General features: G+C 43.6%; 52 protein-coding genes and 1 pseudogene (2 of these 53 running past the window's edge). 37 read left to right on the top strand and 16 right to left on the bottom strand.

The window, feature by feature from the left end; translation table 11 throughout:
* The 6 genes from MHB46_RS10065 to MHB46_RS10040 form a co-directional block, all read left to right on the top strand.
* On the top strand, positions 1 to 586 hold the 3' portion of the coding sequence (locus MHB46_RS10065) for a carbohydrate ABC transporter permease (protein ID WP_029517136.1). The gene continues 254 nt to the left of window position 1, outside the view; 586 of the gene's 840 nt are visible here — the last part of the coding sequence; the start codon falls outside the window, past its left edge; its stop codon occupies positions 584 to 586.
* Between the two features lie 332 nt (positions 587 to 918).
* Positions 919 to 2205: a threonine ammonia-lyase IlvA gene (gene ilvA / locus MHB46_RS10060; RefSeq protein WP_061830889.1), complete on the top strand. Its 1287-nt coding sequence runs from the start codon at positions 919 to 921 to the stop codon at positions 2203 to 2205.
* Between the two features lie 188 nt (positions 2206 to 2393).
* Positions 2394 to 3368 carry a glycoside hydrolase family 43 protein gene (locus tag MHB46_RS10055; protein ID WP_165179486.1) on the top strand — a complete coding sequence of 325 codons (975 nt, stop codon included), beginning with the start codon at positions 2394 to 2396 and terminating at the stop codon, positions 3366 to 3368.
* 210 nt (positions 3369 to 3578) lie between these two features.
* Positions 3579 to 4646, top strand: a complete 1068-nt coding sequence (locus MHB46_RS10050; RefSeq protein WP_445667610.1) for a FecCD family ABC transporter permease — start codon at positions 3579 to 3581, stop codon at positions 4644 to 4646.
* Positions 4646 to 5671: a FecCD family ABC transporter permease gene (locus tag MHB46_RS10045; RefSeq protein ID WP_341162242.1), complete on the top strand. Its 1026-nt coding sequence runs from the start codon at positions 4646 to 4648 to the stop codon at positions 5669 to 5671. Before MHB46_RS10050 ends, MHB46_RS10045 begins: the two co-directional genes overlap by 1 nt.
* 129 nt (positions 5672 to 5800) lie before the next feature.
* Positions 5801 to 6748 carry an ABC transporter substrate-binding protein gene (locus MHB46_RS10040; protein WP_341162241.1) on the top strand — a complete coding sequence of 316 codons (948 nt, stop codon included), beginning with the start codon at positions 5801 to 5803 and terminating at the stop codon, positions 6746 to 6748.
* 150 nt (positions 6749 to 6898) lie between these two features.
* Here MHB46_RS10040 and MHB46_RS10035 read toward each other — a convergent pair whose 3' ends face one another.
* Positions 6899 to 7330, bottom strand: a complete 432-nt coding sequence (locus MHB46_RS10035; RefSeq protein ID WP_341162240.1) for a hypothetical protein — start codon at positions 7328 to 7330, stop codon at positions 6899 to 6901.
* A gap of 197 nt (positions 7331 to 7527) precedes the next feature.
* Here MHB46_RS10035 and MHB46_RS10030 point away from each other — a divergent pair, with 197 nt between their 5' ends.
* The 3 genes from MHB46_RS10030 to MHB46_RS10020 all read left to right on the top strand — a co-directional run bounded on the left by MHB46_RS10030 (position 7528) and on the right by MHB46_RS10020 (position 9793).
* Positions 7528 to 7827: a hypothetical protein gene (locus MHB46_RS10030; RefSeq protein WP_341162239.1), complete on the top strand. Its 300-nt coding sequence runs from the start codon at positions 7528 to 7530 to the stop codon at positions 7825 to 7827.
* 272 nt (positions 7828 to 8099) lie between these two features.
* Complete coding sequence (locus MHB46_RS10025) at positions 8100 to 8924, top strand: alpha/beta hydrolase (RefSeq protein WP_341162238.1); 825 nt, start codon at positions 8100 to 8102, stop codon at positions 8922 to 8924.
* A gap of 92 nt (positions 8925 to 9016) precedes the next feature.
* Positions 9017 to 9793 (top strand): dioxygenase family protein, encoded by a 777-nt coding sequence (locus MHB46_RS10020; RefSeq protein ID WP_341162237.1) that lies wholly within the window; start codon positions 9017 to 9019, stop codon positions 9791 to 9793.
* Positions 9794 to 9913: 120 nt separating this feature from the next.
* Here the strand turns inward: MHB46_RS10020 and MHB46_RS10015 are convergent, their stop codons facing one another.
* A complete protein-coding gene (locus tag MHB46_RS10015; protein ID WP_341162236.1) occupies positions 9914 to 10432 on the bottom strand; it encodes a DoxX family membrane protein in 519 nt (172 codons plus the stop codon).
* 250 nt (positions 10433 to 10682) lie between these two features.
* On the opposite strand from MHB46_RS10015, the gene MHB46_RS10010 reads away from it, so the two are divergent.
* The 3 genes from MHB46_RS10010 (at position 10683) to MHB46_RS10000 (ending at position 13584) form a co-directional block, all read left to right on the top strand.
* Positions 10683 to 11777: a DUF3048 domain-containing protein gene (locus MHB46_RS10010; protein WP_341162235.1), complete on the top strand. Its 1095-nt coding sequence runs from the start codon at positions 10683 to 10685 to the stop codon at positions 11775 to 11777.
* A gap of 188 nt (positions 11778 to 11965) precedes the next feature.
* Positions 11966 to 12580, top strand: a complete 615-nt coding sequence (locus MHB46_RS10005; protein WP_007428879.1) for a DUF47 domain-containing protein — start codon at positions 11966 to 11968, stop codon at positions 12578 to 12580.
* A gap of 14 nt (positions 12581 to 12594) precedes the next feature.
* Positions 12595 to 13584, top strand: a complete 990-nt coding sequence (locus MHB46_RS10000) for an inorganic phosphate transporter (RefSeq protein ID WP_341162234.1) — start codon at positions 12595 to 12597, stop codon at positions 13582 to 13584.
* A 32-nt stretch (positions 13585 to 13616) separates the two neighbouring features.
* On the opposite strand, the gene MHB46_RS09995 is transcribed toward MHB46_RS10000, so the two are convergent.
* Positions 13617 to 13760: a hypothetical protein gene (locus MHB46_RS09995; protein ID WP_341162233.1), complete on the bottom strand. Its 144-nt coding sequence runs from the start codon at positions 13758 to 13760 to the stop codon at positions 13617 to 13619.
* Between the two features lie 63 nt (positions 13761 to 13823).
* On the opposite strand from MHB46_RS09995, the gene MHB46_RS09990 reads away from it, so the two are divergent.
* The 4 genes from MHB46_RS09990 (at position 13824) to corA (ending at position 17869) form a co-directional block, all read left to right on the top strand.
* The gene (locus tag MHB46_RS09990) at positions 13824 to 15272 is read left to right on the top strand and encodes an amino acid ABC transporter substrate-binding protein/permease (RefSeq protein ID WP_341162232.1); all 1449 of its coding nucleotides are present in this window, start codon (positions 13824 to 13826) and stop codon (positions 15270 to 15272) included.
* Positions 15265 to 15993, top strand: a complete 729-nt coding sequence (locus MHB46_RS09985; protein ID WP_061830844.1) for an amino acid ABC transporter ATP-binding protein — start codon at positions 15265 to 15267, stop codon at positions 15991 to 15993. The genes MHB46_RS09990 and MHB46_RS09985 overlap by 8 nt, the downstream gene beginning before the upstream one ends.
* Positions 15994 to 16309: 316 nt before the next feature.
* Positions 16310 to 16738 carry a GNAT family N-acetyltransferase gene (locus MHB46_RS09980; protein WP_235307303.1) on the top strand — a complete coding sequence of 143 codons (429 nt, stop codon included), beginning with the start codon at positions 16310 to 16312 and terminating at the stop codon, positions 16736 to 16738.
* Between the two features lie 171 nt (positions 16739 to 16909).
* Positions 16910 to 17869, top strand: coding sequence for a magnesium/cobalt transporter CorA (gene corA, locus MHB46_RS09975; RefSeq protein ID WP_250259358.1), 960 nt, complete (start codon positions 16910 to 16912; stop codon positions 17867 to 17869).
* A 6-nt stretch (positions 17870 to 17875) separates the two neighbouring features.
* Here the strand turns inward: corA and MHB46_RS09970 are convergent, their stop codons facing one another.
* A complete protein-coding gene (locus MHB46_RS09970; RefSeq protein ID WP_061830840.1) occupies positions 17876 to 18391 on the bottom strand; it encodes a hypothetical protein in 516 nt (171 codons plus the stop codon).
* 228 nt (positions 18392 to 18619) lie between these two features.
* On the opposite strand from MHB46_RS09970, the gene MHB46_RS09965 reads away from it, so the two are divergent.
* From MHB46_RS09965 to rlmD, 4 genes are all read left to right on the top strand, one after another.
* A complete protein-coding gene (locus MHB46_RS09965; RefSeq protein ID WP_007428885.1) occupies positions 18620 to 18910 on the top strand; it encodes a YerC/YecD family TrpR-related protein in 291 nt (96 codons plus the stop codon).
* The gene (locus tag MHB46_RS09960) at positions 18910 to 19698 is read left to right on the top strand and encodes a sirohydrochlorin chelatase (protein WP_081112480.1); all 789 of its coding nucleotides are present in this window, start codon (positions 18910 to 18912) and stop codon (positions 19696 to 19698) included. The genes MHB46_RS09965 and MHB46_RS09960 overlap by 1 nt, the downstream gene beginning before the upstream one ends.
* Before the next feature lie 173 nt (positions 19699 to 19871).
* On the top strand, positions 19872 to 20753 hold the full coding sequence (locus tag MHB46_RS09955; RefSeq protein ID WP_013308843.1) for a diacylglycerol kinase: 882 nt from the start codon (positions 19872 to 19874) through the stop codon (positions 20751 to 20753).
* Positions 20754 to 20961: 208 nt separating this feature from the next.
* Positions 20962 to 22779: a 23S rRNA (uracil(1939)-C(5))-methyltransferase RlmD gene (gene rlmD, locus MHB46_RS09950; protein WP_341162231.1), complete on the top strand. Its 1818-nt coding sequence runs from the start codon at positions 20962 to 20964 to the stop codon at positions 22777 to 22779.
* Positions 22780 to 22953: 174 nt separating this feature from the next.
* Here the strand turns inward: rlmD and MHB46_RS26220 are convergent.
* Positions 22954 to 23087, bottom strand: a pseudogene (locus MHB46_RS26220) (IS256 family transposase); the annotation flags it as partial.
* Positions 23088 to 23141: 54 nt separating this feature from the next.
* Between MHB46_RS26220 and MHB46_RS09945 the strand changes: the two are divergent.
* From MHB46_RS09945 to MHB46_RS09920, 6 genes are all read left to right on the top strand, one after another.
* Complete coding sequence (locus MHB46_RS09945) at positions 23142 to 24008, top strand: N-6 DNA methylase (RefSeq protein ID WP_341163722.1); 867 nt, start codon at positions 23142 to 23144, stop codon at positions 24006 to 24008.
* Positions 24009 to 24102: 94 nt separating this feature from the next.
* Positions 24103 to 26664 (top strand): type I restriction-modification system subunit M, encoded by a 2562-nt coding sequence (locus MHB46_RS09940; protein WP_341162230.1) that lies wholly within the window; start codon positions 24103 to 24105, stop codon positions 26662 to 26664.
* Positions 26664 to 27923, top strand: coding sequence for a restriction endonuclease subunit S (locus MHB46_RS09935; protein WP_341162229.1), 1260 nt, complete (start codon positions 26664 to 26666; stop codon positions 27921 to 27923). The genes MHB46_RS09940 and MHB46_RS09935 overlap by 1 nt, the downstream gene beginning before the upstream one ends.
* Before the next feature lie 15 nt (positions 27924 to 27938).
* Complete coding sequence (locus MHB46_RS09930; RefSeq protein ID WP_341162228.1) at positions 27939 to 31022, top strand: type I restriction endonuclease subunit R, EcoR124 family; 3084 nt, start codon at positions 27939 to 27941, stop codon at positions 31020 to 31022.
* Positions 31023 to 32078: 1056 nt separating this feature from the next.
* A complete protein-coding gene (locus tag MHB46_RS09925) occupies positions 32079 to 33068 on the top strand; it encodes a tRNA dihydrouridine synthase (protein ID WP_341162227.1) in 990 nt (329 codons plus the stop codon).
* 54 nt (positions 33069 to 33122) lie between these two features.
* Entirely contained in the window at positions 33123 to 33692 is a 570-nt protein-coding gene (locus MHB46_RS09920) for an SF0329 family protein (protein WP_341162226.1), read from the top strand.
* 197 nt (positions 33693 to 33889) lie between these two features.
* Here MHB46_RS09920 and MHB46_RS09915 read toward each other — a convergent pair whose 3' ends face one another.
* Positions 33890 to 35317: a pyridoxal phosphate-dependent decarboxylase family protein gene (locus tag MHB46_RS09915; RefSeq protein WP_341162225.1), complete on the bottom strand. Its 1428-nt coding sequence runs from the start codon at positions 35315 to 35317 to the stop codon at positions 33890 to 33892.
* 300 nt (positions 35318 to 35617) lie between these two features.
* Positions 35618 to 36559 carry an AraC family transcriptional regulator gene (locus tag MHB46_RS09910; RefSeq protein ID WP_341162224.1) on the bottom strand — a complete coding sequence of 314 codons (942 nt, stop codon included), beginning with the start codon at positions 36557 to 36559 and terminating at the stop codon, positions 35618 to 35620.
* Positions 36560 to 36876: 317 nt separating this feature from the next.
* Between MHB46_RS09910 and MHB46_RS09905 the strand changes: the two genes are divergently transcribed.
* From MHB46_RS09905 to MHB46_RS09895, 3 genes are all read left to right on the top strand, one after another.
* Positions 36877 to 37896 (top strand): glycoside hydrolase family 88/105 protein, encoded by a 1020-nt coding sequence (locus MHB46_RS09905; protein WP_341162223.1) that lies wholly within the window; start codon positions 36877 to 36879, stop codon positions 37894 to 37896.
* 12 nt (positions 37897 to 37908) lie between these two features.
* A complete protein-coding gene (gene gnpA, locus MHB46_RS09900) occupies positions 37909 to 40083 on the top strand; it encodes a 1,3-beta-galactosyl-N-acetylhexosamine phosphorylase (RefSeq protein WP_341162222.1) in 2175 nt (724 codons plus the stop codon).
* Positions 40084 to 40243: 160 nt separating this feature from the next.
* Complete coding sequence (locus MHB46_RS09895; RefSeq protein ID WP_445667589.1) at positions 40244 to 40615, top strand: hypothetical protein; 372 nt, start codon at positions 40244 to 40246, stop codon at positions 40613 to 40615.
* Between the two features lie 88 nt (positions 40616 to 40703).
* Here the strand turns inward: MHB46_RS09895 and MHB46_RS09890 are convergent, their stop codons facing one another.
* Entirely contained in the window at positions 40704 to 41642 is a 939-nt protein-coding gene (locus MHB46_RS09890) for a helix-turn-helix transcriptional regulator (protein ID WP_341162220.1), read from the bottom strand.
* Positions 41643 to 41754: 112 nt separating this feature from the next.
* Here MHB46_RS09890 and MHB46_RS09885 point away from each other — a divergent pair, with 112 nt between their 5' ends.
* Both MHB46_RS09885 and MHB46_RS09880 read left to right on the top strand, forming a co-directional pair.
* A complete protein-coding gene (locus MHB46_RS09885) occupies positions 41755 to 42201 on the top strand; it encodes a VOC family protein (protein WP_341162219.1) in 447 nt (148 codons plus the stop codon).
* A 100-nt stretch (positions 42202 to 42301) separates the two neighbouring features.
* The gene (locus MHB46_RS09880; RefSeq protein ID WP_341162218.1) at positions 42302 to 43780 is read left to right on the top strand and encodes a protein adenylyltransferase SelO; all 1479 of its coding nucleotides are present in this window, start codon (positions 42302 to 42304) and stop codon (positions 43778 to 43780) included.
* Between the two features lie 104 nt (positions 43781 to 43884).
* Here MHB46_RS09880 and MHB46_RS09875 read toward each other — a convergent pair whose 3' ends face one another.
* The 6 genes from MHB46_RS09875 to MHB46_RS09850 form a co-directional block, all read right to left on the bottom strand.
* The gene (locus MHB46_RS09875) at positions 43885 to 44301 is read right to left on the bottom strand and encodes a DUF4280 domain-containing protein (RefSeq protein ID WP_341162217.1); all 417 of its coding nucleotides are present in this window, start codon (positions 44299 to 44301) and stop codon (positions 43885 to 43887) included.
* Between the two features lie 5 nt (positions 44302 to 44306).
* Entirely contained in the window at positions 44307 to 44837 is a 531-nt protein-coding gene (locus MHB46_RS09870; RefSeq protein ID WP_341162216.1) for a hypothetical protein, read from the bottom strand.
* Positions 44834 to 46096 carry a pentapeptide repeat-containing protein gene (locus MHB46_RS09865; RefSeq protein ID WP_341162215.1) on the bottom strand — a complete coding sequence of 421 codons (1263 nt, stop codon included), beginning with the start codon at positions 46094 to 46096 and terminating at the stop codon, positions 44834 to 44836. Before MHB46_RS09865 ends, MHB46_RS09870 begins: the two co-directional genes overlap by 4 nt.
* Positions 46097 to 46108: 12 nt before the next feature.
* On the bottom strand, positions 46109 to 47524 hold the full coding sequence (locus tag MHB46_RS09860; RefSeq protein ID WP_341162214.1) for a phage baseplate assembly protein V: 1416 nt from the start codon (positions 47522 to 47524) through the stop codon (positions 46109 to 46111).
* Positions 47521 to 48201, bottom strand: a complete 681-nt coding sequence (locus tag MHB46_RS09855; RefSeq protein ID WP_341162213.1) for a hypothetical protein — start codon at positions 48199 to 48201, stop codon at positions 47521 to 47523. Before MHB46_RS09855 ends, MHB46_RS09860 begins: the two co-directional genes overlap by 4 nt.
* 166 nt (positions 48202 to 48367) lie before the next feature.
* Complete coding sequence (locus MHB46_RS09850) at positions 48368 to 49243, bottom strand: SDR family NAD(P)-dependent oxidoreductase (RefSeq protein ID WP_341162212.1); 876 nt, start codon at positions 49241 to 49243, stop codon at positions 48368 to 48370.
* Positions 49244 to 49442: 199 nt separating this feature from the next.
* Here MHB46_RS09850 and MHB46_RS09845 point away from each other — a divergent pair, with 199 nt between their 5' ends.
* The 3 genes from MHB46_RS09845 (at position 49443) to MHB46_RS09835 (ending at position 52313) form a co-directional block, all read left to right on the top strand.
* Positions 49443 to 49910 carry a MarR family winged helix-turn-helix transcriptional regulator gene (locus tag MHB46_RS09845; RefSeq protein WP_061831604.1) on the top strand — a complete coding sequence of 156 codons (468 nt, stop codon included), beginning with the start codon at positions 49443 to 49445 and terminating at the stop codon, positions 49908 to 49910.
* Between the two features lie 48 nt (positions 49911 to 49958).
* Positions 49959 to 50405 carry a GNAT family N-acetyltransferase gene (locus MHB46_RS09840; protein WP_341162211.1) on the top strand — a complete coding sequence of 149 codons (447 nt, stop codon included), beginning with the start codon at positions 49959 to 49961 and terminating at the stop codon, positions 50403 to 50405.
* Positions 50406 to 50933: 528 nt separating this feature from the next.
* Complete coding sequence (locus tag MHB46_RS09835; protein WP_341162210.1) at positions 50934 to 52313, top strand: amino acid permease; 1380 nt, start codon at positions 50934 to 50936, stop codon at positions 52311 to 52313.
* A 125-nt stretch (positions 52314 to 52438) separates the two neighbouring features.
* On the opposite strand, the gene MHB46_RS09830 is transcribed toward MHB46_RS09835, so the two are convergent.
* On the bottom strand, positions 52439 to 52645 hold the full coding sequence (locus MHB46_RS09830; protein ID WP_341163721.1) for a DUF3953 domain-containing protein: 207 nt from the start codon (positions 52643 to 52645) through the stop codon (positions 52439 to 52441).
* 249 nt (positions 52646 to 52894) lie between these two features.
* Positions 52895 to 53935, bottom strand: a complete 1041-nt coding sequence (locus tag MHB46_RS09825) for an NAD(P)-dependent alcohol dehydrogenase (protein ID WP_250243289.1) — start codon at positions 53933 to 53935, stop codon at positions 52895 to 52897.
* 360 nt (positions 53936 to 54295) lie between these two features.
* On the opposite strand from MHB46_RS09825, the gene MHB46_RS09820 reads away from it, so the two are divergent.
* The 3 genes from MHB46_RS09820 to MHB46_RS09810 form a co-directional block, all read left to right on the top strand.
* Positions 54296 to 54712 (top strand): MerR family transcriptional regulator, encoded by a 417-nt coding sequence (locus MHB46_RS09820; protein WP_023987117.1) that lies wholly within the window; start codon positions 54296 to 54298, stop codon positions 54710 to 54712.
* A gap of 435 nt (positions 54713 to 55147) precedes the next feature.
* On the top strand, positions 55148 to 55855 hold the full coding sequence (locus tag MHB46_RS09815) for a hypothetical protein (RefSeq protein WP_341162209.1): 708 nt from the start codon (positions 55148 to 55150) through the stop codon (positions 55853 to 55855).
* 421 nt (positions 55856 to 56276) lie between these two features.
* A protein-coding gene (locus MHB46_RS09810) for an S-layer homology domain-containing protein (RefSeq protein ID WP_341162208.1) crosses the window boundary here: on the top strand, positions 56277 to 57671 show its start. Its footprint extends 1467 nt past the window's final position; the window shows 1395 of its 2862 coding nt (coding positions 1–1395); it begins with the start codon at positions 56277 to 56279; its stop codon lies beyond the right edge, outside the window.

The raw sequence follows: 57671 nt of genomic DNA, 5'->3' as shown, positions 1-57671 counted from the left end.
TACGGTGTTATGTCTGATATTGTCCGCGATGGTAGGCTATGGTCTGGAGATGTACCGTTTTAGATTGAAAAATGTGATTTTCACACTGGTGCTGGTCGTGATGATGATCCCGGTAGAAATTATCATGCTGCCGCTCTACAAGCTAATGATCGGCATGAAGCTGATCAATACGGTATGGGGTGTAATTCTACCATTCGTCGTCGCGCCGATCCCGATCTTTTTCTTCCGTCAATATTTGAGTGGTGTTCCCAAGGATTTCATGGATGCTGCGCGGGTTGACGGCTGTTCAGAATATGGCATTTTCGTACGGATTATGATGCCTCTGATGGCGCCTGCATTTGCAGCAATGGCTATTTTGCAGGCGATGAACAGTTGGAATAACTTCCTCTGGCCGATGATTGTATTGCGTACCAACGACATGCTGACACTGCCAATTGGACTGTCCAGTCTGCTGACGCCATATGGCAACAATTATGATGTGCTGATCGCGGGTTCCGTTTTGGCTATTTTACCGATTCTCGTCGTGTTCCTGTTCTTCCAGCGTTACTTTATTGAAGGGATGACGGCAGGCGGAGTAAAAGGATAATCGGAAAGGTATTAAATAGAGCAATGGAGTACAAGAAATGTGCAACGTCAAAAAAGGCTGATCGGGCAGTGTCCCGGTCTGCCTTTTTTTAGATTCGATTGATTTTCATTCTCATTTTCATGACTATCATCTGCACAAGCTATGGGTAAACGTGGTATGATATTTGAAAGATTTCAAATACAGCACTTTGCATAATTTGATTCCTAACGCTCAAAAGTACAATATATAAACGAACTAAACCGTTTCGATTATATATTGCTGGTTTGAAATCGCTCTTGGGATTTATGCAAAATGCTCAATACAGAAATATTCAGGCGGAGCGTGGAGAACCTATGGAACCAACAGAAACCCAGAAAACTGACCCGGCCATGGCGTCAGCCGTTGGCATGGAGGATATTGTACGAGCGCATCATATGCTGCGTGAGGTGATTGTGCGAACACCTTTACAGAGGGATGCCGTCCTATCGGCCAAATATAACTGTAATGTGTATCTGAAAAGAGAGGATCTCCAAGTCGTGCGGTCCTTTAAAATTCGTGGAGCTTACAACATGATCCGCAGCTTGACCCCTGAGCAAATGGAAAAAGGCATCGTGTGTGCGAGTGCGGGGAATCATGCGCAAGGTGTGGCTTTTTCATGTAATGCACTTGGTATCCACGGTAAAATATTTATGCCGAGTACAACGCCTAATCAGAAGGTGAAGCAGGTTCGTCGCTTTGGCGGTAACAGTGTAGAGGTCATTCTGACCGGAGACACGTTTGACGATGCTTATGATGAGGCCATGAAGGTGTGCAGCGAGCAGGCAATGACCTTCATCCATCCGTTCGATCAGCCGAAAATTATTGCGGGCAATGGTACGATTGCGATGGAAGTGATGGAGAGCCTAGATACACCTATGGACTATGTGTTCGTAACGATTGGCGGCGGCGGTTTGGCGGCAGGCGTAGGTACGTATGTTAAAACCGTGAGTCCGTCCACCAAGGTAATTGGCGTGGAGCCCCTCGGCGCGGCGTCGATGACGGAAGCCATGCGTTTGCGCAAGGTCGTTACACTGGATCAAATAGACAAGTTTGTTGACGGAGCTGCGGTGAAGCGTGTGGGTCAGCTGACATACGATATTTGTAAACACACCTTGGACGATATTGTGAAGGTACCGGAAGGCAAAGCATGTACCGCGATTCTGGAACTGTATAATGAAAATGCGATTGTTGTGGAGCCTGCGGGTTCACTGCCTGTGGCAGCACTTGATCTGTATCGCGAGCAAATTCAAGGCAAAACGGTTGTCTGTATCGTCAGCGGTGGTAACAACGATATAGATCGTATGCAGGAGATTAAGGAACGGTCCCTAATTTACGAAGGACTGAAGCATTATTTTATGGTGAATTTCCCGCAAAGAGCCGGGGCACTGCGTGAGTTTCTACAGGATGTGCTTGGACCGGACGACGATATTACTAGGTTTGAATATACGAAAAAGAATGATAAGGAAAATGGACCAGCTCTGGTCGGCATTGAGCTGTTTCACAAGGAAGACTATCTTCCTTTAATTGAACGAATGAACCGCAAGGGGCTTAAATATACGGAACTGAACAAAAACGAAAATCTATTTAATATGTTAATTTGAAAAGGAGCCTACGGGCTCCTTTTTATGTATAATGCATAGTTTATAAATTTCTTTTTATTTGAAATAAAGCGTTTACAAAAGTGAATGTGATAGGTTAATATATGGGTAACTTCATAAGTATAAACACTAATGTAATAGGTGTGACACCTGAATTTCATTATAAGATACTCATTCGGAGGTGCGAAAGAATGTTGGAAGCATGGAAAAAATCAGTACAGAGTAAATTGACCCGAACGGCGTTTGCTGCCGTAACCTCGGCTGCTTTAATGCTATCAGTGATGCCATCTGCATCCGCAGAGCATTGGGCGTTAACTGGCGATGTGGCAGTGCATGATCCGTCCATTACGAAGGAAGGCAATGCATGGTATATTTTCTCCACAGGGCAGGGGATACAGGTTCAAAGATCGGACGACGGACGCAATTTTTACAGATTGCCGCAAATATTCCTGTCACCGCCATCATGGTGGAAAACGTATGTACCTAAGCAAAAGACTAACGATGTATGGGCACCGGATGCTCAAAAGTACAATGGACGGGTATGGCTGTACTATTCCATTTCTACTTTTGGTGCCCGGACCTCGGCTATCGGACTAGCTTCCGCAACGAGCATTGGCGCGGGGAGCTGGAGAGATGATGGACTAGTGCTGCGTACGACGGATGCTAACGATTATAATGCCATTGATCCCAATCTCGTCATTGACGCTTCCGGTAACCCATGGCTTTCCTTTGGTTCATGGAATTCAGGCTTAAAAGTGACTCGATTGGACAAGAATACGATGAAGCCTACGGGCCAGATCTATTCTATCGCCAAGCGTACGGCTGGTGGTTTGGAAGCGCCACATGTTACATACCGCGACGGCTATTATTATCTGTTTGCTTCCATTGATAACTGCTGCAAAGGCGTAGACAGTAATTATAAGATTATTTACGGTCGCTCTACTAGTATTACCGGACCGTATGTGGACAAGAGCGGCAAAAGCCTGATGGATGGCGGTGGAACGATACTGGATGCAGGGAATGACCGTTGGAAGGGACCGGGTGGACAATCTGTCTATAACAACAGTGTGATTGCACGTCATGCCTATGATGCCACTGATGGTGGAAATCCAAAGCTTCTGATTAGTGATTTGAAATGGGATTCGGCAGGCTGGCCTACGTACTAAAGAGAGGACCGTTTGGAGTCACTTGTGTAGTAAAATCATATAGATATATTCAAAAACTGTTCCTCCTAAGGGGAACAGTTTTTGGCTTGCAATGTCATAGAAACATGCTATTATGTATCAAGTTGATAATAATTATCATTATCGTTATGAGAGCCGTGGTGGTTTTCAGGTATGGAGGGAGTGACCTCACGAATGCAGTTTAAAGACAGCATGGACAAACATATAGCTCCGACAGAGGGCACAGTTCCTGAAGTAGCCTTTGCAGCCCGCCCGGTACTCCGAGCTGGTAGAATTCGGCAGGCGTTGTTGTTCACAGCTTCTGCTGTATTGTTGGCCTTGGCCATATTCGCCGCGATTTCTCTCGGAGCCAAGGACTTGACCGTAAGCACAGTGTGGTCGGCAGTATTTCATTATGATCGTTCGCTGATGACACATCAGATCATTCATGAGCTGAGATTACCGCGTGTGCTCGGTGCAGCTGTCATTGGAGCTGCGTTGGCGGTGGCAGGCTCTCTGATTCAGGGCATTACACGCAACCCGCTGGGAGATACAGGTGTGCTAGGCATTAACGCAGGAGCAATGTTTGTGGTCGCTGTGAGTTTTGCCTTTTTTCCCGATCTACCTTATGGGACGTTAATTGTATTGTCGTTCCTGGGGGCGCTGATGAGTACCTTACTGGTATTCGGTCTGGGAGCTTCCGCGCCGGGGGGATTGACACCGATGAGATTAACGGTGTCTGGAGCTGTGACGGCTGCCCTGTTAGGTTCCATGACTTCGGGGATTGCGATTTATTTTGATCTAAGTCAGGATTTAGCCTTCTGGTATGCGGGTGGTGTTGCCGGAATCAAATGGTCGCAGCTTGAGATTCTTGCACCAATTTTGCTTATTGTGATCGCTTGGTCTATGGGGCTGGCCCGCTCCATTTCGCTGATATCGATGGGCGATGAGGTGGCGTTAAACCTTGGGTTAAATCTCAGGCGTATCCGACTTTTGGGTCTGCTGACTGTAGTAGTACTGGCTGGACTCTCTGTATCGGCTGCCGGAGCCATCGGCTTTGTAGGTTTGGTTATCCCACATATCGCCCGCAAGCTAATCGGTGTGGATTATCGCCAGATTGTGCCGCTGTCTGCATTATTGGGAGCCGTGCTGCTGGTGCTGGCAGATTTGGGAGCGAGAATGGCAAATCCGCCGGAGGAGCTAGCTATTGGAATTATGGTGTCTTTTATTGGAGTACCCTTTTTCCTCTTTCTCGCCCGTAAGGAAAGGAGGGATTTATAGTGAGTCGCTCTTTAGGGATTGGGGACACCAGAACGAAAAAGGCTTGGCTCGTTTGTTTGGTATTGGCGGGGATCAGCTTTGCCGTCCTTGTTTTGGGTTTGAATACCGGAACGATTCGTATTCCACCGCTACGCGTGCTGGATACGTTGTTTGGCGGTGGCAGTGGACGTGATCATATTGTTCTGTTCGAGTATCGTCTGCCTCGTATTGCTGTAACGGTGCTGGCTGGAGCGGGACTAGGCGCAGCCGGGGCGGTCATGCAAGGCTTGTCACGGAACGCACTTGCTGATCCCGGAGTTCTGGGACTTCACGCAGGGGCTGCGTTGGGGCTGGTAATGTTCGTTAGCTTTTTTCGCGATCTGGACGGATCAGCCGCCGTTCTGATCCCCTTGTTTACCTTTGCAGGAGGTGTCATTGCGGCCGTGCTTATTGTTTTGTTGTCCTATAGCCGCAGCAGAGGAATCGTGCCCGTGCGTCTGATTTTGTCCGGCATCGGTGTAGCCTCGGGTCTTAGCGCCATAACGCTGTATTGGTCGTTGCGGCTAGATGAGGATACGTACGCATTTACTGCACGTTGGTTGGCTGGCAGCGTTTGGGGCCGGGACTGGATACATGCAGCGGCTTTGCTGCCTTGGATTGTCATTGTACTGCCCTACGTTCTGTCGCAGACGCGCAGTCTGAACAATCTGTCGTTGGGCGATGAGACCGCAGCTGGAATCGGCACAAATGTGAAGCGCCAGCGCCTATTACTGCTGGGCGCAGCCGTGGCTCTATCCAGTGCCAGTGTATCCATGGCCGGAGGCATCGGTTTTATTGGGCTGATTGCACCTCATCTGGCTCGCCGTCTGGTTGGGCCGATGTACCAGCATTTGCTGCCAGTAGCCTGTTTGGTCGGGGTCGTCATTCTGGTCACCGCAGACACGATTGGGCGTTCGGTGTTTCAGCCGAATGCGATTCCCGCAGGTGTGGTGGTTGCTGTGGTAGGAGCTCCGTATTTTTTATTCCTGCTGTCCCGAACAAAATGACAGAAGGAATAGGTACATATGAAATCATATGATGCAAATGATGCAACCCGCTGAAATTAATAACTAAGTAGAAGCCTTCTATATTTATCATTAAAATGTAGAGTTTCTGTAGCATAGGAGAGAGTAATCATGAGAAAGCACAAATTTGAGGGTTCAGGTTTTAAACGTTCATGGGTAGTCACAACTCTTGTTGTATGCATGATCATGTTGTCCGCTTGCGAACAAGCATCCGACAAGCAGGCTACCGATCCGAAAGCGGCTGGCAATGCGCAGACAACCATTAGTGCGGATTCGCGTATTGCTTCGATGTCTATTCATTTGACGAACAACCTGCTGGCATTGGGCATTACTCCGGCTGGTTCGGTCATTGGCGGAGATGTGAAGGATTTTCTGCCCCATGTAAAAGATCGTCTTCAAAATACCCGTAAGCTAGGTGTTGTCACAGACCCGGATATGGAAGCGGTACTGGAGCTTCAACCTGATCATATTTTCTTGGACAAAAAATATTCGGGAACCGATGTGGCCAAGTTTGAAAAAATTGCGCCGACCGAAGTTTTTGATCTGGATGAAGGCACATGGAAGGATCAATTGAAAAAAATAGCTGCTATGGTCAAACATGAAGCACAGGCAGACGCATTTCTAAAAGATTATGATACACAGAAGGAACGAGTCAAAAAGCTGATTCATTCAAAAATTGGGGACGGAACGGTTATGGCTGTACGTGTGACGGCGAAAGAGGTTCGTGTTATGGGGATGAAGCGTCCCGTAGGACCGCTGTTGTATCAGGACTTGGGCTTGAAGCCAGCCAAAGGTGTAGAAAAGATCAACAAGGCTTATCAGGTTGTTTCCCAAGAGGTTTTACCGGATTATGATGCTGATGCGATCCTTGTTATCATTAGTAAAGGCGCGGATGCCCAAAAGGTATACAAGCAGCTGGAAGGAAATACAGTATGGCAAGGTCTCAAGGCGGTGAAGCAAGGGCATGTCTACATCTTGGACGGACAACCTTGGCTGGACTATTCCGCGATGGGACATAAAATTGCTCTGGATAATGCAGAACAATTATTTTCCAAATAAGTTCTAAAGTATATCAAGCCGTATTCCCCCATGCAGCTTCTTGCAGGCCAGGAATACGGCTTTTTGGCGTGTAAGTCGGTTGCCTGATCGAAATGAAAAGGAGCTGCTGCAATCCAAAATGAGGCAGCTCCATATAATGAGAATTGTGGGCTATGAACGTTTTTTACGCAGAAAAATTGGTTTGAGTCCAATAAATCCAATGGCGGCGAGAATTAAATTCGCCCAAGGTGAGATTCTGAATACTGGCAGTACACTGCGCAGCGACAGTCCGGCGACAAGAATCACGACAACTAACACAACATACATCAAGATGGATTTAAGATTCATCTGGGGCTTTGCAGGGGCATGGTCTGGCTGTTGTGTCTCCTCGCCTTCTTCGGGACGGTCCATAAAATTCATCAGAGCTTCAACGAGTAGAATGGCTCCTGCAGCGATGATGATAAGGGTGGATAGGCTGATTTTTTCAAAGGGTTTGATATCCCCACCTGTAAAGGTGACAAACCATCCGATAATTGCCTGTGTCAAGAAAAACATAGATAAGGCAATCCATGCAATAAGCGTATAATTTTTTGCTTTATTCATTTCTTCCTCCTGCTTTATGAGCGTATCCCGGGCTGATGGAACCGCCATTTCGTAACAAAGACAGTATACGTGAGGAAGCGTCGGATGGCAAAAGACTTTATCTATAAAATGTATATTACCGCTGCATTCTCCTCAAACTGGATACAGGGTGAGCACATAGAGCAACCTGAATATAAACGTTAAGAGGGTGTGGCATCATGAAACTGGAGAACCAGGCAGATTATTCAGTCCAAAAACGACTGGCAAACGCTTCGAACGGGAATAGCGGGGTGGCCTCGTTTACAAATGTGAGTCACCGGAGCGTTCAAGGATCATCTCCAACGTACCGTATACTGGACGATATCGAAGTGGCTGAGGATACAGAATTTGCGGGTGAACTAGGTGCACAGAACTACCGCAGCCTGTGGCATGAGGATGAACATAACGGCGCCTCTTGTAAGCTGGAGTGGGAGGGACGAACGGAGACCCACCAAATGTTTAGGAACAGCTACGAATAATGAATGTCTACTTTAATGTAGTGGATTCACTCTAATAAATGTAGTATAGCGTTCTCCGGAATCGCATCGGGGAGCGCTATTTGTTTACTTTTTTAACGATGTGAACTGACAGGTTGACAAGGAAGCAGGGCGATGATAGACTGACTTTATTATAAAATCTTATTAAACTTATCGGAATTAAAGTGAATGAATATCCTGGATGGATATTCCACGTTACTATATGAGTTTGAATTCATAAATGTGTAGTGAAGCTTGAAACAGGGGGAATCAGGATGGAACGGCAAATTGGAATTCGCTTTGAACATGAAGAACTGGCAGCAACAATTCATTATCCAAACCGTATAAATGAGGGAGATCGTCAGAAAAGGGTTCCTCTCGTTGTTATATGTCACGGTTTTGTAGGCAATCGTATCGGAGTAGATCGATTATTCGTCAAGACTGCGCGTGAACTGGCCGAAGGGGGATACTTTGTCCTGCGCTTTGATTTTGCCGGTTGTGGGGAAAGCACAGGTGAATACGGCAAGCAGGGGCTTGAGTCCATGATTAATCAGACACGTACCGTGTTGGATTACGCCGTCAATTGCGCGGACATTGACCCGACCAAGGTGACGCTGATCGGTCACAGTCTGGGGGGCGCAGTTGCCCTTCTCACAGCCGTACGGGACAAGAGAGTACAAAATCTGGTTCTTTGGTCCGCAGTGGGCTATCCGTTCAACGACATTGTCAAAATTACGGAGCGAAGCGTGTACGATGAGTCTGTTAAAAACGGTCATGCCGATTATTTGGGCTATAAGTTTACGCCTGCTTATTTTGAGTCGTTAGCTCAATTTCAGCCGTTCCAGGAGGCCGTTAAATTTAACGGAGATGTGCTCGTTGTTCATGGCACCTCGGATGATATTATTCCTGTGGATTATGCATTTCTGTTTCAAAAGATATTCTGGATGCGTCCAGAGGGACGCTGTGATAAAGAGATTATTTTCCAGGGAGATCACACTTTCTCGTCAGGTAAAGAGCGGCAACGGCTGATTGATCGAACACTTGAATGGCTGGATGAACAGGAAAATATTCAACGGGATTGGCAGCACTGGATGATCTGATTTCAGTGTGTAACGGATTGTATTGGAAATTGCGCCTCCGCCGGAGTAAAATGGAAGAGTAACACTATACTGGCGTGTGGAGGTTGGCAGCGATGACATTACCCTCAATTTTTGTTGCGCATGGTTCACCGACACTGGCTGTAGAAAATAACGCATATACCAGCTTTCTTGCAAAGCTGGGCGCGAGCCTGCCCCGACCCAAAGGAATTGTCATTTTTTCCGCGCATTGGGATAGCCCCGATCAATGTATTGGCGCGGATGATCAGCATGCAGCGTTGCACGATTTCTATGGCTTTCCCGAAGAAATGTACTCAATCGATTACCCTGCACCAGGCGATCCAAAGCTGTATGAGGAGATAGAGCATCTGTTCAGTCAGCATAACCTGTTCCACCAGCCGGTTCGGAACCGGGGACTGGATCATGGAGCATGGGTGGTTTTGCGGCATATATACCCTGATGCGGACATACCGGTCGTACCCTTATCCATTGATTCTCGGCGCGCTCCCCAGGAGCAATACGAGATTGGACGGATGCTGGCGCCGTTGCGAGAACAAGGGATTTTGATTATCGGTAGCGGCGGATTGGTCCACAACTTGCGGACACTCAAGCAGACGAGTGAGCCAGCCGATTGGGCCGTTCAATATGATGACTGGATTGCACAGCAGCTTCAAGACTGGAATTTGCGTCACCTATTCCAATATGACAAGAAGGCTCCATATGCCAAACAGGCGGTACCTTCTTATGGAATAGAGCATTTTTCACCTTTGTTTTATGCGATGGGGGCTGCGGATCATGAGCGCTCCGCGCGTAAGCTTTTTCAATCGTATGTCCTTGGCTCGTTAAGTCTCAATTGTTGGGCTTTTGGTTAAGAAAGTGATACGTAAATGTAAAAAAAGAACTTCCGAATCCACATGGTGTGTGGGAATGGAAGTTCTTTTGTGTATTTTGCGTCTTCGATTAATTAGAAGGCACGTTCTTTTTTAGCCAGTTTAAGCTATTCTTCGACTAGGGTCCGCTGGTAAGGTATCTTTATTTTTACGAAACAGTCCACGCAGGAAGGGCAGTACCCAACGGTCAAAGCCAATTCTTCCGGCATTTGCACCAGCAACTACAAGGAAGATTTCAAACAACAGGTAGATTGCATTGGTGCTTACTGTACCCGAGAACAGGAACGAGAAGTTCATAACCATAGCCATCAAAGCAGCCAGTGTAGTCAATGTACCGAGAAGCAGGCCAACCCCTACCAAGAACTCACCCAATGGGATCAGGACGTTGAACAAACCTACATTAGGCAGGGCAAAGGCTTCCAGGAACGATCCCCACCAGCCTTGTACAGCGGGATGTTCTCCACCTGTTTTAGCAATGGCCCCCGAGATAAATCCGCCTGCATCGAATCCACCTGTCAGCTTTTCAAGTCCGTGGGTCATCCATTCATACCCTAGATAAACCCGTACTACAGTCAGCAACCACATTGCCACTTTGTTTTCACGTAACCAGCTGTTAAACATTCAAACCACTCCTCTTTCTTAATCTATAATGTTGGTTGTATTTCATTTTGTTGGGGATGATCATCTTTGCTACACCTTTATTGTAGTAGGTTCAGTTACAGTTATTTGTGATAAAAATCACAAAGTCCGAATATTTTTTTAAATTTTAATGTCTTTAGATAAGTATTCTATAGAGTGGTTACGCTTCAATCAAGACAAAAACAGGAAATAAAGCTTATAATGAGAAAAATAACTAAGTGGAGGGATGAACTTGTCCGGGCCCATTTCCCAACGAAATCATTGGTTGCGTGTGATGGCCTCAGCTCTGTTATGCATGACGCTGATGTCTTGTACTGCTATGTCCAATACGGGTGAATCTGATTCCGTTCCCCAACCGACCAAGCAAGTAACAGAGAAGGAGGCACTTGAACCGCCGAAGGAGCAGTCTATTCCGGCATTTACAGCTCCGCTTACCGGTCTTCCGGTGGAGCAGCCTGTTTTGGAGCGGCCGCTCGCTGTCATGATTAACAATGCTCCGGCTGCACGTCCACAGGCAGGACTTAGCCAGGCAGACATGGTATATGAAGTTCTTGCAGAAGGCGGGATTACCCGTCTAGTCGCTTTTTTTCAAAGTCATGGCGGAGATGTAAAGATTGGACCGGTCCGTAGCATTCGGCCGTATTTGATTGAGCTGGGCGAAACCTATGGTGCGTTGCCGATACACGCAGGGGGAAGCACTGATGCCTATGCGATTTTACAGCAGCAGCGGAAGGAACATCTGGATGAGATTTCAAATGGAGGGGCTTACTTCTGGCGAAGCAAAGATCGTCGTCCTCCACATAATTTATACACAGACGTGAACAGACTGCGCAAAGGAAGCGATAGTAAAGGGTATGCCAAGCATACGGACGTTCCAGTATATTCTTACCTTAAATCCGGTGAAACCCCAGTTATGGTAGATGAGAGCGCAGCATCTTTACAAATCCGGTTTTTGCTTAAAAGCTATCGGGTATCTTATACCTATGATCCAGCGGATCAACAATATAAGCGTTTTGTGAACGAAAAGTCACATGTGGATCAAAATAATAACCAACAGCTCTCAGCAGCCAATGTCATTGTGATGAGCACTAGGCATCGAACGTTGGATGATGTAGGCAGATTAAGTGTTGAGCTGGACGACAGCGGAGAGGCCATGGTGTTTCAACAAGGACAGTTAATACAGGCTGAGTGGCAACATACACCAGGCGATGCGATTCGTTTTATGAAAAATGGGGTTGAAATCCCGTTAACGCCAGGTACATCCTATATACATGTAGTACCTGCAGATACACCACTAAAGGAACATGTAACCATAGAAGAAAATTAGAAAACGAAATACACCTTTTTAGGAAAAAATTGTCGGATAATGACCTTCTATGTCGGGCATTGTATACGTATATCATGAAATTTGCTTTTACAAACATTACAAAAACATTGATGAGTGTGATAAGATAGCAAAGGTTGTCTATTGCAGTCGAAACAGGTTGCGGATATTTTCGTAAAGGGGTAATCGTTATGAGATTGAAGAAAAAGGATATATTCTTCGAGACGTTGGAAAATATGGCAGATACGATCGTGCAAGCAGCCGATTATTTTGCCCAACATACTTCAAATCTTCAAGATGTGACTTTGTTTACAAATGAAATGAAGAAGTATGAAAATAAGTGTGATGATTACACACACACGATTATTACTGAGCTGAACAAGACCTTCATTACGCCGTTGGAACGCGACGACATCATGGAACTGACAACAACCATGGATGATGTGCTGGACGGTCTTGAAGCGACGGCTTCCCGTTTTTATATGTACAACATTACGGAGCCGGACGAGTATATTGTGCAGTTCGCTGATATTTTGCGTCAATCAGCTTACGAAATTCAGAAAGCTGTGCATTTGCTTTCACAGAAAAAATTGCTGGCCATTCGTGAATACACTATTCGCCTGAATGATTTGGAAAATCAGGGGGATGAATTATTGCGTATTTGCATCAAAAACCTGTTTGCAACTGTAACTGACCCTATTGAACTGATTAAACGCAAAGAATTGTACGAACGCCTTGAAACGACAACGGATTCATGCGAGGATGTTGCAAATATGCTGGAATCCATCATTATGCGTAACTCGTAAGGGAGTCCTTTTACATGGATACAAGTTTACTGGTATTGGGTATTGTTATTTTTCTTGCTCTGGCGTTTGATTTTATTAATGGTTTTCATGATACGGCGAACGCGATTGCAACTTCGGTATCGACCCGTGCATTGACCCCGCGACGTGCGATTATTATGGCTGCGGTCATGAATTTTCTCGGGGCAATATTGTTTACAGGCGTTGCGAAGACGATTGGTGGAAGTGTCGCTGATCCAACCAAGCTTACGAATGGAATTGATATCGTCATTGCGACGCTGATCGCTGCGATTATCTGGAACCTCTTAACCTGGTGGTTCGGTATTCCTTCATCCTCTTCTCATGCACTAATTGGTGCATTGGCTGGAGCGGTGTATGTAGGTGCGGGATCGGATAAATTAAACTGGAGCGGCTTCATCGGGATTGTCGAAGGACTTATTTTCTCCCCGTTAATTGCTTTTGTTGTCGGTTACATCGTGATGATGATTTTAAAATACATCTTCGCTCGTCGTAGTCCGCATACGGTGAACAAAGGGTTTCGTACAATGCAGGTCATTACGGCAGCGATTCAGTCGTTCACGCATGGTACGAATGATGCTCAAAAGGCGATGGGGATTATTACATTCGCACTCGTTTCGGCGGGGTATCAGGACCATTTGGAAGTACCCATGTGGGTAAAAATTTCAGCCGCAACAGCCATGGCGCTGGGTACATCTATCGGGGGCTGGAAAATCATCAAGACGATGGGAACCAAGATTTTTAAAATCGAGCCAATTAACGGATTCGCAGCCGACATTTCGGGAGCCTCTGTTATTTTCACAGCTACATTGCTTCATTTGCCCGTAAGTACCACTCATGCCATTACTTCGGCTATTTTGGGTGTGGGTTCTGCGAAGCGTTTTTCCGCTGTGCGTTGGTCGCTGGCCGGTCGAATTATTATTACTTGGGTTATAACGATACCGATTGCTGCGCTGTTATCTGGATTGATTTTCAAAATTCTTTTCTAGTTCATTATTATTTCTTGAAAAATAGGTACACACTATAGAATACACAATAAGCTTCCGTCCGCTTTTTGCGGCAGGGGCTTATTGGCATTCTGGGGCAAAACGGCTTCTTCAAAGTTCACACCTCCAGATAGTTCCATGAAACATTTTTCAAAAATAGCTGACATCAAAGTAGTCAATTTTTAATAACTCCTGTAAAATAAACAGAAAACTTTGAACCGTTCAACTGACTGGAGGAAATTATGCAAAAATCTAGAAAACTAATAGCACTCATGATTTGTTTGTTTTTTGTGGTTGCCCTGTCCGGTAATTTCGGTGTAGTGGCACATGCAGAAAATAAAACAAAGTATGATATCGGCACGGATACAACGTTCGCGCCTTTTGAGTTTGAAGATGTCAATGGTAAATTTGTCGGAATCGACATGGATTTGCTGGCAGCTATTGCCAAGGATCAGAATTTTGAATATACCATTAAGCCTCTTGGCTTTAACGCGGCAGTGCAGGCCCTTGAAACGAATCAAGTGGATGGTGTCATTGCCGGGATGAGTATTACCGATGAACGTAAGCGGAAATTTGATTTTTCCGAGCCTTATTTTGATTCAGGCGTCGTCATGGCGGTCCGCAAGGATAATGATACGGTTAAACGCTATGAGGACTTGAAAGGACAGCGTGTCGCTGTCAAAACAGGAACGGAAGGTTACACATTCGCAGAATCGATTAAGGCCAAATACGGCTTTACTACAGTACCGTTCGATGATTCTTCTCAAATGTATGATGAAGTTAAAACAGGTAATTCGGTTGCCTGCTTTGATGACTATCCGGTACTGGCATACGGTGTAAACCAAAATAACGGCCTTAAGCTGGTAACAGATAAGGAAAAAGGTGCTTCTTACGGGTTTGCTGTTAACCAAGGCAAGAACCAGGAGTTGCTGGAGAAATTTAATGCAGGGCTTGTTAATCTGCGCAATAGCGGGGAATACGATAAAATTTTGGCTAAATACCTTGGCGAATCGGGCAAAGGTGTGGCGCCTGTAGAGACCAGCCGCTGGGGACTGATTTCCGCTTCGCTGCCTTCGCTGATTAAGGGCATGGGAAATACGTTGCTGTACACACTTGTATCTTTACTCGTAGCCTTTATCCTAGGATTGGTGTTTGGCTTTATGAAAGTAAGCCATAACAAGGTGTTCCGTGGTATTGCAACTGTATTCGTCGATATATTCCGCGGTATTCCGCTGATCGTGCTTGCTTTCTTTATTTACTTTGGTATTCCACAGGCACTGGATTTCAAAATGCCGCTTTTTGTTGCGGCTGTACTGACGTTATCCCTGAATGCGGGTGCGTATGTAACTGAGATTATCCGTGGTGGTATTCAGTCCATTGATCCGGGACAAATGGAAGCAGCTCGTTCGCTTGGTCTACCCTATCGGACGGCTATGCTTAAAATCATTTTGCCACAAGCTGTGAAAATCATGATCCCGTCGTTTATCAATCAGTTGGTTATTACGTTGAAGGATACGTCCATTTTGTCTGTTATCGGTCTGGTCGAGTTGACCCAATCGGGTAAGATCATTATTGCGCGGACATTCCAATCCTTTGATATTTGGCTGGTAGTAGCGGTGATGTATCTTATCGTCATTACAGTCCTGACCAAAATTTCCAACCGTCTTGAAGGGAGAGTTCGCCGTGGGTAAAATTATCGTTAAAAACCTGAAAAAAAGCTATGGTAGTAATCAAGTGCTAAAGGGCATCGACATGCAAGTACGTGAAGGCGAGGTTGTATGTGTCATTGGCCCCTCTGGTTCGGGGAAAAGTACTTTTTTGCGTTGTATGAACATGCTTGAAGAAATTACCGCAGGTGAGGTCATTGTCGATGACTACAACTTGAGTGACAAAAACGTGGACATTAACAAAGTCCGTGAAAATATAGGTATGGTATTTCAACACTTCAATTTGTTTCCGCATATGACCGTGCTCAAGAACATTATGTTCGCGCCGACTGAACTGGGTAAACAGTCCAAGGCAGAGGCCCGGGAAACGGCTATGAAGCTGCTGGATCGTGTAGGTTTGGCCGATAAGGCAGATGCACTGCCAGGACAGCTTTCCGGCGGTCAGAAGCAGCGTGTAGCGATTGCACGTGCGCTGGCAATGAATCCAGACATTATGCTGTTCGACGAGCCTACCTCGGCGCTCGATCCTGAAATGGTAGGCGAAGTGCTTGGCGTAATGAAAGATCTGGCGCGTGAAGGCATGACCATGATGATCGTAACACATGAGATGGGTTTTGCACGCGAAGTAAGCGACCGTGTTGTGTTTATGGACGGTGGTTACATCGTAGAAGAAGGAACGCCACAAGAGGTATTTGGTAATCCAAAAAACGAGCGGACCATTAGTTTCTTAGAAAAAGTATTGTAAGAGGATTAAAAGTGAGGCAGGGTTTGTGTTTGTAGGCGGGGATCTCGTTGTAAGACGCTCCGCGATCCATTTGATCTTTCGATCGCTGTTGCCCCTGAATTTTTGGATTATATAAGACCTTATTAGGTGAAAATTCAGAGGCAAAGGCGAACGCTGCCGCTTCTACAGATTCAAATGGACCGCTACGCTACTGCTCGCTGAGTAGCCCCTTTTCGTGCAAAGAGCCGGCCTCACTTTTGAATGAGTGGGTGCAGGGGAAGAGGGCGCGAGTGATTTTTCATTTTTGATGTTTATTTTCATAAGTGGAGGGCTTGCTTTGAAGATAAGGACTGCTCATCATGAGGATATTCCGGCTTTGGCTTATCTGATGGAGGAGCTTGGTTATCCTACGACTGTAGAAGATATGAAGATGAGATATGATCGTATCGCTTCTGACCCTAACTACCATACTCTGGTGGCTGAAGATGAAGGGGAAGTCGTTGGGATGGTTGGACTACATGCTGATATCTTTTATGAAAGAAATGAAGATTACGCGCGTATCGTCGTTTTTGTGATGGATTCAAAACATCGTAATAAAGGCATCGGCAAGGCGTTAAATGAGGAAGCGGAAGCTTGGGCTAAAGAGAACGGGTTGGTTGCCATTGCTTTGAACAGTGGTAATCGAAGTGAGCGACAGGATGCTCATCATTTTTATCGCCGATTAGGATATGAAGCGACAAGCACAGGATTTGTAAAAAAGATTTAATTTATAATGAATTGATTATTTTATAAGGATATCTTGGGAGGTATGTTGGCCCGGAGATATCCTTTTCTTTATTAAAAGGAATACAGGACTTGAGATTTGTATAATGTTAATTGGCTTATATAAAATATAAATAACATAACAGACGCGAAGTGTAAGCGAGGGGGACGTACGGTGATACGTACATTGACTATAGGTCATGATCATCAGGTAACAGTGGGAAAACCATTGGATCAGATCGTCATGGAGGATTACATATGGATGTGGGTAGATTTTAGCGAGCCTACAGATCGAGAGACGGAGCTGCTGACGAGTTATTTTCATTTTCACCCATTGGCTGTGGAGGATTGTATGCATGTTCTGCAACGTCCCAAATTGGATTATTACGAGGATGTGCAGTTTCTGGTCGTGCATGCGCTTGATGTAGATACGTTAGCTGCGGAAGAAGTGGATATGTTTATTAGCAGTCGTTTTTTGGTTACATATCACCATCATGAGTTAGAGGAGCTGGATCAAGCCTGGGAGCGGATTGTCCAGCATGCGAATGAACGCAAAATATGGTCGCGAGGACCGCTGTCTGCAGCCTACACGGTGATGGACAAGCTGGTAGATAACTATTTTCCGAGTCTTTTTATGATTGAGGATGAATTGGCCGAGCTGGAGGGCTTGGGCGGTCGCGAATCCGTAGAGGAATTAATGAAGCAGGTGTTTGACCTGCGTGGCAGGCTGCTCAAGCTACGCCGTACCATCGTGCCCATGCGTGATCTGATGTACCGAGTTTTGAATTCGCAGCATGTGCAGGGCCAAGGAGATCATATGGCTTATTTTACCGATATATATGATCATTTATTGAAGCTGACAGACATGCTGGAGGCCGACCGCGAGATGACAGCCGACCTGAGGGACAGTTATATATCGCTCAATTCCAATCGCATGAATTCAATTATGAAGACGCTGACCGTAATTACGACCGTCTTTATGCCCTTGACGCTGATTGCAGGAATTTATGGTATGAATTTTTCGAATATGCCCGAGTTGGGCTGGAAATATGGATATTTTGGCGTACTGTTCTTCATGTTTTTGTTGAGTGTTGCAATGGTGGTCTGGTTTATGCGCCGAGGCTGGTTCAAATAGTATAATCTACTTTCTTTTGCGCTTGCGCGGACGTCTACGCGGGGTAGTGGTGCTCTTGCGCTGCGTCTTTTTCCGGCGTGGGCGTGGTGGTGTGTATTCATCCAATTCCTCGGTGATATCTGTGGCAGAATTTTTGCTCGCGGATTTGCCGAATGCTGGGAGCGAGCCCATAATCAGCTTCGCCATTGGAGCAAATTGCTGCACACTAGACATAACCTTTTGCACCTTGCCGACCGTAGCAACAATTCCATCAATGCCACCCATACGGTCAATGAAGCCTTTGATTTCGTTGAGATTACCGAGGTTGCCAAGACCCCCAAGCAGTCCTCCTTTGGCTGGAACCGGGTCTGGTGTGACCACGGCAGAATCCGTAATACTCGCTGGCGCCTCGTAAGGAACCAGCCCGGAAGAACCGGCTTGCGGAACCTCGTTGTATGGATCGAGTCCGGGATAAGGAGATGAACTATACGGATCGGAAAGGGAACGCTGTAGCGGCCTCCGATGATAGTAGTGTCCAGGCATGAGATCACATTCCTTTGCAGGTTGATACTCTACTGTATGTTACAAACGCACAGTGGGTTTAGGCGCGTGTCCCGAAATCAGGTATAAAAGCGGATTTGGGCATTCGTACGGTACGTTTCTATGGTCATGTAATGTTGTTCTGTAATGCGTGAAACCGTTAATGCTTGAAAAACCGACTATTCCTCGGGTACAATGAGGAGAGATCGTAACCTTGGGAGATGATAATCCATGCAGCTTAAAAAGCTTAATGATAAAAGTATTGATCAATTGTTCGAAGCTATTTTAACTCTTAAAAATTTGGAAGAGTGCTATGTATTTTTTGATGATCTGTGCACGATTAATGAAATTCAATCCCTCTCCCAACGTCTAGAGGTTGCCCGTATGCTAGGCAAAGGCAGCACATATAATCAGATTGAAGCAGAGACGGGGGCCAGTACAGCTACCATTTCACGTGTTAAACGTTGTCTGAACTATGGTAATGACGGGTACAAAATGACTCTGGAACGTCTGGGACGCTAATGCGGAGCCCTGGGATACTGGTAATCAGCCATGGCTCTAGGGAGCCATATTGGGTGGAACAGGTGGATCAGGCAGTTGCGAAGCTTCATTTGTCGGAAGAAATGCCGATAGAGGTTTCATTTTTGGAAACGGTTAAAGGAAGATTGATTCAAAATGGTATTGACCGTCTGGAAGCCTTGGGTGTAACAGATATATTGGTTATACCTTTGTTTGTGTCATCAGGCAGTACGCATGTAGATGAGATTAGCTATGCGCTGGGTGTCAAAGATGCGCCGGACAAAGAAACAGATTTGGAGCCGTTTCGACTGAAGGCGCAAGTGCATTTTGGCAGCCCGCTGGATGACGGCGAAGATGTTGCCCGCATGGTGTGGGACAAGGTTCGCCCGCTATCAGCCGACCCTGCGAGAGAGGTTATTTTACTCGTAGGTCACGGCAGTGTGCACAACGGCTTTTTTCAGCGCTGGGAGCAGGGGATTTCTTCGTTGGCCCGTACGGTGCAAAGCGTGAGCGGTATCATCACGGACCACGCTTTGCTAAATCCCGAGAGTGTGTACGACAAGGCAGCGTATTGGAATCAGGAGCGGGGTCATGATGTTATTGTGGCACCGCTATTTTTGAGTTCGGGATATTTTACAAGTCGTATGATTCCTAAACGCTTGCAGGGACTCGAATACCGTTATTCAGGAGACCCTTTATTACCGCATCCTTTGCTCACAAGCTGGATGGATAGGCAAATTCGTGAATTATTGCAAAGTGTGCAGAAGCAAGCAAGGTCAAGTCATAGGTAGTCTGGTTCGGCTATAGCGTCATCTTAGCCTTAAATTTCCTTATTTGGGCAAAGTCTGGCTTCTTTTATTGTAAAAGAGGTCTTTTTCCAGTATGATGATATTTTGTACAGACTGAATGTGATGAACTGCTATGTGAATATAAATATCATTAAATATACGGGTGGCGTAACGGAATGAAAAGAGCTAGATTAATCTATAATCCGACCTCTGGGCGTGAGGAAATGAAGCGTCGTCTTGCGGATGTTTTGCAGCGCCTAGATGAAGGGGGTATTGAAGCCTCTTGCCATGCAACTACGGGTGAAGGGGACGCAACGCGTGCCGCAATAGAGGCCATTGAGCGTGGGTATGATATGATCATTGCCGCGGGTGGCGACGGTACATTGTATGAAGTCATTAACGGGATGGCTGAAAGAGAAAACCGCCCGCCCCTAGGTGTGTTTCCTCTGGGGACGACGAATGATTTCGCCAGAGCACTGGGCATCCCCAAGCACTGGGAGGATTATTGCGACCTCGTTATTCGTCAAAATCCGAAGCCGCTGGATATCGGAAAAGCGAACGACCGCTACTTTATCAACATTGCAGGCGGGGGGACTTTAACCGAGCTTACGTATGAAGTTCCGAGCAAGCTAAAAACGATGATTGGCCAGTTGGCATATTATTTTAAAGGTATGGAGAAGATGGTCAGCCTTGCTCCACAGGAGCTGATCATCAAGGCATCGGGTCAGGAAGTGATTCACGACGAGTTTATGCTCTTCCTGATTGCGAATACGAATTCGGTGGGCGGGTTTGAAAAGCTTGCTCCTGGGGCGACAATAGATGATGGACTGCTCGACGTCATCGCTGTACGGAAATGCAATCTGGCGGAAATGATCCGATTGGTAACACTTGCGCTGCGTGGTGAGCATTTGCAGGACAAGAAGATTGTTTATTTCAAAACAGATTACATGGAAGTGACTTCACCCGGCTATGTCCAGCTTAATCTGGATGGCGAACTGGGGGGCACTTTGCCAGCGACTTTTCGGAATTTACCGCATCATTTGAATGTTTTCCGGTGAGGAAATACTTCTGCTTCCGGGAGGCAACGCAATATAGTATATGGAATGCAGAGTAGGTAGTTGTTTTTGTGAACATATTGGTTCTTGCCGTTCTCCGTGGGGAGTAACGGCATTTTCGAGTTGATATTTGTATGTTTAGATAACCGTTCAAATTAGACGTCCGAAAGAAAATATTGCATAAAAAGAAGATCAGAAAGAAGTGACAATCATGACGAATAACCGTAGCGGACGTGGAAAAAGCCGCCGGAATGCAACAACAGCAACTCCTGTTCAAGAAAATCAGCACAAAAAGACTATGAAGGCGACAAGAGAGAGAGAACCGGAACAGTCTCAAGTTAGAGCTGGAAATGGGCTACTTCAAGCCGAAATCAAACATAAAAATGGAAATGTGAATGAAAATATGAATGATTCGGATCGGAAGAAGAGAAAGAACGGACGAGATACTCGTCGTTCTTCCAACGGTGGACGAAGTCAGGATGCTTCCAATCGTAACCGGTCTAGTGTAGAGCGTAGCGATCTGCCTGTGCAAAAGAACGATGAGGCCGTGATAGACATCATCGGCATGAACCACGATGGCGAGGGTGTAGGACGTGTCGAGGGTTTTACGCTGTTCGTTCCAGGTGCGTTACCGGGTGAAAAGGTTCGAGTAAAGGTGTTAAAAACGAAAAAGCAGTATGGCTATGCCAAGCTGCTAGATATCGCGCAGGCTAGCCCCGACCGGATTGCAGCTCCGTGCCCTATCTACGATCAATGCGGTGGCTGCCAGATCCAGCATATGAGCTACGAAGCGCAGCTCAGCTGGAAACGCCAGCATGTCGTGGACGTGCTGGAGCGTATCGGGAAGCTGAGTGTGGCTACAGAGCCCAGTGAGCATACTGCACAGGTTTTGGCTGCTTCTGCGGATACAGATGGTGAGGCCGATACAGTCACGACTTCTGATTCGGCCATGAATGCGGATGGAAATGCCGACAGCATGTCGCGTGTACATGGCGTAATCGTGCATCCTACACTCGGTATGAGTGAGCCTTGGCGATACCGCAACAAAGCCCAGGTGCCGATTGGTGTCACCGAGGGTGGGCTTGTCGGCGGTTTCTACGCACGTGGCAGCCATCGAATTGTGGATATGAACACCTGTCTCATTCAGGATGAGCGTAATGACGAAGTGGTCGCACGTGTGAAAGAGATTGGCCGAATGCTCGGCATCAGTGCATATAATGAAGAAACCGGACGCGGGCTGCTGCGTCATGTCGTTGTAAAGACCGCTTTTCGCACGGGGGAAATGATGCTGGTGCTCGTGACGAATGGGCGAGATATTCCGCACGCTGATGCGTGGATCGGCAGTATTCGTGAGCATATCCCACACGTGGCAAGCATATGCCAGAACGTGAATACGAAGCGAACGAACGTTATTTTTGGCGACGAGACTCGTGTACTGTGGGGTCGTGACGTGATCTACGACTACATTGGAAACGTACAGTTTGCGATTTCCGCGCGATCCTTTTACCAGGTGAATCCCGTACAAACGGAAGTGCTGTATGGCAAAACCGTCGAATATGCTGGACTCACGGGCAAAGAAACGGTAATTGATGCGTATTGCGGCATCGGCACAATTTCTTTGTTCCTCGCTCAGCATGCGGACCAGGTGTATGGGGTCGAGATCGTCAAAGAAGCCATCGATGATGCACGGAGCAATGCGCTGTTGAACGAAATGCGCAATGTGAAATTTGAGGTAGGCGCGTCCGAGGACGTCATTCCTGCGTGGAAAGAGCAAGGCATCACCGCCGACGTTATCGTCGTTGATCCACCCCGTAAGGGCTGTGATCCACGCCTGCTCGACACCATTCTGGAGATGAAACCAGAGCGCGTGGTGTATGTATCCTGTAACCCAAGCACACTGGCGCGGGATTTAAGGATATTGGAGGATGGCGGGTATAGTACTGTGGAAGTACAACCTGTGGATATGTTCCCGCATACGGTGCATGTGGAATCGGTGGCTTTGTTGGTGAGGGATGGTACAAAGGGCTGAGATTGCAGTGGTGGAGCGGGTTTTGAGGAGTAGTACAGATGGAATGGAAAGATGAAACAGAGGCGCAAAAATAATAGAGTTGACTGATTGTTGACGAATTTAACAGATGGGGGATGCCTAATGCTTGATTCGGGTGTTTTCAATTATTGGGATAGGGGTTCGACTCCCCTCGACCATCTCAGCCTCAAGCATCTCCTGTGCAGCGTTTAAGCGAACAAGTCTTTTACAGCATTCTGTGCATCCTGAGCGGCAACCAGATTATTCTCCTTGATACACGCTCGTAACTGCTCTCTGGACCACAATCCCATGCGTGCTCTCTAACCTTTCTACTACTTCTATAGGGTTGAGAGTTTAAACAGAAGATTTTACAGACTCTTCCGTCATGTCCTTCCGGTTCATCCAATCATACTCGGGATAGGGGATTCATCCTCAGAGGGGAAGACATGGACCGAATTGCATCTGTATTTGAGTCGGACGTGGAGAGTGAACAATATAGTCGAATCGTTACGATGAAGGAATTGCACTCGAATGAGTGGAACTTGCAACCGAAGCGATATTTTGAGAACTCAGAGGTAGATAGCCCGATCGGGAGAGTACGTTTTGATCGGACTTTTTTCGAATCTTCAAATGTACCTAAGGTAGAACTGAAGAAGATTGCGGAAGTGTTTAGGGGATTCAATGTCCCTTCATCAATAACGGAATCCAGCGAAGGCGTGGAGTATAAAGTGATTTCGCTTCCTGATGTCCAAAATGGTGAAATTAATTTTGATAATATGACGACTATTCGTTTAGAAGAAACTAATCGCATTAGAGCATACCAAGTACAACCAGGTGACTTGATTCTCTCATGCTGCGGCTTCACTTATAAGATGGCAGTGGTTCCTGAAACGAATGAGCAATTAATTATTTCAAATAACTTTATTGGTATTCGACCTAAAGAGGCGGCTGATTCCACTTATATTAAGGTTTATTTGGAGAGTCCTGTGGGACAGTATTACCTGAATTATCTCCAAAAGGGGGCGACATTGACTGTCATCAGCAGAGATGATGTGGAGAATATTCCGATTATTGATATCCCTTTGGCTACTCAGCGTGAAGTTGGTTCTGCATTTATCGAGGCAGATCGTGAGCTTCAGGAGCGTATTCGGGAAGCTGAAGAATCTCGTATTAGGAAATATATAGAACTGTACAATCGGATGGGAGCTATGCAGGCCGTTGATCTGGATTAGTATTAGTTAATACCACCTAGAGGTGTCGAAGCAGTTCCAACTGGTGGCGAAGGTACACTAAGTAAAAAGGAAACTAAAAAAGTGGAGGGTACATATGATTACATCAGAAGAAATTAAACGCAGATTATGGGACGGGGCAAATGAACTGCGTGGTTCAATGGATGCCAGCCGTTACAAAGATTATATGCTTGGGTTGATGTTCTATAAATTTTTGAGTGATAAGACTATAGAAGCATTCAAAGTAACCAGCGGTTTAGGGCAAATGACTGAATCGGAATTGGTTGAGGAGTACACAAAGGCCAAAGCTGAATACGGTGAACAGCTCGATAAAATGCTTCAAAATATACTAGGTTATTATGTTGCACCTGAGTATCTCTATCAGACTTGGATAAAAGATATCAACTCAGGAGATTTTGAAGTTCAAAAAGTAACGGATAGTTTGAATAACTTTGAGCGTACAATTGCCGTGTCTGGAGATTCGAATGAGTTCAAGGGATTGTTTTCAAGTTCTGCCCTTGATTTAACTGACACTGCTTTAGGTAGCAGCCTAAACGACCGCAGCAAAAATATTAAAGCACTGATCTTGCTGTTTGCAGACTTGAACATGGTGGCATTGCAAAAAGGCGATGTATTGGGTGATGCGTATGAGTATCTCATTGGTCAGTTTGCGATGGAGTCAGGGAAGAAGGCGGGAGAGTTCTACACACCACGCCAAGTCAGTGAAGTCATGGCACAAATCGCAGTGAAAACGCCAGGCATCAAGTCAATCTATGATCCGACTGTCGGTTCTGGTTCACTACTATTAACGGTAAAGAAACATTTGGATGCAGATGTTCAAAAGAATTTGAGCTATTACGGACAGGAAAAGAATACAGCAACTTACAACTTGACTCGTATGAATTTATTGCTCCATGGTGTTCGCCCAGATAAGATGACTATTAAAAACGGCGATACACTTTCTCAAGACTGGCCAGAAGATCCAGCACGTCCAAATGAAGGTGTACAGTTTGATGCAGTGGTTATGAATCCACCTTATTCTGCGAAGAACTGGAACAGAGCAAATTTAAGAGTCAGCGACCCTCGATTTGAAGTAGCGGGAGTATTGCCACCAGACTCCAAAGGAGATTTTGCATTTCTTTTACATGGACTATTCCACTTGGGTCAAAACGGAACAATGGCGATTGTCTTGCCTCACGGGGTTCTGTTCCGTGGTTCATCTGAAGGTGAGATTCGTGAACGATTGCTCAAGAAGAATTATATTGATACCATCATCGGCTTGCCAAGCAACTTATTTACCAATACAAGTATCCCAGTAGCTATTATCATTCTGAAGAAGAACCGAGCAATCGGCGAACCTGTCTTAATCATTGATGCTTCTCGCAACTTTATTAAAGTTGGCAAACAAAACATGCTACAAGAAAAAGACATTGCTAAAATCGTGGATACGTATGTTGAACGAAGACAAGAGAAAGGGTACAGTCATTTAGCAACTCGTGAGGAAATACTGGCGAATCAGTATAACATGAATATTCCGCGCTATATTGAGGCGCTTGACGAAGAGATTCCTCATGATGTAGATGCCCATCTTCTTGGTGGGATTCCTCAGAAGAACATTGACGACTTGAAGATTTTGCAGTCTACTGTGCCAGATGTATTGAGACATTCGTTGAAAGAAATTCGTGCCGGCTATCTTGAACTATTAAAACCAGTTGATGAAATTTCTGTGGATATACTGAGCGACTCGCGCATTATTGACAAATCAAAAGAAATCGCAGGTAAAGCTAACTCTTATATTGATAAATATTGGGATATCCTACGAAATGTAAGCAAAGACAGTAATTTGACGCAGTTAATGGATGAAATGCTCGTTGAAATCAAGATGCTGTTATCAGAGTTCAAGTATATTGATGCTTATGATGGATATCAGATTATCGCTGAGATTTGGAAGAATGCACTGACACATGATACAGAGATAATTGCATCAAGTGATTTCTATACGGCAGGACGTACTCGCGAGCCGAATATGGTAACTAAAGGAACCGGCGAAAAGAAACGTGAAGAGCAAGACGGCTGGTTTGGCGTCATCGTACCGAATGAGTTGATCGCGCAACGTTTATTTAGTGAAATGATAGAAGAAATCGAATCAAAAAATGTTCGCATTCAAGAGATTGAAACTGAGCTGTCAGAATTGGTTGAGGCTTCAAAAGTTGAAGATAGCGATGAAGCTAATGCTTTAGGTGACATCTTGAATGAAGTTGGTGAAGCTTTTGAAAATAAATTAGTCAAAGCAGAGTTGAAGAAGTCGATCAAGGGAACAGTTGAATATAACCTACTGAGTAAAGTTGAGAAGTTATTTGCGGATAAATCAGCGCTTAGCAAAGCCGTGAAAGATGATGAAAAAGCGCTCAAAGAAGCCGTGTACGAGCGTATCTTAATTTTGACAGACGAAGAAATCGACAACCTGATGTATGAAAAATGGTTCGGAAGCGCCGTGCATGCTTTGGTTGGTTTGGTAGAGCTACCGCTAAAAAATGAGCTGAGAACGCTGCAAATGTTGAACAATCGCTATGCCTATACGTTGTCAGCAATTGATAATGAAAGTCGAGACTTGGAATTAGCGTTTGAAGCTTTAATGAGTGAATTGGTGGTGCGGTAATGAGTGAACAAAAAAAATTGGTACCAAAAAGGCGATTTAAAAAATTTCAAGACACTAGCTCTTGGGAACAGCGTAGGTTGAGCGATTTAGCAAAAGTTAGTACGGGAAAAGCGTTTAGCAGTGCTGATTTTAGTGATGATGGAGAATATTTAGTCGTCACTAACAAAAATATTCTTGATGAAGAAAACGGTATTACATCTGTAGGGGATAAAATCGATATTTCTGAAGAAGCCATTTTAAATAATTATTTACTAAGTGGTGGTAATATTCTTGTCACGATGGATGGCGTTAATATTGGGAAAACAGGTAAGTATAGTAATGAAAAAGCAGTTTTAGCACAACGAGTTGGACGACTTAACTCAGAGCAGCTTGAATTTGTCTACCAAGTAACTAGCGATAATAAGTTTATATCCGAGATGAAAAAATTATCCGTAGGTAATGCAATCAAACACATATCCTTGAAACAAATTGCGGACTATTCATTTTTAGCGCCGATAAGTCAAGAAGAACAGGGGGGAATTGGAAATTTCTTCAATCAAATTGATAAGACCATCACCCTTCATCAGCGTAAGTTAGAAAAAACGAGAGCGTTAAAATCTGCTTATCTTTCTGAAATGTTCCCCGCTGAAGGTGCGTGTGAGCCAAGAAGGAGATTTGCCGGATTCACGGGCGCTTGGGAACAGCGTGAGTTGGGTGAAATCTCTGATGTTCGTACTGGCCCTTTCGGAAGTACACTTCACGCAGAAGATTATGTTGAGGAAGGGACACCAATCATAACAACAGAACACTTCAAAGCCGGTGACCTCCCTGAACAAAAAAATGGTATTCCACAAGTATCAGATGAAGACTTTCTTAGATTGCAGAGTTATGTTTTGGCGACAGATGATATTGTTTTTTCACGAGTAGGTTCAGTTGATATAAATGCCTTAGTAACGCCATTTCAGAGTGGTTGGTTGTTTTCTGGGCGTGTTCTTCGTGTGAGGACTGAAAACAACATTGATAGTCAATATTTGCATTACGAACTGTCAACGTCACGAGCTAAAAACGATGTTATTGCTCGTGCTGTCGGTCAGACTATGCCATCAATTAATACGGAAATTTTGAAAAAAACAAAAGTGTTTATACCTACTGAGATTCAGGAGCAGGAGAATATTGGGCAGTTCTTAGCCTCCCTCGACCACCTCATCACCCTTCATCAGCGTAAGCTGGAAAAATTACAAAGTATAAAAAAAGCATACCTAAATGAGATGTTTGTATAGAAGGGAGCGGAAGTCATGAGTAGTGCACCAAAAACTGCGGCAGAAAAAACCTATCAAGAAAATTTTGTTAAAGAACTCAAAAAATATAAATGGCAAGCTCCTGACTTCTTAGATGGAAATATTCAAAAAGTGACCGTTGCTGATCTGGTTGCTCATTGGCGTGGCGAATTGAACCGTATTAATGCCGACCAACTGGAGGGTGTGGAATTAACAGATAACGAGTTCAAACAAGTTATGGCAAAAGTTAACCGTATCAGTAACAGCTATGAGGCAGCCAAGATTTTAGCCATTGAAGAATCAAAAGGAAAGATTGATGGCATTTACCGAGATGATAATCCAAATATCACGAGAAAACAAATCACGTTAACCATATTTAAAAAAGCTGAAGTCCGTGGCGGGGACTCAAGCTATAAAATTGCTAGAGAAGTACAGACATCAAATAACAACCGTTTTGATCTTGTCTTGCTTATCAATGGCTTACCGTTAATTAATATTGAGCAAAAACGTACGGATAAAACGCTAGACGAGGCATTCGGACAGTTTATACGATACTACCGTGACGGCGAATACAGCAATAACTTCATGGCCTTTTCGCAGATGATGGTCATTACTTCTGAAATTGCCACTCGATATTTTGCTACTCCCAAAACCGTAGGGGATTTTAACCCTAGCTTTGTTTTTCATTGGTCGGATAAAGACAACAAACCGATTAACAACTGGCAAACGGTAGTGGAGCATTTTCTCATGATTCCAATGGCTCATCAAATGGTAGGAGATTACTTGGTGATTGACGAAGCTAAAGATGAAGAGAACAGGCGTCATATGCTATTGCGCCCGTATCAAGTGTATGCCCTACAATCTATCGAAGGTGCTGCTTTTGGTTGGGACAATGACGAGAAAATACCTCATGGCGGATTTGTTTGGCATACCACTGGTTCAGGGAAGACCATTACTAGTTTTAAGACAGCTTTGTTTTTATCGACTAGAGCAGGATTTGATAAGGTCGTTTTTCTTGTTGATAGACGAGAGTTAGACAACCGTACAAGTGAGAACTTCAAAGCGTATGCTGCCTATGAGGCTGTTTCCGTTGATGATACGAAGCACACCTACCAGCTTAAAAAGATACTAAAGTCAGTTAAAAATGGAATTGTGGTAACGACCACATTTAAACTGAATTCTCTGGTTAAAGAGTTGGAAGAAGCTCATGATGATAGTTTAGCAGATAAGAAAATCGTTTTTATCATCGATGAAGCTCACCGTACGACAATGGGACAGATGATGGGAACCATTAAGAGTTATTTCAAGAAAAATGGATTATTCTTTGGCTTTACCGGAACACCTTTATTTGATGAAAATAAGATCAAAGGAAAGGTCAATGAAAGGAGTGAAGTCATCAATACAACAGAGAAGTTATTTGGACCTAAGTTGCATCAATATACGATTGATGAGGCGATTGCTGATAAAAACGTACTAGGTTTTCACGTTGACTATATCAACACTGGAGAATTCAAGAGTTATGATGATTTAAGAGAACAATTAGCTGAGAAGATCAAGGAAGAACATCCTGAGTTGACGGAAAGAGAAATCGAACGTCAAGTTCAAGAGATGTCAGAAGTTGACGTTGAAAAGCAAGCTCAAAAACGAGGATTGTTAGAATACCAAGATGAAACGCATATCCCGCGTGTGGTTGAAGAGATTCTAAATAACTGGGAATCTCAATCACAAGGTAGAGAGTTTAATGCTATTTTAACAGTGGCCTATAAAAAACGTGTAATCGCTTATTATGATGAATTCAAGAAACAGCTGACAGCTCGTGGTGAAAAGTTAAACGTGGCTATGACATTTAGTTTCGGTAATGAAAATGATCCTACGCCAATAGATCCTAAACTTGTAAAGGGTATGTTTAAGGACTACGCTGCATTTACCGGTATTGAGTTTATCGCTGGTGATAAAAAACACGGTGAGGATGCTTATTTTGAAGATCTGGTGGAGCGTGCCACTCGCGGCGGTAGTGGACGAAATCCTAAGAATATTGATCTAATAATTGTGGCAGATCAATTACTGACAGGCTATGACTCTAAGCGTCTTAATACACTTTATGTTGACCGCTCACTTGAGCTTCAAGGCCTGATTCAAGCCTACTCACGAACCAATCGAGTGTTTGGCTTAAATAAAGAGTTTGGAACGATCATCAACTTCCAATATCCACGGCTTACCGAGAAAATCGTAGATACAGCTTTGAAACTGTACGGGAGCGGTGGCAAGAGCAGTAAAGCAATCGTCGATACTTATGAAACTGCTGTAAAGAAACTAGCCATAAAAGTTATAGAAATGATTCCTACTCTACCTGATCCTACTGAATGGCAGACAATTGAAAATGATAAAGAGAAGAAAGAAGTATTTGTACTTGCTTTTAAAGATGCTGCCGAACAGCTAAATTTAGTGGGACAATACTATGAATTTATGTGGAATGAAGTAGATTTTGGTATTGATGAGCACACTTGGTTGCAATATGTCGGTGCCTATAAAAACTTAACTTGGAAGCCAGGAACTCCACCTCCGCCAACACCGATTAATCCACTTGTTGGAAAAACTAAGCTGACGAGGACGCAAGTAATCGATGCGAATCATATCCTTAAACTGATTGGTTCAAAAGTTACCTCCCCTAACGGCATGCAAACGGTAGATAGTGAAACACTCCGTATTATTTATGAACAAATACAAGAGTTGAGTAACATGGGGGAATACGAGCAAGCAAAGTTATTGAAAGAATTTGTAGATACTGAGCTTGTGCCTGGTAACTTATCGAGCGGTCTGGAATTTGATGAGGCATTTGAAGTCTGGAAAGCAAGCAAGCTGCAGAATGTAGTCAATGGGTTTTCTCTAGAGTGGGGACTAGATAGTCTATTACTTGGCAAGTCAGTGAACTCATATTCTACATCACAGCCTGATGTTGTTCCTTATATCAATGAACTCATTAGTAGTGTTGATTTTAGTAAGGCAACCAATCAAACGGCAGGTAACTTGTTAAGGCATAATATGACGCTAACCACCAAACTTCCGGCGTGGATTGCTGAAATTAAGCAAAAGTATAGTTAATCTGATGATGAATTTCCTGGCTTTTTGCTTGTTGACGAACATCGTCAACAAGCAATCAAACTCAAACAAAACGAACACTACGCGTTGGTTAAAACCCTTATATATCAAGGGTTTTAACCAACTAACACAGAATCCAACCAACACTCACATGTTCCCGCATACGGTGCACGTGGAGTGCGTGGTAGTAATATATCGAGATAAGTGTAGAAGCACACAAAGTCATCTCAAAGCATAAACAGTCGTACTAAAGCATAAAAAGTCGTGTTACGAGCCGAGCGAGAAAGGGGTTCCGTTCCTGTTTTCCTCGGCTCTTTTTCCTATTTCCACCGCAATACATAGAAAGTTCGCCCAAATCTCCGCTAATCATTGAACAGAGGCGGTTTTTCTCCTGTTTTTTTTCGATCATTTCCTTCGATTTTCTTTTGCCCTATCCCCAGCTTTTTCCTGTCATTCCCCCTACCCTTAGTTCTACTTTAATTGCTTTTTTGACCCCGATTTTTCCCGTTCCGAATCAGAAATTCCTCTGTTTCTTCTTACGACTATTATTGCAAGCAGAAATTGGGTGAGAGCGTGAGTGAAAGGCTGTGAAGCCTTGTGGCTGTAAGGCGGAGCAGCGGTGGGGCAAAGGTGACATGGATGATACGACTATTTAGAAAATGCACATAAGAAGCAGTGATGTACAGGGTTTAAAAACAACTTTAATATGTTCCTGCATTCAGAATATCGCTTTAAGGTTGAGTGCGGGAATGTATTTTATTTACAATGGCATGTGAAGTGTACAGTGTTGCTGATACGGAGGGGCAACTAATTTGGAGATATAATGGCGGAGATAGTAGGAGGGGCGGCGCTCTTCCTTTTTTTGCGAGTCTTTTGGGGAGTCTGCTCCTCTCTTGGGTATGATATACTCATTTAGATGTCTATGCTTAACATATACTGCCGTTTGAACTACGTTGCTTAAACATGTTATATGTGAAGAAGAAGCAAGGACATGAACAGGTTAGCTTTACCATTTTGGGACCAAAGATTTGTCCTGGTATTTATAGAGGAGTTTTTGATATGACGAATAATTTTTGGCGTGATTTGCCACGACCTTTTTTTATACTAGCACCGATGGAAGATGTGACGGATGTTGTGTTTCGCCATGTCGTAAGTGAAGCAGCCAGACCGGATGTGTTTTTTACGGAGTTTGCGAATACAGAGAGTTATTGTCACCCGGAGGGGAACAAAAGTGTACGCGGGCGTTTGACTTTTACAGCGGATGAACAGCCCATGGTGGCCCATATCTGGGGAGATAAGCCGGAATATTTTCGTGAAATGAGCATCGGTATGGCGAAAGAAGGCTTCAAAGGCATCGATATTAATATGGGTTGTCCTGTAGCGAATGTAGCCGAGAATGGGAAGGGAAGCGGCCTGATCTGCCGTCCCGAAATCGCAGCGGATATCATTCAGGCCACCAAAGCCGGGGGACTGCCCGTCAGTGTAAAAACAAGGCTCGGTTTCACTGCCGTAGACGAATGGCGCGACTGGTTGACCCATATTTTGAAACAAGACATTGTGAATTTGTCCATTCATCTGCGGACAAGAGAGGAAATGAGCAAAGTAGACGCTCACTGGGAACTAATTCCGGAGATTAAGAAACTTCGTGATGAGGTGGCACCAGATACACTGCTGACCATTAACGGAGATATTCCGGACCGTCAGACCGGCTTGAAGCTCGCTGAGCAATATGGAGTGGATGGCATTATGATTGGGCGTGGTATTTTCCAGAATCCATTTGCGTTTGAGAAGGAGCCGAAGGAACACAGCAGTGAGGAATTGCTTGAACTGCTGCGGCTTCATCTAGATCTCCATGATCATTATTCAGCGCAGGAGCCACGTTCGTTCAGCCCTCTCGCCCGTTTCTTCAAAATATATGTCCGTGGATTCCGAGGGGCAAGTGAACTCAGAAACAGCTTAATGAACGCCAAATCAACAAGTGAAGTGCGTACATTGCTTGATGAGTTTGGAAGCAAGGAGCATGATGAGGTAGAGGAACGTGGAAATTAAATTGCCAAGTTGGGGGACGGGCTGTTAGTAGGCATTGAAAACATAGGAGGATATATGTCCTGGAGTAAATTGAAGCAACAACTGGAGAGCTTCCGCTGTCCTGCGTTAGACGGAAGGGTCGAATACCGAGCGACCAGTTACCGTTATTTACCTGATAAATCTGGAATTTGTTATATTGCCGTAGATAAAAAGAATGTACTCAATATGAATGATATCACTAGTCCAATCAAATGGTATCAGACGGAGTTGGAAATCAAGAATGATCCAGATATCCAAGTTCCTATCAGCAATGAAGAAATTGAAGCGGTTAGAAAAGATACTAATGGGAACGTTCCCGAGGAGCGTCTACAAGTAATTGCAAGAGGTAGAAAAATATCAGAACATGCAAAGGAGCTTTTGTCAGCACAGGCCTCATTAAGCAAGTCTAATTTTAATGTTGTAGCTAATAAGTTTTTAACTACTTCTATAGAGGACAGCTTAGAGAGTAATGATATCTTATTGAATATTCTAGCTTTAGTGGACAGACGAGTAGGAAAAAAGCGAATTTTAAACATGACCGAGAAGATGAAGTTAAAGCATCCCAGTGTGCAGTATTTTTATGAACTACGGCGTAGTACGTTATGAAAATAAATAACTTCCATTGATGGAGGCACGTCGTTTTAGGATTGAGTGCTGTTCATTGTTACTGTATTACACAATGGCAAATAGTTTGGAAGATGTACAGGAAAAAAGTTAAGAGGGGCGGCATGCCCCTCTTATTTGTGTGATGCTGATCGTTTTCGCTTATTTACAGAAATCTTAGCAATTCTTTTCATAATTTTTCATCGTAAAAAGGCTTTTCTCTCATTCAATGAGCGTGCTATATTCGATAAAAGCTGAATTGTATTCCTTATCTCATGTTCCGTAGTGTCTGGGTGAATTGCACAGATTCGGAGAACAGTTTTTCCATTAAGTTGTGTCGTAAGCACAGAGGCGTATCCGTTTGTCATCATTTCTTGGGAGATCCTTTTATTGAGTGAATCTAATTCTTGCTCAGATAATCCAGTTGGCGCATATCGAAAATTAACAATCGCTAACTTAGCGGGGGATACAATTTCCCAATGATTATGTTTTTTGATTTCATCTTCAGCCCATTCTGCGAGTTGAACTCCATGCTCTATGGCTTCACTGACAGCATTAGTTCCTAAAGCTTGTAGTGTCACCCATAGTTTCAAACTTCGAGAAGGCCGCGTTAATTCAGGGCCCAGATCCCAATAATTCATATGTTCTTCATCAGTCTCGGCATCTTTCAAATACTCTGGATGTGTGCTGAAGCAATTTTCGAGGTGCTGCTTTTCTTTGGCTAAAACCACACTACAGGAATAGGTCTGCATTAGCCATTTGTGTGCATCCCAGGTGACACTATCTGAACGCGATATCCCGCTCAAAAGGGGTTTATATTTCGAAGAAGCCAAAATCGATGCACCGTAAGCTCCATCCACGTGTAACCAAATGTTATGTTTTTCACATAGGTCAGCAATTTCGTTTAACGGGTCAATGCTTCCTGTATTGGTTGTGCCTGCCGTGGCAATGATCGCAAAAGGCTTCATGCCAGCCGCCTGATCATCCATTACTTTTTTTTCTAAGGCTGAAACATCCATACGAAAATTTTTATCACTTGGAATCTTTCTGATTTGATCACCACGGAATCCGAGGATGCGTAACCCTTTGGCGACCGATGAATGAGTTTGATCTGAAACATAAGCAGTACCAATGGCATATTCCTGCTCGGATAACCTTGCATTGCGTGCAGCCGCTAAAGCAGTCAAATTCGACAGCGATCCGCCAGACAGAAATAAGCCTCCAGCAGTATTGGGATATCCTGCTTGGTCACACATCCACCGGATCACTTCCCCCTCTAAAAGGCTTGCGCTCGAACTCAGCATCCAGCTTCCGGCATGGGTATTATAGGCGCTGGTCATGATATCTCCTAACCACGAGTAAAGAGACATTGGACCAGGAACCAATGCGAAAAAGCGAGGATGTTGCATGAAGGTTTGGTGAGGATAGACGTTTTTCCTCATTTCATCGACGATCTCTTGTATCGGTCTTCCTATTTTCGGAAAACCAATTCCCCTTAAATGAGCTATTGTATCCCCATCTGCAGTGTTGATTACTTTTCGGGATCGAATATTGTTATTTTCTGCAATATATGAATGTACGAACTGTTCAATAATCTCACCTAATTGCTGATTTGGTTCTTGATTCATTATAAGCATCTCCTTTGCTTAACTTCAATCAAGTATAATATAACATCTGTTGTCATTTTGTGAGATTCACCGATTTCATCATTACGTTTATTTTTAGGCACTTGGCTATTACATAAATTAATTTTCAAGGTCAAAGATGGCTATACAACGGGGCTTGCTGGAATGGAGTTATTAAAAGATTTGAATTTTATGCTTTTCTAGATACATTGCAAAATGTGATTAATCATATAAAGCAGAAAATGGCTAGTTTGATATCCAGAATATTGAATTCGTTTTATCAAGTTTATTTCTGCTGTTATGCTAAACCCACCCCGTAAACTCCAGTATAGACGCTTTCGCAGATTGCGCTTCGGATTGCGCCCCTTTACGCCATTCTTTTGGCGGCTTTCCCATAAGCCTGGAGAAGCAGCGGTTGAAGCTGGAAATGGAGTGAAAACCGACTTGTTCGGAGATCGAAAGAATAGAATCTTCCGTGCTTTTTAACTGCTTGCAAGCCTCTTCGATTCGGGTGCTGTTTAGGAAATCGAGAGGCGACGTCCCCATAATTTCATGGAATTTTCTTCGGAAATGAGTTGTACTTAAATGGCACAGATCGGCCAAAAAATCCATGGTAATGGGGTTCATATAGTTTTTCGTGATGTACTCCAGAACCGGAGAAATGACAAAATCGCTTTTCAGGCTATGCTCTGTTTCTTGATCTGCCAACAGTTCATTCCTGGAATGAATTCTAAGGAGTTCTATGTAAAGGGATAGCAATAAGCCGTAGGCACTTTCCTGATAGTAAGGATTCTGCTGTTTTAATTCCTCTACGATTGAAGTCGCAAGTGTATAAACCTTGGGATGTTGCTCCTTATTCAATATACAGTTCGTTCCCTTCACCACCCACAAATTTGGCTCGAAGTTGCTGTAAGCACTTTTAAATGAATGTTGAAAGAGGTCCTCTGGCGAAAAAAAGATATAAGACCAGAGACTGGCTGTATTTGGCGAACTATACGTGGTATGAGGAAGATACCTGGGGATGAAGGTCACATCGCCCGCTTTGAAGGGTACAGATTCTCCTTTGATCTCCATGATGCCGCTATCTGAATAGCATATACCAATCTCCAAATGGTTATGGAAATGGAGATGCTCACTTTTAATATCTGAAATCTTCCAACGCTCACCGCTTAATAGCAAGACAGGGAAATTTATAGGCAAGCTGTAGTGCCGATATTCTATAACGGGCTTCTTTTTTCTGGGCATATTCAATACCCCCATGACTTTGATTTTAACCAGCAGATGTACATCAGGATTTTGCATAATTCGATTCCAATCGCTCCAAGGTGCAATATATAGACGAACTAGACCATTTCGATCTATATATTGTTTATTGGAAGTCGCTTATTGGATTTTTGCAAAATCCTCACATAAATGATTGGAATTGCGCAGTTTTGTTGCGAAAATGCTTAGATGGAGACTATTTTACTGCGTACAATGGAGTAAGTAAAGCGTTTTCAAAACGGCGACAAACAGCTCTCAAGCGCCTTTGGGGGCGTGTGCGCTAGGAGAGGGGAATAAAGATGCTTCAATTGATTTGTGACAAGGAAGAGATATTAAAAGTTATCGACAAAGTCGTCAGAAAAACAATGGCGATGGATTTAACGTGGGACTGGCCTTGCGGTGTGGCTTATTATGGGGTATCCAGAGCCTATACAAAAACTGGAAATCAAGAGTATTTGAATATGCTTGTGCAATGGGCAGATGAATATATCGAGCTGGGGCTGCCGCATTGGACGGTAAACACATGTGCCATGGGTCATATGCTGATCACATTGTATGAAGAAACAGGGGACCAGAAATATTGGGATATTGTGATGAGCAAGGTGGATTATATTCGGAACCATGCTCTCAGGTTTGGAGACCATGTTTTGCAGCATACGGTATCCGTTGCTAATGATTTTCCAGAACAGGCATGGGCGGACACATTGTTTATGGCGGCATTTTTTCTGCTCCGTGTAGGAACCAAATTAAAGGATGAGGAAATGATCCAGGACGCCTTAAACCAATATTACTGGCATATCAAATACCTGCAAGACCCTAGTAGCGGTTTCTGGTACCATGGCTACAATAATGTCAAGCAAGACCATATGTCCGGATTTTTCTGGGGGAGAGCGAATGCTTGGGGAGCATATACCATGTCGCAAGTTAAAATTCATTTGAAAGACTGGTATTTATATCCGCAGTGCATGGACGTGGAGTGTTCGCTTCGGGATCAACTGGCGGCACTGAAGGGGGTTCAAACGGAGAACGGCCTGTGGCGGACGGTACTGGATGACGAGGAGTCCTACGAAGAAGTGTCTGCATCTTGCGGAATCGCGGCAGCCATGATCAATAACGGCAATCCGCTGCATACCAAATACGTGCAAAAGGCATTGGAGGGCATCTTGAACCATATTAGCGAGGACGGACGGGTACTAGGTGTGTCGGGCGGCACAGCGGTTATGAAAGATCGGGATGGGTATCGGAATATTCCAAAAGACTGGATTCAGGGCTGGGGTCAAGGCCTGGCATTGGCCTTTCTGTCTGATATGTTGAATTAGGAGGGAACCAAGTTGTCCAAACAAACTACGGGGAACTTTACACTACCGGGAGAATCCGGTTATGAGGCGCTGACCCTGAAATTAGCTGAACGGTGGGGTGCCGATGTCATCCGTGATAGTGACGGCACGCAATTGTCCGATGAGATTATTAACGCTGGGTACGGCATATATTCGACAATCTGTATCATCAGAGATCATAACGAGTGGGCGTCCCACCATCTGGATAAGCTGCAGCAGTGTTTTTTAATTACAAATCCAAAGGTAGCTGTACAAAATTATGTATCCATCTATCTGATGGAGGATTTTTTTGCTGAACAATTCAAAGTGAATGATTCCAAAGAGGCACTTAACTACTGGCAGGTTTTTGACAGAACGACCGGGGAAGAAGTTCCAAGAGAACAGTGGAATTATGAAAGGGAATCTGGAAATGTGGTCATTACTGGAATTGTTCCTTGGCATAAATACACGGTAAGCTTTATGGCCTACCGGATCTGGGAAGAGATTTCCATGTACAATCACACCACGAATCATTGGGACAAAGAGCATTTGATGCAGATTGATCCCATCTATGCAGAAACGCAAAAATATCTGCTGGATTGGATGGAAGATTGGTGTCTCCATCATAAGGAAACCACGGTTGTTCGGTTTACCTCCTTATTTTATAATTTCGCCTGGATCTGGGGCAGTAATGAGCGCAATCGCCATCTGTTCTCTGACTGGGGTTCATACGATTTTACGGTAAGTTCAAGAGCGCTTGATCTGTTTGCCAAGAAATACGGGTATTCGATGACTGCCGAGGATTTTGTGAATGGCGGGAAATACCGCGTCAGTCATATCCCGGCTGAGCAGCGCAAGCTGGATTGGATGGCATTTATCAATGATTTTGTAATCGAATTTGGCAAGAAATTAATTGACATTGTGCATAAGCACGACAAGCTGGCCTATGTTTTCTATGATGACAGTTGGGTGGGCATGGAGCCTTACAATGACCGTTTTCAAGAGTTTGGATTTGACGGGTTGATTAAATGTGTATTCTCAGGATACGAGGCGAGGCTCTGTTCAGGTGTAAAAGTGAATACGCATGAGATTCGGCTGCATCCATACTTATTTCCAGTTGGTTTAGGCGGGCTTCCTACCTTTATGGAAGGGGGAAACCCCACGCTGGACGCCAAAAAGTATTGGATTAATATCCGGCGCGCCTTGCTGCGGGAGCCTATTGACCGGATTGGATTGGGCGGATATTTACATCTTGTAGAGCCTTACCCGGATTTTTGTGATTATATCGAAAAGATTGCCAATGAATTCAGAGAAATTAAGAAACTGCATCATGAAGGCAAACCCTATCACATCAAGACGAAGGTAGCTATTCTGCATAGCTGGGGAAAATTGAGATCGTGGACATTGTCCGGCCATTTCCATGAAACGTATATGCATGATTTGATTCATGTCAATGAAGCTTTATCCGGATTGCCGATTGAAGTGCAATTCATTGATTTTGAAGATATCCGTCAGGGAATTCTACAGGATTGTGATGTAGTGATCAATGCCGGCTCTGCTGGTTCAGCATGGAGTGGTGGGGAGCACTGGAATGACAACAAGTGTGTGGACTTACTGACGAAATGGGTTTATGAGGGTGGTACCTTTATTGGCATCAACCAGCCCTCTGCGGTTGAAGGCCACGACAGCTTTTTCAGAATGGCACATGTTCTTGGACTGGATGAGGATACAGGCTCCAGAGTAGGTCATGGAAGATGGGCATACGAGGCTAGGGATGAGCATGGTTTGGTACCTGAGGGAGCCAGTATAACGCCAAAGAATAGCATTTATCTTACTGATGGGTCAGCTGCGGTAGTGGAGGAAACGAGTGGTATGATAGCATTGTCTACTCATGCCTTTGGTAAAGGAAAGGGGATCTACCTTCCTTCTTTCGAATTCAGCTGGGAAAACACAAGGTTGCTGCTGAATATAATTCGGTTTGCAGGCAATGAGTTACATGAAACGAAGTACATTACAGATAACCTATATACAGAGTGTGCTTATTATCCAGAAAGTAAAATATTGGTTGTTATTAACAATAGCGATCAACTCCAAAGAACGACGATTGATACGGAATATGGAAAACAAACTATGGAATTAGATCCGTATGATACCATGATTACCCATATCGGCTTAACAAAATCGGTATAGGAACGGAAAATAATGAGAAGTAGCGGTATCAAGCCCTCCTTTATTTTAAGGAAGGGCTTTTTGTTTTAGCACCTCCAGATAATCCAGCCAATTTACCGGGGATTTTGTCCATTCAAAAGTATCTACCCCAACATTAACTATAAGTAAAACAATTAAGGAGATGATTTCTTTGAGAAAGGCAACCTTGATGAAAATTAAAAATGTGGAAGCAAAGTTGGGAAGAAAGCTGAAAAAAAGAAGTCACGTGATTAAGAATCTTAGAAAAGCCATTCGTGTAACTCAACTTGGAGATGGATTTGCACGTTTCACTTTCTCTCCGGTCACTATTCCGCCAAATAGCTTTAGAAGTACTACGATTAACGGTAACGACTACAATCTGATTAGCGGTTCATGGATTTTCTCTGGAAATCAGCAAGGGTTTCTTCTCGATAACTATTCTGCGGCGGAAGACAGATGGTTCTTTACTGCATGGAATCCAACTGGAACCACAAGAACGGTATCCTATGCCGTTATCGCCAAACGGAAGCCATAATTCAAATGTCATAGTTAGCCAAAAAAGGAGCTTAAGGCTCCTTTTTTGGCTAAATGCAGAGAAAATTTCGAACAAACCTTCGATGATCTTATAATTTTTGATAGTGATGTAAGAGATTCTTTACTTTATCTTGGATCATTTGTCTTAAAGATTCTGGCTTCACTGATCGTACATAATGACCATATCTCATCAAATAATGAGCGATAAACTCCTCTTCTCCAGGATTATAAAATCCCTTAATGACTGTCTTATCACCATTTTCTATTTTCATAGAAGGATAATGTTCTTTATAAAAAATATCCTTGGCTTGTTCTACAATCTCTACTTCAAAGTCAATGCTCTTCTCAGTTTGATACATTTCTAATGAACGATTAAGGAGTTCATCTATAGAAAAGCGAGAATTGTTCTCCTCTTCTTCTACAAAGGTGATTCGATCACATCTGAAAACTCTATATTTATTCGTATGTAACTCTATTCCAGTAGCATACCATTGGCCAAACTTAGCGGAAATTTTGAAAAATTGAACATAGTAACTTTTGTTCTGATTATTTTTTACATATTTAACTTTACACGTACTCTCATTAAGAATGCTTGTTAAAATTTTATCTAAATAACGACTAACATGATTATGCTGATATATTTCAAATTGTAGAACCTTTTTCATTTTATGAATCTGGTTTATTTGTATTTTAGAAAGACAGTGTTCAAACTTTTCATTGAGTTGATTAACACTTAAGTGAAAGGGGGTGGATTGATAAGCTTCTAACGTCAACATTGCAAAGTACAGAGCATACACTTCATCCATCGTAAAAATAATGGGGGATAACAATCTATTTTTTAAGATACCATATCGTCCATGTCTACCATGTTCCGAAAAAATAGGCATACCTAATTGTTCTAATGAATGAATATCACGTAGAGCTGTACTTTTTGAAATATGGTATTTATCCATTAGGTCATTTAAATTAAAGAACTCTCGACTGTTTAAGTATCTGATCATATCATTTAATCTTTCTGACTTCTTCATCTAAATCTCCTTATAAAGGTGTCATATTTTGATACCTTTTTATATGATAATAAGTTCAAGGGAATATATCAAATTCATAAAATATCTACACATATAAAAGGAGATTGATACCATGAGTACAACACTAGAAGTAGCTATTTTCTTATCCATGAACGGAAAGGCAAAAGAAGCTATACATTTTTACAAAAAACACTTCAACGCAAAGGAATTGTTTCTGGTTACCTATCAAGACATGGCCGAACGTGACAGCTCCATACAGCTTACGGATGAAAATAAAAATTATATTTCTCATTCAGTCTTATCCATCGGAAAATCAAAAGTAATGATAGCAGAAGATACAATGAATCCCAGTGAAGAATATACAGTAGGGAATAATACTTCATTATGTATTCAAAGTGCTGACCTAGAAGAAATTAAACGTTTTTATGATAGCTTAATTACAGATGATCGAGTGAAAATTATTGTGCCTTTATCTAATAATGTGTTTAGCCAAGCCTACGGTATTATTGAAGACCCGTTCGGTATTCAAATACAATTAATGTTTGATAATCGATTATAATAAAAAAGCATGTTCCATGTTTCATAATTGGATAATAAATGGGCAGAAGTAAAAACTAAAATGGGAAAACCTAAGATACCGCAGCAGAAAAGGAGACACTATGACGGAGAAAAAAGAAATAGCAGATCAAATAGGGTGGAACTTCGACAACAGTTACTCTCGTTTGCCGGAATCATTGTTTACAAAGCTCAACCTAACTCCTGTCCGCTCACCCAAGCTGATTATACTTAATCATCCGTTGGCAGCATCACTGGGGTTGAACGGCACGGCGCTGCAAAGGAATGATGGCGTAGCGGAGCTGGCCGGCAACCAGATTCCTGAAGGGGCTACGCCTCTTGCTCAAGCTTACGCAGGGCATCAATTCGGGCATTTTAACATGTTAGGAGACGGACGTGCTCTGCTGCTTGGCGAACAGATCAATCCCTTGGGTGAACGGGTTGATATTCAGCTCAAGGGCTCAGGCAGAACGCCATACTCCCGTGGTGGTGACGGCCGTGCGGCACTTGGTCCGATGCTTCGCGAATACATCATCAGTGAGGCGATGCATGCGCTGGATATTGCTACCACCCGCAGCTTGGCGGTGGTATCCACGGGTGAGTCGATCATCCGGGAAACCGAGCAGCCCGGAGCCATTCTGACCCGTGTGGCTGGCAGTCATCTTCGCGTCGGCACCTTTCAATACGTCTCAGCATGGGGCACGTCCCAAGATCTCCGTGCTCTGGCTGATTATACATTGGAAAGACACTACCCGGAAGTTGCCAATGACGAAAACCGTTACCTTTCACTGCTTCAGGAAGTGATTAAGCGTCAGGCCGGGCTAATTGCCAAATGGCAGCTGGTTGGTTTTATTCATGGGGTGATGAACACCGACAATATGACCCTTAGCGGAGAAACCATTGATTATGGTCCTTGCGCCTTCATGGATACCTACAATCCTGAGACGGTGTTCAGTTCCATCGACAGGCATGGACGCTATGCTTATGCCAATCAGCCGCATATTGCTGCGTGGAATCTCGCGAGATTTGCTGAGACGCTCTTGCCACTGCTGCATGACAACAGGGAGCAGGCTGTCACACTGGCTGAGGATGCAATTTCAGATTTTGTAAAAATGTTTCACCATCATTGGCTTGCAGGAATGCGGGCGAAGCTGGGGATCTTTAACGAAGAGCAGGAGGATGAATCTCTTATTGAGGAGCTTCTGAGTATCATGCAGAAGCATCGTGCCGACTACACCAATACCTTCCGTGCCCTAACTTTGAACAAGCTGGAGGATACGGTTCTGTTCAGCACTGCGGAATTCACCCAGTGGCACGAGCAGTGGCAGGCGAGGCTGGGCAGACAGCAGGAATCACAAGCCTCCTCGCGTCAGCTGATGCGCAGCAGTAATCCTGCAATCATCCCACGCAACCACCGGGTAGAAGAAGCACTGGAAGCTGCGGTGGAACGAGAAGACTACCGTGTGATGGAGCAGCTTCTTGAAGTTCTTTCGAACCCTTATGCCTACTCTACCGAACAGGAAATTTACTCTACATTGCCTGAGGAATCCACTTGTCCTTACCGAACCTTTTGTGGTACCTGATGCAGAGCGAACGATTTGAAGATAACCTATATCATGCGTTGGTGGAGAAGATGGCCATTCTCTCACCAGCGCATTTTGTTTTTATAGGGGTAGGTTGTACCTGATTAATCCAGTTCCTGACCGTCATTTTCGATCTGTATGTGTCCGCAATAAAGACATTGATGCGTACAGTTCTGCGTAAGAGCCGGCTGGCCTTCGATGCGCATGTCGCTTTTTCCGTTCAACCAAGGCATCGTAAGGACAGGAATACACGGGGCCTTTTTTACCCCATAAATATCGACCATCTCACTGGCTTGCACAGCCGGATTCAGCGGACTGGAGCAATTCCCAAAAGATTTTATATTCACTCCAGGCACATAATCTCCAATATTCATCTGTGCTTTATTTTTAACATACACCCCGTGGCTAAAAGGGCGCTTCAAACGCGTAGGCTGTGTACCGTAACTACAGCTTAAAATCGCACCTGCCACGACATAGCTTTTTTTCGCACTTGTTCCAGGCTGCACACTTGCTTCTTCCATACGGATTATTCCTCCTTTGTGGCCATCTCCACTTTTTGCACACGAACACCTGTAAATGGACGACGCAGCAGACTTTCCGCTACCGCGAGATTGATATAGATATGTGCTTCCAACAAGCCGGCGATCCGAAATATAGACGGTTCGATTTTCCCGTACTTAAGTACCAGTTGCTTCAAGGTATGGTCGGGATACCACTCGGTTTGTGAGGAAAGACAATCCACTACAGGTGGACGCAGTACCCAGTACACATCCTGCCTGGCTTGCTGAAAATCGGTAAGTATAGCGGCCTTCCATTCCAGCTCCGGCATATATTTTTCCAACAGGGCTTTCATGGAGTCTGAAACCAGCGGCAAAGGGAACTCCAGAAAATCCGGATATACGGTTCGTGGATCTGTATGTACTGCTAAAAATAGGGGAGTGTCCTCTGTCTGAATGGTATGACCCGAAAGGATATCTTCCACCTGCAAGGGAGCTAGGGGAGCAGTCTCCACCCGATACTTTACGCGCTCGTCCACCATGAGTCGAAAATATCTCATGACATCCACTCCCCTTTATTAACTGCATCTGTTATCTGTGTAGCCAAGGGCGCTTCTATAGCAGCAAGGCCAATGGCTTCGCTTAGTTGGTCATCTGTAAAGCTAACCCGGTGTAGTTTTGCTCCTGTAAAATTAGCTTTTACTAAACATGCACCTATAAAAGAAGCGTCAGTAACATCGGCTCCTACAAAGCAGGCACCTGTTAGATCCGCGCCGTTAAATAAAGCTCTTTGCAGCGCGGCATCTTGGAAAGCAGCTCCTTGAAGCTGTGCATGTTGGAAACTAGCTCCCTGTAAATTAGCTCTTGTAAAATTCACTCCATCCAATCCTAACGGTTCCCAATCCAGCCAAGCATCCGATCCATATTTGCTATTGCTTATCACTTCGTCTAGTACAGCCTCTTGCAGGGAACAGCCACTGAAATCGGCTCCGTGAAGCAGGCTGTGTGAAAGGTCGGTTCCATCTAGCTGAGCTTCTTGCCATACCGTGCCTACGAGGATACAGTGATGCAATCGACTTTGTTGCATCCCGATCTGGCGAAAGACTGTATAGCGAAAATCCAAGGAACTGTAATCCCCATCCGACAGTTGAACTTGAGACAGTGCTTGGTAGCTGTAGGCCGATTCTTCTTTTTCCTCCAGCCAAGACTTTATTATGTTTGCATCCATGGGTCTCCGATCTTCCCGGTACACGGAGACACTATGATCCATATACTCTCCGACGCGAATCTCAAAAGCTTCTTCACGATCCAACGTCTCAAACTCTGGTAGGTCGACTGCTTGCTTCATAGCCTGACGAACCAGACTAACGATCATCGTATGAAGATATCCCGCTGCTTCCAGCATGATCTGTTCCAATTCAAGTTCGGAAAGGGAGACTTGTTGCTTCAAAGTTTCAGCCCCAAGTTGTTCACGTAATTGAGTCCAATAGAGAAAAATCCAACTTGCATCGTACTCCAACTGAACGGGCTCAGCATCAAGCATCCATAAGGCATCCGTAGCTTCAACAAGATAAACGGGCTTTTGTTCAAGCCATGTGGTGCGTAGCATAGAGTAGGTGATGTAACCGATATGACCTTTACGACCTGTGAGTTGTTTTTGCCGAACCAGCTCACAAAAGGCGCGAAAATGTTCTACTATATGCTGTAATCTTTGTGTTTGTGTTGATTTACATTTCAACGCCCATTCTTTGCGAATGAAAGACCAAGCCTGATGAAGAGCCGCTTGTTGCTGATCTAACACATCTGTTTGCTTTTCCATTTCTAATCATCCTTAATTCGACTTCACTTCGCTGCCTTTCATATCCGCCGATCCGCTTAATTCAATATGACTGCCATTACAATCCATACGGAGCTGACTACCTGCGGACAGACTCATCGTCTTCCCCGCAGACAGGCTGAGATTGCCTCCTGCCGTAATATTCACCTGTTTGCTGCTCGCAATATGAATGCCTTCTTTATCGTCCAGTTTGATATAAATAGCGCCGTCCTTACCTGTAACGACCAGTTCATCCGGTCCTAGCCGAATTTCCTTGCCATGCGGGGTACGCCATATTTTCATTTGCGGATTGGAAAAATGGTTATGCGTACTCTTGCGATCTGCCCGTCTCACGGCACTACCTGCTACGCCGTCTTCTTCCCGACTACCGGGGAAATAGAGGGAAACTGAATCGCCTTTTTCTGGCATGACGTACCAGCCGGTATGGCCACCGCCACTGTACACAGTAGAATAGTTGAACCAGTGTGCTAGGTTTGCGTCCTGTTGTTCATCACAATCCAGATGAATGCGCACCTGATCCTGACGTACGTCCAGCACAATACCGCTTAATGAGGCACCTGCCAGCTTATCCTGGTAGTAGCTTTTTTGCCGAAATCCCTGGTAAGAACCCAATACATACTGATGCCGCAGCAGTCCTTGGCTCATGGCGGTGTAGGCTTCCATCACATACAGGTTATGCCCCTGAAAATTCAACTGAGCGCCCAAGTCGAGTACCTCATCCGTTTCTACCTCATAAAAAATAAAATCATGTTCACTCAGTTTGGTTTGTTCATTCTCCTGAAAATAACGAAAAGGTAGCAACTGCTTACGTACGGTATAACGGGTATGATCCAGTATCGCCTGTGCAGGGCTGTCCTCAATACCAAAATAAAATTTGGGACTGTCAAAACGAGCTACAGGCATCAGACTCGTATGATAACGTGAAGCTATGCGTCTTAAAAAAGCCCAGTCTGTCTCCTGATACTGAATGGCAAGCCGCCCGATGGCTTCTCCGCCAGTAGCCCCGTCGATTACATCCAGCCCTTCATAGTCCTTACCTATGTGCTCCAGCATTTGAGGAATCGTCATTTTCGTATACTGAAAAGAACGAGTACGCTGCTTCATGTCCATCCGGTATGTATGGGAAATGGCTTCCACCTCCAGATAGTACACACCTCGCACGACTTTTACCTCGACCGAGAGGGCAATCCCACTAAATAGCGGCTTGCTTGCGCCAGATTCATCTTGTTGGCTGACTTCAATGATGGTATTTTTTTCTGTCGTTTCCACGTAACTGTCTTGCAAGTCTTCGGGGATAACACCTGTAAAATAAAGCCGAGTATGCTCGTTAACTCTTTTCGTTAAGGTGAGCTCTTCTAGATCAATTTGTTCATAAGGGTGAATTTGAATTTGATCGTATCCCAGACTCATGGTGTAGTCATTCCTTTCTCATTTGTAGAATAGGCAGAGGTGGGGAGTACAGAAAGGGATTGAACCCAGTATTCCGCTACAGGTAACCAGACTTCGAGATCTGCCTCCAGACAGCTAAAGGAACCTATGACAACTCGTCCTTTGTGGATAAAGAGCAGCATTTCGTTGTATAGATTACCGTCGATCCCCGCCGCCACAAAACGAATCTGTCCAACTGAAAGTCCGGAACAGTTGGTGACCATTTCGGTACCTAACCAGTTGCGAATCGGTTGTACAGACCGTAGAATATCCGCCATTTGCTCTACAAAATCGGGCAGTTCTTCCGCTTCCAGAGCGGTATCTGTAGGATTAAAAGTGATATTGATGGTCTCCTCAGATGAGGTATAAATGACCTTTGGTCGATGCTCTGAAGGATATTTGATTATAGCTTGCTCCATTGGCATAGGAGTAAAGGACTTGGGGATGTAGAAACCAATCTCTCCGTGTAGTATTGTAATGGGCTCCAACGTGAGATAATCATTTTCAACATGAAGTAGCTTTGTTTCTTCAAACATGGAACCGTCCTGTTCCGATTTCTGAGTTTGAGCTGGGATGGATTTCACATTATCGTTATTAGCTGTCTTCTGATCCACCATTTTAGCTTTGAGGCTAAGTATATGCTCGTCTAGATAGTTCATAGAAAGCCCCCTTTTAGGAAAAATACGCGTTTGTACTTGAATATGTAAAGATGAGAGGAGATATTTAAGTACAGAACCAACATATGTATTTATCGGTTAAAAGAGAGATTTAGTTTACAAAATGAACCATTCGTTGGAGGAGCATTGTTCGATATTAGATTCTATTTCATTCCATAACGCCTTTTTGCCGTAATAATTCGGTTGTAGTACTCCAAAGTAGGCGTTGCATCTTGATATCCCCACCAGGATATGTCGGCACAATCGGCTTACCAGTACCAACATTAAAATATCCGCCTGTCACTTCTTGATATTGGGATTCTGTTGCTAAACGAATAATGATGTCCGCTCCTTTCCGTGGGTCTCCAATATGCAAAGCGTTCAATATTTTCGCAAGTATCGAAGAAAATCCTAACTCGCGACCAAGGCCGGTAACGTTAAAGCCTGGATTAAGTGCGTTAACTACGATTCCAGTTCCATCTAGCTGACGTCCAAGTTCTTCTGTAAACATGATATTAAGAAGCTTGGTCTTTCCGTATATCTTAGATGAACCTCTTGCTGTAAATGCAGATGTATCTGTTAAATCCTCCGGTAATTTTAATTCACCATGGTTGCGTGATGCTTCAGAAGCCACATTGACGATCCTAGCATTTGTGGATTCCATGAGTGAATTGAGTAGTGTATGTGTTAACAGCCACGGTGCAAGATAGTTTACGGCTATCATTTCTGCCAAACCCTCTGAGGTTATTCGCTGTTCAAATCCATGTAATCCAGCATTGTTCACTAATACATCAATCTTTGGATAATTAGCTTTAATTTCATCTCCCATACGTTTGACATCTTTCATAAGAGACAGGTCTCCGAAAAAAAAGTCCACCTTTGTATTGGGCGCCAGATCTTTTAAAATATTTTTAGTCGTTTCAGCACGTTTTTCATTTCTGGCTGTTAAGACTAGATGTGCCCCACGTTTGGCTAATTCAATTGCTACCCATTGTCCAAGACCGTTAGTAGCACCAGTGATTACAATAATCGGGTATATCGACATATAAATCATCCTCCAAATTCTCGATCCAATTACATCCATATTCATGTCTACGCTTTACGGTTGTGGATGCTTTATACTGTAGATCTTCTGCTTGACACTTACCAAAGTTGAAAATATGATTGATATATATCAAGTATATGTATTTTGATTGATATATGTCAAATATATATTCGAACTCATTCAAATAAGGTGGAGACATATGGATAATAAAACTCAACATCCAGATTCTACAAGAGAGCAATTAGAACTGAATCTTGGTGAACAACTTAATGCACTTATAAGCGCGTCGCATGCACTCAATGTAAAAACTGCGGCACTTTTCGATCCATCATTACAACCTGCAGCTTTTCTGATTGTACGTTGTCTCCTGTCATACGGTCCGGCAAGCGCTACATTTTTGGCGGAATCCACCGCTATGGATCGAAGCTCTGTTAGTCGGCTTGTTACTCAGCTTAAACACTTGAATTATGTAAAAAGTGAAACTCATCCTGAGGATCGTCGGGGAGTGTTGATATCCCTGACAGCCAATGGTCGTGAAAAAGCCTTGGAAGCTTTAAAAGAAAAAGAAAAAGAGTTTTATCAACGTATTTCAACATGGGAGGATTCTAAACTTGAAGCGTTCATCGAGATGCTGAAGTGTTTTAACGGGTATGATTGCGAGGATTAATGATTCAACATAAAGCATCGTATGATGAAAAAAGGAGGCATTTTAAAAGTGAAAGAAAAAAATGTTAGGGAAATTAGAGTCTCTGATTATCATGATATTTATTTGTTGAACCAAGATTTTAACCCCAATCTATATCTATTTTCTGAAGAAAAAGTAAAAGAGAAGATTGAAATGATTATAAAAAAATCAAAAGATGTGATCTTTGTTTATGAAGAAAATAACGAGGTGTTAGGATATATTCATGGAAGCCCACATGAATTACTTTTTTCTGAATCTTTGGTAAATGTACTAGGATTTGTTGTTAAAGAAAAGTATAGAAGTCAAGGTGTAGGTAGCATGTTGATTGAGCGTCTTGAACAGTGGGGGAAGTCCCATGGATTTTCCGGGATCAAACTGTTATCTCATCCAAGTAGGATACAGGCTCACAGGTTCTACGAACGACGTGGCTATATGTTTACCAAGGATCAAAAAAATTTTATAAAAAATCTCAAATGAATACATATTCATCATTGAATAAGTGGTTCAAAACCCTGATCTTCATCTCCTTGTTTGGAATTCATGCCTAGTTATATCACAAGGTAATGTTTGAAATGTTGCTCTTTCATTCGGATTTCATGTTTTTCACTGTAAGAATACAGATTTCAAATAGGCTTAACATCGTGATATTTATCATTGAAGAAATATGTATGTTTAGCACTCTAATGCATTGCATTAAATTGACCATTGTTCAGAAAATATGAATAGCCTTCCTTTCCATTTCATGCCTAAAAATGTCTGCTAATTAGCAGTTGTATTTAGGCGTTTTTTGTCATACAATGCATCTAATGCTACGGACTCGGTCTTAGAAACAGTAAGGTTTGGACGGTAAATAGGACGTGGTTTCCTTGTATAATTACGAATCGTGGAACTACTTTGTAGTTGTTCACTCACGACCACGTCAGTCTGAAAAATTAATAATGTTTGGGGACAGTTTTCCGGATCATTAGCGTTTGATGATGAACATATACGAAGGGGAGCGTTCTTTTGGAATCGAAACAATTAACGAGAGGGCTAAAGCCACGGCACGTTGAGTTGATTGCGCTTGGAGGTACGATTGGCGTCGGTTTGTTTATGGGGTCGGCAAGTACGATAAAATGGGCAGGTCCCTCAGTGCTGTTGGCTTATCTCTTAGCTGGGATTATTATGTTTTTTGTCATGCGGATCATGGGGGAAATGCTGATTCTTGAACCGGTGACAGGCTCATTCGCTACATTTGCTCATAAATATATCAGCCCTTTAGCCGGTTTCTTGACCGCCTGGAGCTATTGGTTTTTATGGGTTACCGTAGGGATGGCAGAAGTCACTGCGATTGGGGTATATGTGGGCTACTGGTTCCCAGATATCCCGCAATGGTTGCCGGCTTTGGCAGGTGTAATTATTATTGCATTGGCCAATTTGGCGGCTGTGAAATTTTATGGGGAATTTGAGTTTTGGTTTGCGATGATTAAAATTGTCGCCATTATCTTCATGCTAGTAGTTGGTACGGGGATGATCTTCTTTGGACTCGGTAACGGTGGACAACCGATAGGTCTATCCAATCTGTACAGCCAGGGAGGCTTCTTTGCAGGTGGTTTGAAAGGGTTTCTATTTGCACTCTGCATTGTAACAGCGGCTTACCAAGGGATAGAGATGGTAGGTATTACGGCAGGTGAAGCTGAAAATCCAAAGATGACACTGCGAAAAGCCATTAAAAACATCATCTGGCGTATTTTGATTTTCTACGTGGGTGCAATCTTTGTAATTGTTACGATTTATCCTTGGAACCAAATAGGCGAGATCGGCAGCCCATTTGTTCTGACTTTTGCCAAGGTAGGAATTGTGGCTGCTGCGGGTATCATTAACTTTGTTGTACTTACAGCTGCGATGTCAGGTTGTAACAGTGGTATTTACAGTGCGGGCAGAATGTTATATACATTGGCTAAGAACGGACAAGCTCCTAAGTTCTTTGGGAAGGTTTCCGCAAGCGGCGTCCCTAGAAATAGTATAATAACGACTATTTCCTTGCTGCTGGTAGGGGTGTTATTTAACTACTTAATGCCTGATTCCAAACTGTTTCTGTACATTTACAGTGCCAGTGTTCTCCCGGGTATGGTACCGTGGTTTGCCTTAGCCATCAGTCAATTTAATTTCAGGAAAAAGTGGAAGGACGAAATGAAGGATCACACCTTTAAGTCTCGTTTTTTTCCGATCAGTAATTACATCACCATTATCTTTTTGTTGCTGGTGATCGTTGGAATGTGGTTTAATCCAGACACACGCTTGTCGTTGATTGTCGGGGCAACATTTATGGCGATCGTCGTTGTTGGATATTTTGTCTTTGGCATAGGAAAGCGGCAGAAAATTGAAGAATTAGAGGAAAACTAAAGATTGCTAAATATGTAACACTTGCCGAGCGCAATTCAGATGATCCTGAGTTCGCTCGGCTTTTCTTTTACATGACGAGGGAGGGGCTTATGGAAGGGTTGTTACTGAGGTATAGAACCGTGTGGTTATCCTGTTCGCACTACAAGTGTAAATATAGATACAAAAAAAGTGAGAAGGGAAACGATAAAGCTGGCTATTGCCATACTTTTACGATTGGCCTTAAACTCCGTGATGCCAGAACATAAAAGCACGAGACTAAGAAAAAATTGTGCGATTTTGTATGAATGCTTGTAGGTATCTGGATATACGAGGGATAAAGAGGAAAAGATCATAACAACTACAGCAAATATTAAAGTGAGGATTCTGTAAATATCCATTTTCTTGAACATAGATAAGTTCCGCCTTCCTATATATTCCTATTGCATTATATTCTAAGGGTGGAATCTTTGGATTACAAATAAATACAAAAAGAGGAAATGGACAATAAGATGGTAGACAGAATAAAGTGAAGGTGTCCCAAGTAATACTTTGGGGACACCTTCACAATTAAAATCACTTGTACAACTTATGATTTACATAGCTTACATTGTGCTAATGTCAATTACGAATCTATACTTCACATCAGAAGCTAACACTCGTTTGTAGGCTTCATCAATCTGGTCGGCCGAAATTACCTCAATTTTAGGAACAATATTGTGTTTTGCACAAAAATCCAACATTTCCTGTGTCTCACGGATGCCTCCTATCATTGAACCAGCAAATGAACGGCGATGTCCGATAAGGGACATCACATTTAGTGACAACGGCTCCCCAGGGGCACCGACATTCACCAAAGTTCCATCTAGATTGAGTAGTGCAAAATAAGCATCCATATCGATGGCAGCACTTACCGTGTTAATAATCAAATCAAAGTGCCCAGCAAGTTTTTCAAATGTTTCTGGTTCGCTTGTAGCATAATAGTGATCAGCACCAAATTGCAAGCCATCATCTTTTTTCTTTAATGTTTGGGATAGAACGGTTACCTCAGCACCCATAGCATGTGCGATCTTGATAGCCATATGGCCAAGGCCTCCCATTCCCACAACGGCCACTTTCTTATCTGGACCAGCACCCCAGCGGTTCAACGGTGAATAAGTCGTAATACCTGCACAAAGTAATGGAGCAGCCACGTCAAGCTCAATGTTATCTGGAATTTTTACTACAAAATCCTCAGTTACGACAATGTGGGTAGAATATCCGCCTTGTGTAGGCTCGCCGTATTTGTCAACACCAGCATAGGTAGGGACATTTCCTTTAAGGCAGTATTGTTCCTCTCCTTTACGACAGTTCTCACATTCGCCACAGGAATCAACCATACAGCCAACCCCTACCCGGTCACCAACTCTGTACTTTGTAACCTCAGATCCTACCTCCGTGACAATCCCTGCAATTTCATGTCCAGGTACGAGAGGGTAGTTTACTGGCCCCCATTCGCCGTGAGCAGTGTGGATGTCAGAATGGCATATGCCGGCATATTTAATTTCAATCAGAACATCGTGTGAATCAAGATCCCGTCGTTTAATTTCAGCCGATCGAAACGGTTTGTCTGGGCCATCGACAGCTCGTGCTTTAGCAGTTATCATAAACAGCCTCCTATTATTTGTATTTTTCAAGAGAATGAAGTTATATCGGTATAAATTGAAAACTAGCTGAAGCGGTTGAAGTTCCCCTTCATTCATTTCCATTTATACTTTTTCTCTTGCAAATCAATGTTAACCCTTATAGTTAACTCTAAGTCAAGCGACAGGTTCAGGTACATTACATCTATTAATAAAGCCTCTATCCAGTAATGTTGTTTTCTTGCTAATTATATTTCGTTAGATAGCACCTGATTCTACTTTTCCTATAAGGGGACTTTGACATTCAACAAATAACTTGATAGAATCCCACTTATATCATAGAGTTAACTCGAAGTCTATGTCATTAAAAATAGGAGATACATGATGAAGACATATTCTATCAGCGAAGTTGCAAAAGAATTGAATCTTACAGCATACGCTTTGCGTTACTACGACAAGGAGGGACTTATGCCTTTTGTAGAACGGACGTCTAGCGGAACAAGATTATTTAAAGAATCCGATATCGACGCTTTAAAAATAATTGAATGTCTAAAATCCACCGGGATGCCGATCAAAGAAATTAAAAATTTCATTGATTGGTGTTCTGGTGGGGATTCCACACTACAACAAAGATATGACATGTTTATGGAACGAAAAGCTACTGTAGAAGCACAAATGGAAGAACTTAAAAAAACAATGGAAGTTATTGAACATAAATGCTCGTATTACAAAACTGCATTGGAAGCCGGAACGGAAAATATTCATAAAAACAATAAAATAGGGAGTCTCATTACTAACTAATAGAAAAGCATCTGTAATTCATCCATTTCTATATGAATTACAGGTGATTTCGTTTGTAATATTCGATTTACTACAACCTACTGATTTAAAACAGCGCGATCGGCTTTAGAAAACTAGGAACCAACTATAATGTAACTTGAACAGACAGGAGTAGTACCGAGGATCAAGTATTCCGAAAGTCAACGGGCAATTTGCCCATTATATAGCAGCAACCGATCAGCAGAATACAGGCAAATAGTTTAAATCATCTTTTGCAATAATACCCATACGTACCCCATCCGAGAGAGAAAGCTCAAATTATCTTGAGAACAGGCTAATATGGAAAGGACATAATTTATCCATACTTTCTTCTAATATTTAACTGTTGATAGATTTATTGAAAAGCTATAATGCTAATGATGATTTGAGTGTACTTGGAGAAAAGAGGGTGAGGGTATGAAGTTGAAAAAATGGCCGTTGGTATTCATGGTAGGTATTCTCATGCTGTTATCCTTAGGCTGGAACAGTGGAGTATCTTATGCGAAATATTATTACGAATACACTTGGGATCAGTACAAGGGGACTGAAATCAAGACGTATAGGTTGACACCAGTAGCTGGAAGAGCTGGATTAATGGATCAAGAAAAGGCCTTGGCTACTATTGGCAAAACCCCGAATGTGTATGGAAAGTTCAGTGGCTATAGAACAGAAAAAACAACTGAAATAGCAACCAAGAGTGTAACGGATGAGGTTTATAAATATGCAGTTGTTGATTTTATTAGCGACAAGGAGCCAGAAATTGTAGAATACGTTAATCCAAAAGGCGGAGTTCCTCATAGATGGAACGGAACCGATGAGATTCGAATTTTTATGAGAGGGTCTGAGGCAGCTTCTTTGGCAGAGCTGTTTTATGAGGGAACTCCAAGTGAAGGACGCTATCATTTTAATGCTGACGATGTCTACTTAGTTACATTCTGGTCCAGCACAGTAAAACCAATCACTGAAATGTCTGCTGAAGCACTAATTGAGGAAGGCCCTTCTACGCTTATAAATCGAGAGTTGGTAGGCCAAATAAAAGACAAAGATCCTGCTGCTTATCCGCAAAACGGAACTTTAAACGGCTACTTTTATGTTTATAAGGGTTCTGAGTTTAAAGAGAATTAAAAGAGCAGACAGGAATTAATAAGTATATATGTACACGAGAACGAGATAACATTTTGTATTCTCCAAGCGAATGCGGATACAGATGTTATCTCTTTTTTTATTTGTATACGGGATCAACATAGTAACTCAAAAAGGTGATAAATATTTAATTACCAATGAAAACCATTGTTTAGTGATAGGGAATTACGGCTTAAAAAACATGGTGAATAAACAGGACATTAGATTGCCAAAACCACTTTTTTTGCTGGCTTTATTCAATCCTAGGGAGATTATTCCGATAATTCAAGTATATACAGTTTGGTGTTAACAGTAATGAAAAACCGTTTGAAAACAAGAGAGATTAATTTTCAAAGTTGATATGAAGGTACAGGTGAAAGTGGCCCAGTGCTATCTCGTAAAGGAGGTGTAATAATCTCGAATAATGAATTATGAGAAAAAGTTAAAACAAATTAGGCTTTACATGGCTGGTTTACTGGCTGTCTGGTTGTTCTGTATACATAGTGCGCCTGTTTTTGCGGACAGAGCCTTTAATGATATCGAACATTCCTATGCAGCTGATGCGATTGAGACCATGGCTGCTCAAGGTTATGTTACGGGTTATCAGGATGGGAGCTTTCGACCTTTACATTTTATCTCACGACAGGAATGGGCAAGCATTTTCGCTAAAACCTTAAAGCGAACATCGAATAACAGAGGCGTAACTTCTTTTCGTGATGTGTCACCATGGGCTCTACCTTATGTACAGGCCTTACAGGAAGAGAGAATTACGAAAGGAATTAGTGATCAATTATTCGGTGCCAAGCACAATATGACTCGTCAGGATATGGCCGTTTGGTATGCACGGTATTTTGGTGTTACTGAAGATACCCGATATGCTGGTATATCCAGTTTTGTGGATCAATCTGATATATCAGATTATGCACAAACGAGCGTATGGCTGATGGAACGGCTGGAACTGATCGAGGGAGATACGAATCACTATTTCCATCCTAAAGAGTCTGTGAGACGGCAGGACGCCACGCTGGTTGCTTATCGGATATGGTTAGGCGGTGGAGGTCTGAGAGAACGTGCCAAGCGTTTGCTGGAGTCATTAGGAAGTGGAACTGTAGCGATACCTCACACGGCCAGCCAACAAGAATCGAAGAAGATCACGGTAGATTTGACACCGGAAACTAGTCAACAACCTGTGAATTCGGAAATTGAGGAGCCTAAAAAGCATCGCCCAAGCCCCGATTCACCGGAGTCGCCGGTGACACCACCGGAGCCGAAGCCGGAACCGCCAGTTACACCACCGGGACCTAACCCCAAACCACCAGTAATTCCGGCAGATCCACCAGTGCTTCCACCGGATCATTCTTCGGATTTTCTGGTAGATGAGGTCGTAATCAAGGCGCAGGAGCTGGTAAATCAGCCGGAAAGGTACCCTTCGTATCAGCTATCCTTTCAGCTCTACAATAAAGGGCGACCCGTAAGCATTCCTGCTGCCAGCGTCACAAGTGTTACGTACACATTTAGTGATGGGTTAGGTATTTTTGATGAACAAGGGAAAATCGCACATTCCGAAAATATTCCGGCTACGGATAGCTTCATTCCTGTAGAAATGAAGGTCACTATTGCCAAACCTTATCAGGTCCTTACAGCTCAGACCAAGCTGATCGTGAAAGGGAAGACTCCGCCGGCAGAGCCACCGAACGTAATTAGGTCCGTATACTTGGCTACGTATAACATTTCAGAGGCTGCTACTTTAGATCCTGCTGCTTGGAATATGTCCTACGTATTTCATAATGCTAATGGAGAGGTTATAGCTCCTGGATTG

Origin of the sequence: Paenibacillus sp. FSL H7-0703, from assembly GCF_038003485.1 — a bacterium.
Classification (GTDB): Bacteria; Bacillota; Bacilli; order Paenibacillales; family Paenibacillaceae; genus Paenibacillus; species Paenibacillus polymyxa_B.
The sequence above is the reverse complement of the archived record's forward strand: the minus strand, read 5'-3'. Positions and strand labels throughout refer to the sequence as shown.

Excerpts from the sequence above, each read along its gene's own strand:
- ilvA (WP_061830889.1), top strand. The coding sequence starts at position 919 with ATGGAACCAACAGAAACCCAGAAAACTGACCCGGCCATGGCGTCAGCC.
- MHB46_RS10055 (WP_165179486.1), top strand. The coding sequence starts at position 2,394 with ATGTTGGAAGCATGGAAAAAATCAGTACAGAGTAAATTGACCCGAACG.
- MHB46_RS10050 (WP_445667610.1), top strand. The coding sequence starts at position 3,579 with ATGGACAAACATATAGCTCCGACAGAGGGCACAGTTCCTGAAGTAGCC.
- MHB46_RS10040 (WP_341162241.1), top strand. The coding sequence starts at position 5,801 with ATGAGAAAGCACAAATTTGAGGGTTCAGGTTTTAAACGTTCATGGGTA.
- MHB46_RS10035 (WP_341162240.1), bottom strand. The coding sequence starts at position 7,330 with ATGAATAAAGCAAAAAATTATACGCTTATTGCATGGATTGCCTTATCT.
- MHB46_RS10030 (WP_341162239.1), top strand. The coding sequence starts at position 7,528 with ATGAAACTGGAGAACCAGGCAGATTATTCAGTCCAAAAACGACTGGCA.
- MHB46_RS10025 (WP_341162238.1), top strand. The coding sequence starts at position 8,100 with ATGGAACGGCAAATTGGAATTCGCTTTGAACATGAAGAACTGGCAGCA.
- MHB46_RS10020 (WP_341162237.1), top strand. The coding sequence starts at position 9,017 with ATGACATTACCCTCAATTTTTGTTGCGCATGGTTCACCGACACTGGCT.
- MHB46_RS10015 (WP_341162236.1), bottom strand. The coding sequence starts at position 10,432 with ATGTTTAACAGCTGGTTACGTGAAAACAAAGTGGCAATGTGGTTGCTG.
- MHB46_RS10005 (WP_007428879.1), top strand. The coding sequence starts at position 11,966 with ATGAGATTGAAGAAAAAGGATATATTCTTCGAGACGTTGGAAAATATG.
- MHB46_RS10000 (WP_341162234.1), top strand. The coding sequence starts at position 12,595 with ATGGATACAAGTTTACTGGTATTGGGTATTGTTATTTTTCTTGCTCTG.
- MHB46_RS09990 (WP_341162232.1), top strand. The coding sequence starts at position 13,824 with ATGCAAAAATCTAGAAAACTAATAGCACTCATGATTTGTTTGTTTTTT.
- MHB46_RS09970 (WP_061830840.1), bottom strand. The coding sequence starts at position 18,391 with ATGCCTGGACACTACTATCATCGGAGGCCGCTACAGCGTTCCCTTTCC.
- MHB46_RS09965 (WP_007428885.1), top strand. The coding sequence starts at position 18,620 with ATGCAGCTTAAAAAGCTTAATGATAAAAGTATTGATCAATTGTTCGAA.
- MHB46_RS09960 (WP_081112480.1), top strand. The coding sequence starts at position 18,910 with ATGCGGAGCCCTGGGATACTGGTAATCAGCCATGGCTCTAGGGAGCCA.
- MHB46_RS09955 (WP_013308843.1), top strand. The coding sequence starts at position 19,872 with ATGAAAAGAGCTAGATTAATCTATAATCCGACCTCTGGGCGTGAGGAA.
- rlmD (WP_341162231.1), top strand. The coding sequence starts at position 20,962 with ATGACGAATAACCGTAGCGGACGTGGAAAAAGCCGCCGGAATGCAACA.
- MHB46_RS09940 (WP_341162230.1), top strand. The coding sequence starts at position 24,103 with ATGATTACATCAGAAGAAATTAAACGCAGATTATGGGACGGGGCAAAT.
- MHB46_RS09935 (WP_341162229.1), top strand. The coding sequence starts at position 26,664 with ATGAGTGAACAAAAAAAATTGGTACCAAAAAGGCGATTTAAAAAATTT.
- MHB46_RS09930 (WP_341162228.1), top strand. The coding sequence starts at position 27,939 with ATGAGTAGTGCACCAAAAACTGCGGCAGAAAAAACCTATCAAGAAAAT.
- MHB46_RS09925 (WP_341162227.1), top strand. The coding sequence starts at position 32,079 with ATGACGAATAATTTTTGGCGTGATTTGCCACGACCTTTTTTTATACTA.
- MHB46_RS09920 (WP_341162226.1), top strand. The coding sequence starts at position 33,123 with ATGTCCTGGAGTAAATTGAAGCAACAACTGGAGAGCTTCCGCTGTCCT.
- MHB46_RS09915 (WP_341162225.1), bottom strand. The coding sequence starts at position 35,317 with ATGAATCAAGAACCAAATCAGCAATTAGGTGAGATTATTGAACAGTTC.
- MHB46_RS09910 (WP_341162224.1), bottom strand. The coding sequence starts at position 36,559 with ATGCCCAGAAAAAAGAAGCCCGTTATAGAATATCGGCACTACAGCTTG.
- MHB46_RS09905 (WP_341162223.1), top strand. The coding sequence starts at position 36,877 with ATGCTTCAATTGATTTGTGACAAGGAAGAGATATTAAAAGTTATCGAC.
- MHB46_RS09895 (WP_445667589.1), top strand. The coding sequence starts at position 40,244 with ATGATTTCTTTGAGAAAGGCAACCTTGATGAAAATTAAAAATGTGGAA.
- MHB46_RS09890 (WP_341162220.1), bottom strand. The coding sequence starts at position 41,642 with ATGAAGAAGTCAGAAAGATTAAATGATATGATCAGATACTTAAACAGT.
- MHB46_RS09885 (WP_341162219.1), top strand. The coding sequence starts at position 41,755 with ATGAGTACAACACTAGAAGTAGCTATTTTCTTATCCATGAACGGAAAG.
- MHB46_RS09880 (WP_341162218.1), top strand. The coding sequence starts at position 42,302 with ATGACGGAGAAAAAAGAAATAGCAGATCAAATAGGGTGGAACTTCGAC.
- MHB46_RS09875 (WP_341162217.1), bottom strand. The coding sequence starts at position 44,301 with ATGGAAGAAGCAAGTGTGCAGCCTGGAACAAGTGCGAAAAAAAGCTAT.
- MHB46_RS09870 (WP_341162216.1), bottom strand. The coding sequence starts at position 44,837 with ATGAGATATTTTCGACTCATGGTGGACGAGCGCGTAAAGTATCGGGTG.
- MHB46_RS09865 (WP_341162215.1), bottom strand. The coding sequence starts at position 46,096 with ATGGAAAAGCAAACAGATGTGTTAGATCAGCAACAAGCGGCTCTTCAT.
- MHB46_RS09860 (WP_341162214.1), bottom strand. The coding sequence starts at position 47,524 with ATGAGTCTGGGATACGATCAAATTCAAATTCACCCTTATGAACAAATT.
- MHB46_RS09855 (WP_341162213.1), bottom strand. The coding sequence starts at position 48,201 with ATGAACTATCTAGACGAGCATATACTTAGCCTCAAAGCTAAAATGGTG.
- MHB46_RS09850 (WP_341162212.1), bottom strand. The coding sequence starts at position 49,243 with ATGTCGATATACCCGATTATTGTAATCACTGGTGCTACTAACGGTCTT.
- MHB46_RS09845 (WP_061831604.1), top strand. The coding sequence starts at position 49,443 with ATGGATAATAAAACTCAACATCCAGATTCTACAAGAGAGCAATTAGAA.
- MHB46_RS09830 (WP_341163721.1), bottom strand. The coding sequence starts at position 52,645 with ATGATCTTTTCCTCTTTATCCCTCGTATATCCAGATACCTACAAGCAT.
- MHB46_RS09825 (WP_250243289.1), bottom strand. The coding sequence starts at position 53,935 with ATGATAACTGCTAAAGCACGAGCTGTCGATGGCCCAGACAAACCGTTT.
- MHB46_RS09820 (WP_023987117.1), top strand. The coding sequence starts at position 54,296 with ATGAAGACATATTCTATCAGCGAAGTTGCAAAAGAATTGAATCTTACA.
- MHB46_RS09815 (WP_341162209.1), top strand. The coding sequence starts at position 55,148 with ATGAAGTTGAAAAAATGGCCGTTGGTATTCATGGTAGGTATTCTCATG.